General features: G+C 73.2%; 48 protein-coding genes (2 of these 48 only partly in view). 24 read left to right on the top strand and 24 right to left on the bottom strand.

Annotation, left to right across the window (positions count from 1 at the left end; translation table 11 throughout):
* Together ABZ801_RS09150 and ABZ801_RS09155 are read right to left on the bottom strand one after the other, a co-directional pair.
* Positions 1–277, bottom strand: partial view of an ATP-binding cassette domain-containing protein gene (locus tag ABZ801_RS09150; RefSeq protein WP_360694839.1) — the beginning only. It extends 2,423 nt beyond the left edge of the window; only the first 277 of its 2,700 coding nucleotides appear in the window; its start codon is at positions 275–277; the stop codon falls past the left edge of the window.
* A gap of 31 nt (positions 278–308) precedes the next feature.
* On the bottom strand, positions 309–1,577 hold the full coding sequence (locus tag ABZ801_RS09155; protein ID WP_360694843.1) for an ABC transporter substrate-binding protein: 1,269 nt from the start codon (positions 1,575–1,577) through the stop codon (positions 309–311).
* A 261-nt stretch (positions 1,578–1,838) separates the two neighbouring features.
* Between ABZ801_RS09155 and ABZ801_RS09160 the strand changes: the two genes are divergently transcribed.
* Complete coding sequence (locus ABZ801_RS09160; RefSeq protein ID WP_360695696.1) at positions 1,839–2,936, top strand: alcohol dehydrogenase catalytic domain-containing protein; 1,098 nt, start codon at positions 1,839–1,841, stop codon at positions 2,934–2,936.
* Positions 2,937–2,999: 63 nt separating this feature from the next.
* The gene (locus ABZ801_RS09165; protein ID WP_360694846.1) at positions 3,000–3,548 is read left to right on the top strand and encodes a DUF4870 domain-containing protein; all 549 of its coding nucleotides are present in this window, start codon (positions 3,000–3,002) and stop codon (positions 3,546–3,548) included.
* Between the two features lie 14 nt (positions 3,549–3,562).
* On the opposite strand, the gene ABZ801_RS09170 is transcribed toward ABZ801_RS09165, so the two are convergent.
* On the bottom strand, positions 3,563–4,393 hold the full coding sequence (locus tag ABZ801_RS09170; RefSeq protein WP_360694849.1) for an LLM class F420-dependent oxidoreductase: 831 nt from the start codon (positions 4,391–4,393) through the stop codon (positions 3,563–3,565).
* Between the two features lie 159 nt (positions 4,394–4,552).
* Between ABZ801_RS09170 and ABZ801_RS09175 the strand changes: the two genes are divergently transcribed.
* From ABZ801_RS09175 to ABZ801_RS09185, 3 genes are all read left to right on the top strand, one after another.
* A complete protein-coding gene (locus ABZ801_RS09175; RefSeq protein ID WP_360694852.1) occupies positions 4,553–5,392 on the top strand; it encodes an alpha/beta fold hydrolase in 840 nt (279 codons plus the stop codon).
* Complete coding sequence (locus ABZ801_RS09180) at positions 5,389–6,639, top strand: LLM class flavin-dependent oxidoreductase (RefSeq protein WP_360694855.1); 1,251 nt, start codon at positions 5,389–5,391, stop codon at positions 6,637–6,639. The genes ABZ801_RS09175 and ABZ801_RS09180 overlap by 4 nt, the downstream gene beginning before the upstream one ends.
* A gap of 167 nt (positions 6,640–6,806) precedes the next feature.
* Positions 6,807–7,688: a TIGR03619 family F420-dependent LLM class oxidoreductase gene (locus tag ABZ801_RS09185; protein WP_360694858.1), complete on the top strand. Its 882-nt coding sequence runs from the start codon at positions 6,807–6,809 to the stop codon at positions 7,686–7,688.
* On the opposite strand, the gene ABZ801_RS09190 is transcribed toward ABZ801_RS09185, so the two are convergent.
* Positions 7,689–8,348 (bottom strand): cyclase family protein, encoded by a 660-nt coding sequence (locus tag ABZ801_RS09190; RefSeq protein WP_360694861.1) that lies wholly within the window; start codon positions 8,346–8,348, stop codon positions 7,689–7,691. It abuts the gene before it with no gap.
* Positions 8,349–8,409: 61 nt separating this feature from the next.
* On the opposite strand from ABZ801_RS09190, the gene ABZ801_RS09195 reads away from it, so the two are divergent.
* Both ABZ801_RS09195 and ABZ801_RS09200 read left to right on the top strand, forming a co-directional pair.
* Positions 8,410–9,240, top strand: a complete 831-nt coding sequence (locus tag ABZ801_RS09195) for a HipA family kinase (protein WP_360694864.1) — start codon at positions 8,410–8,412, stop codon at positions 9,238–9,240.
* Positions 9,240–9,617: a DUF3037 domain-containing protein gene (locus ABZ801_RS09200; protein WP_344948229.1), complete on the top strand. Its 378-nt coding sequence runs from the start codon at positions 9,240–9,242 to the stop codon at positions 9,615–9,617. The genes ABZ801_RS09195 and ABZ801_RS09200 overlap by 1 nt, the downstream gene beginning before the upstream one ends.
* 206 nt (positions 9,618–9,823) lie before the next feature.
* On the opposite strand, the gene ABZ801_RS09205 is transcribed toward ABZ801_RS09200, so the two are convergent.
* The 10 genes from ABZ801_RS09205 to dxr all read right to left on the bottom strand — a co-directional run bounded on the left by ABZ801_RS09205 (position 9,824) and on the right by dxr (position 23,535).
* Positions 9,824–10,747 (bottom strand): hypothetical protein, encoded by a 924-nt coding sequence (locus ABZ801_RS09205; protein WP_360694867.1) that lies wholly within the window; start codon positions 10,745–10,747, stop codon positions 9,824–9,826.
* A gap of 244 nt (positions 10,748–10,991) precedes the next feature.
* Positions 10,992–12,152 carry a S8 family peptidase gene (locus ABZ801_RS09210; protein WP_360694870.1) on the bottom strand — a complete coding sequence of 387 codons (1,161 nt, stop codon included), beginning with the start codon at positions 12,150–12,152 and terminating at the stop codon, positions 10,992–10,994.
* Between the two features lie 207 nt (positions 12,153–12,359).
* Positions 12,360–13,277, bottom strand: coding sequence for a hypothetical protein (locus ABZ801_RS09215; RefSeq protein ID WP_360694873.1), 918 nt, complete (start codon positions 13,275–13,277; stop codon positions 12,360–12,362).
* 30 nt (positions 13,278–13,307) lie between these two features.
* Entirely contained in the window at positions 13,308–14,150 is an 843-nt protein-coding gene (locus ABZ801_RS09220) for a DUF4081 domain-containing protein (protein WP_344948500.1), read from the bottom strand.
* An 85-nt stretch (positions 14,151–14,235) separates the two neighbouring features.
* Positions 14,236–15,867 (bottom strand): alpha/beta hydrolase, encoded by a 1,632-nt coding sequence (locus tag ABZ801_RS09225; RefSeq protein ID WP_360694876.1) that lies wholly within the window; start codon positions 15,865–15,867, stop codon positions 14,236–14,238.
* A gap of 162 nt (positions 15,868–16,029) precedes the next feature.
* Positions 16,030–17,607 carry an alpha/beta hydrolase gene (locus ABZ801_RS09230; protein ID WP_360694879.1) on the bottom strand — a complete coding sequence of 526 codons (1,578 nt, stop codon included), beginning with the start codon at positions 17,605–17,607 and terminating at the stop codon, positions 16,030–16,032.
* Between the two features lie 98 nt (positions 17,608–17,705).
* Positions 17,706–19,304, bottom strand: coding sequence for an alpha/beta hydrolase (locus tag ABZ801_RS09235; protein WP_360694882.1), 1,599 nt, complete (start codon positions 19,302–19,304; stop codon positions 17,706–17,708).
* A gap of 497 nt (positions 19,305–19,801) precedes the next feature.
* A complete protein-coding gene (gene ispG, locus ABZ801_RS09240; protein WP_360694885.1) occupies positions 19,802–20,971 on the bottom strand; it encodes a flavodoxin-dependent (E)-4-hydroxy-3-methylbut-2-enyl-diphosphate synthase in 1,170 nt (389 codons plus the stop codon).
* A 136-nt stretch (positions 20,972–21,107) separates the two neighbouring features.
* Positions 21,108–22,301, bottom strand: a complete 1,194-nt coding sequence (locus tag ABZ801_RS09245) for a site-2 protease family protein (protein WP_360694888.1) — start codon at positions 22,299–22,301, stop codon at positions 21,108–21,110.
* A gap of 52 nt (positions 22,302–22,353) precedes the next feature.
* Entirely contained in the window at positions 22,354–23,535 is a 1,182-nt protein-coding gene (gene dxr / locus ABZ801_RS09250; protein WP_344948498.1) for a 1-deoxy-D-xylulose-5-phosphate reductoisomerase, read from the bottom strand.
* A gap of 325 nt (positions 23,536–23,860) precedes the next feature.
* On the opposite strand from dxr, the gene ABZ801_RS09255 reads away from it, so the two are divergent.
* Positions 23,861–24,844: a peptidase gene (locus ABZ801_RS09255; protein WP_360694891.1), complete on the top strand. Its 984-nt coding sequence runs from the start codon at positions 23,861–23,863 to the stop codon at positions 24,842–24,844.
* 137 nt (positions 24,845–24,981) lie between these two features.
* Here the strand turns inward: ABZ801_RS09255 and ABZ801_RS09260 are convergent, their stop codons facing one another.
* Positions 24,982–26,466 carry a HAMP domain-containing sensor histidine kinase gene (locus ABZ801_RS09260; RefSeq protein ID WP_360694894.1) on the bottom strand — a complete coding sequence of 495 codons (1,485 nt, stop codon included), beginning with the start codon at positions 26,464–26,466 and terminating at the stop codon, positions 24,982–24,984.
* 320 nt (positions 26,467–26,786) lie between these two features.
* On the opposite strand from ABZ801_RS09260, the gene ABZ801_RS09265 reads away from it, so the two are divergent.
* Positions 26,787–27,059, top strand: a complete 273-nt coding sequence (locus ABZ801_RS09265; RefSeq protein WP_344948199.1) for a hypothetical protein — start codon at positions 26,787–26,789, stop codon at positions 27,057–27,059.
* Positions 27,060–27,183: 124 nt separating this feature from the next.
* Here the strand turns inward: ABZ801_RS09265 and ABZ801_RS09270 are convergent, their stop codons facing one another.
* A complete protein-coding gene (locus ABZ801_RS09270) occupies positions 27,184–28,404 on the bottom strand; it encodes an ABC transporter substrate-binding protein (protein WP_344948197.1) in 1,221 nt (406 codons plus the stop codon).
* 1,345 nt (positions 28,405–29,749) lie between these two features.
* Here ABZ801_RS09270 and ABZ801_RS09275 point away from each other — a divergent pair.
* Positions 29,750–31,330, top strand: a complete 1,581-nt coding sequence (locus ABZ801_RS09275; RefSeq protein ID WP_360694899.1) for a phospholipid carrier-dependent glycosyltransferase — start codon at positions 29,750–29,752, stop codon at positions 31,328–31,330.
* Here ABZ801_RS09275 and ABZ801_RS09280 read toward each other — a convergent pair.
* Both ABZ801_RS09280 and ABZ801_RS09285 read right to left on the bottom strand, forming a co-directional pair.
* On the bottom strand, positions 31,266–32,816 hold the full coding sequence (locus tag ABZ801_RS09280; protein WP_360694902.1) for a CoA-acylating methylmalonate-semialdehyde dehydrogenase: 1,551 nt from the start codon (positions 32,814–32,816) through the stop codon (positions 31,266–31,268). The genes ABZ801_RS09275 and ABZ801_RS09280 overlap by 65 nt on opposite strands.
* The gene (locus tag ABZ801_RS09285; protein WP_360694905.1) at positions 32,813–34,120 is read right to left on the bottom strand and encodes an aminotransferase class III-fold pyridoxal phosphate-dependent enzyme; all 1,308 of its coding nucleotides are present in this window, start codon (positions 34,118–34,120) and stop codon (positions 32,813–32,815) included. The genes ABZ801_RS09280 and ABZ801_RS09285 overlap by 4 nt, the downstream gene beginning before the upstream one ends.
* Before the next feature lie 158 nt (positions 34,121–34,278).
* Between ABZ801_RS09285 and ABZ801_RS09290 the strand changes: the two genes are divergently transcribed.
* From ABZ801_RS09290 to ABZ801_RS09300, 3 genes are all read left to right on the top strand, one after another.
* Positions 34,279–35,886 carry a PucR family transcriptional regulator ligand-binding domain-containing protein gene (locus ABZ801_RS09290; RefSeq protein WP_360694908.1) on the top strand — a complete coding sequence of 536 codons (1,608 nt, stop codon included), beginning with the start codon at positions 34,279–34,281 and terminating at the stop codon, positions 35,884–35,886.
* Positions 35,887–36,095: 209 nt separating this feature from the next.
* The gene (locus ABZ801_RS09295) at positions 36,096–36,860 is read left to right on the top strand and encodes an alpha/beta fold hydrolase (RefSeq protein WP_360694911.1); all 765 of its coding nucleotides are present in this window, start codon (positions 36,096–36,098) and stop codon (positions 36,858–36,860) included.
* Positions 36,861–36,863: 3 nt separating this feature from the next.
* Positions 36,864–37,658, top strand: a complete 795-nt coding sequence (locus tag ABZ801_RS09300) for a hypothetical protein (RefSeq protein WP_360694914.1) — start codon at positions 36,864–36,866, stop codon at positions 37,656–37,658.
* 3 nt (positions 37,659–37,661) lie between these two features.
* On the opposite strand, the gene ABZ801_RS09305 is transcribed toward ABZ801_RS09300, so the two are convergent.
* Positions 37,662–38,756 (bottom strand): dihydrodipicolinate reductase, encoded by a 1,095-nt coding sequence (locus tag ABZ801_RS09305; protein WP_360694917.1) that lies wholly within the window; start codon positions 38,754–38,756, stop codon positions 37,662–37,664.
* A 123-nt stretch (positions 38,757–38,879) separates the two neighbouring features.
* Here ABZ801_RS09305 and ABZ801_RS09310 point away from each other — a divergent pair, with 123 nt between their 5' ends.
* Entirely contained in the window at positions 38,880–40,034 is a 1,155-nt protein-coding gene (locus tag ABZ801_RS09310) for a glutamate--cysteine ligase (RefSeq protein WP_360694920.1), read from the top strand.
* An 83-nt stretch (positions 40,035–40,117) separates the two neighbouring features.
* Here the strand turns inward: ABZ801_RS09310 and ABZ801_RS09315 are convergent, their stop codons facing one another.
* Positions 40,118–40,600: a WYL domain-containing protein gene (locus tag ABZ801_RS09315; protein ID WP_344948171.1), complete on the bottom strand. Its 483-nt coding sequence runs from the start codon at positions 40,598–40,600 to the stop codon at positions 40,118–40,120.
* Positions 40,601–40,722: 122 nt separating this feature from the next.
* Here ABZ801_RS09315 and ABZ801_RS09320 point away from each other — a divergent pair, with 122 nt between their 5' ends.
* The 8 genes from ABZ801_RS09320 to ABZ801_RS09355 all read left to right on the top strand — a co-directional run bounded on the left by ABZ801_RS09320 (position 40,723) and on the right by ABZ801_RS09355 (position 51,388).
* A complete protein-coding gene (locus ABZ801_RS09320; RefSeq protein ID WP_360694923.1) occupies positions 40,723–41,952 on the top strand; it encodes a hypothetical protein in 1,230 nt (409 codons plus the stop codon).
* Complete coding sequence (locus ABZ801_RS09325) at positions 41,949–44,414, top strand: tetratricopeptide repeat protein (RefSeq protein WP_360694926.1); 2,466 nt, start codon at positions 41,949–41,951, stop codon at positions 44,412–44,414. Before ABZ801_RS09320 ends, ABZ801_RS09325 begins: the two co-directional genes overlap by 4 nt.
* On the top strand, positions 44,411–45,481 hold the full coding sequence (locus ABZ801_RS09330; RefSeq protein WP_360694931.1) for a PP2C family serine/threonine-protein phosphatase: 1,071 nt from the start codon (positions 44,411–44,413) through the stop codon (positions 45,479–45,481). The genes ABZ801_RS09325 and ABZ801_RS09330 overlap by 4 nt, the downstream gene beginning before the upstream one ends.
* Positions 45,478–46,785: a VWA domain-containing protein gene (locus tag ABZ801_RS09335; RefSeq protein ID WP_360694934.1), complete on the top strand. Its 1,308-nt coding sequence runs from the start codon at positions 45,478–45,480 to the stop codon at positions 46,783–46,785. The genes ABZ801_RS09330 and ABZ801_RS09335 overlap by 4 nt, the downstream gene beginning before the upstream one ends.
* A 371-nt stretch (positions 46,786–47,156) precedes the next feature.
* Positions 47,157–47,561, top strand: a complete 405-nt coding sequence (locus tag ABZ801_RS09340; protein WP_344948157.1) for an FHA domain-containing protein — start codon at positions 47,157–47,159, stop codon at positions 47,559–47,561.
* Positions 47,562–47,626: 65 nt separating this feature from the next.
* Positions 47,627–49,051: a hypothetical protein gene (locus ABZ801_RS09345; RefSeq protein WP_360694938.1), complete on the top strand. Its 1,425-nt coding sequence runs from the start codon at positions 47,627–47,629 to the stop codon at positions 49,049–49,051.
* Positions 49,052–49,080: 29 nt separating this feature from the next.
* Complete coding sequence (locus ABZ801_RS09350; RefSeq protein WP_360694941.1) at positions 49,081–49,995, top strand: glutamate ABC transporter substrate-binding protein; 915 nt, start codon at positions 49,081–49,083, stop codon at positions 49,993–49,995.
* A gap of 175 nt (positions 49,996–50,170) precedes the next feature.
* The gene (locus ABZ801_RS09355; RefSeq protein ID WP_344948496.1) at positions 50,171–51,388 is read left to right on the top strand and encodes a hypothetical protein; all 1,218 of its coding nucleotides are present in this window, start codon (positions 50,171–50,173) and stop codon (positions 51,386–51,388) included.
* Here ABZ801_RS09355 and ABZ801_RS09360 read toward each other — a convergent pair.
* A complete protein-coding gene (locus ABZ801_RS09360; RefSeq protein WP_360694944.1) occupies positions 51,363–51,995 on the bottom strand; it encodes a hypothetical protein in 633 nt (210 codons plus the stop codon). The genes ABZ801_RS09355 and ABZ801_RS09360 overlap by 26 nt on opposite strands.
* Before the next feature lie 43 nt (positions 51,996–52,038).
* Positions 52,039–53,829, bottom strand: coding sequence for a thiamine pyrophosphate-requiring protein (locus ABZ801_RS09365; RefSeq protein ID WP_360694947.1), 1,791 nt, complete (start codon positions 53,827–53,829; stop codon positions 52,039–52,041).
* Between the two features lie 252 nt (positions 53,830–54,081).
* On the opposite strand from ABZ801_RS09365, the gene ABZ801_RS09370 reads away from it, so the two are divergent.
* Entirely contained in the window at positions 54,082–54,603 is a 522-nt protein-coding gene (locus ABZ801_RS09370) for a PH domain-containing protein (RefSeq protein WP_344948143.1), read from the top strand.
* An 83-nt stretch (positions 54,604–54,686) separates the two neighbouring features.
* A complete protein-coding gene (locus tag ABZ801_RS09375; protein WP_360694951.1) occupies positions 54,687–55,889 on the top strand; it encodes a serine hydrolase domain-containing protein in 1,203 nt (400 codons plus the stop codon).
* A gap of 63 nt (positions 55,890–55,952) precedes the next feature.
* Here ABZ801_RS09375 and ABZ801_RS09380 read toward each other — a convergent pair whose 3' ends face one another.
* Both ABZ801_RS09380 and ABZ801_RS09385 read right to left on the bottom strand, forming a co-directional pair.
* Positions 55,953–56,771 carry an ABC transporter permease gene (locus tag ABZ801_RS09380; protein WP_360694954.1) on the bottom strand — a complete coding sequence of 273 codons (819 nt, stop codon included), beginning with the start codon at positions 56,769–56,771 and terminating at the stop codon, positions 55,953–55,955.
* Positions 56,768–57,311 carry the 3' portion of an ABC transporter permease gene (locus ABZ801_RS09385; RefSeq protein ID WP_360694957.1) on the bottom strand. 323 nt of this gene lie beyond the right edge of the window, so the window shows 544 of its 867 coding nt (coding positions 324–867); its start codon lies off the right edge, out of view — the gene reads right to left on this strand; it ends in the stop codon at positions 56,768–56,770. Before ABZ801_RS09385 ends, ABZ801_RS09380 begins: the two co-directional genes overlap by 4 nt.

A 57,311-nucleotide genomic window follows, 5' to 3' on the forward strand; every position in this document is an offset into this window, starting at 1 on the left:
CCCCCGCCGACGCCAGGCCGCGGAACATCAGCCGGTGCAGCGCGTACCCCAGCAGGGGCGCCGCGACCAGCACCGTCGCCGGCCCGGCCGCCCACACCGGCCAGCCGAGCCCGGCGGTCAGCTCGAAGAACAGCAGCGCCGCCAGGAAACCGACGGCCCCGTGCGCGAAGTTGAACACGCCGGTGGCCGAGTAGGACAGGGTCAGCCCGGACGCCATCAGCGCGAACACCGCGCCGGTCACCAGGCCGCTCAGGACGTAGCCGACGAGTTCGCTCACCCGTCACCTCCGGGTGCTTGGCGGGGACGGGTCACAGCGTGGTGTTGGTGAAGCAGCGCAGGTTCTGGGCGACGACGAACTTTCCGTCCCGCAACCTGACCAGCGCGCCGCAGCCGTTGGGCTCGGTCTTGCCGGACGGGAACCGCACCCGCCCGAAGCCCCTGTTGTCGTAGGAGAAGTTCTCGGCGGCCTTGAAGAACGACTCGCGGGTGAGGTCCCTGCCCGCCTTCTCCAGCATCTTCAGGAACACGTCCGCGGTCCAGTAGCCGGTGGCGACGTGCTGGTCGAGCACGGCGTCGGCGCCGCCGGCCTTCAGCACGTCCGCCTTCATCCGCGCGACCTCGGGCGCGCCGGACTCGTAGGGCTCGAACTGCGGCGCCGCGTACACGCCGTCCAGGGCGCGGGTGGTCTGCGGGTCGCGCAGCACGTGCGGGTCGTAGGACGTGGCGTCGGTGATCAGGCCCTTGTAGCCGGCCTTCTTCAGCGCCGCGTACAGCCCGGAGTTGAACTTGCCGCCCGCCATCACCGACACCACCACGTCGGGCGCCTTCCCGCCGGCGCTCTTCATGATCTTGTTGACGTAGGGCGACCAGTCCTGCGGCGGGGACTGGGCGGGCAGCGCGGCCGACGATCCGGCCAGCGCGAACCCGGCGGCGGTGAACGACCTGGAAATGGTCTGCACGCCGTACTTGCTGGCGGAGGAGTCGGTGGCCTGCACCCACACCGACCTGCCCCGGGCGCCGCCGAGCTGCGCGGCGATCTGGTTGCCCCACCAGGTCTGGGTGCCGTGGCCGGGACTGGGCGCCAGGCAGCCGTTGAAGCCGAACGCGCTGCGCTTGCCGCACCAGAACGGCCCGGTCGCCCAGCCCAGCCACGGCACGCGCTGCCGTTCCAGGAACTCGGCGCCGCCGAACTGCGGGGCGCTGACCGGCACCAGCGCGAACACCTTCTCCTTCTGGACGAGCTTCCGGGCGGCCGCGGCGCCCTTGTCGGGCGTCATGCCGTCGTCCTCGACGCCGATGAACTCGATCTTGCGGCCGTGCACGCCGCCCTCGGCGTTGGCGCGGGCGAAGCGGGCCTTGGCGCCCAGCTCGGCGCCGCCGGTGGAGTAGCCGGTGGCGCTGGTGACGGTGAGCACGCCGCCGACCTTCACCGCGTCGTCGGTGACCCCGGCCGCGCCGCCGGACCCGCCCGGGGACGCCTCGTTGCTCGTCGCGCAGCCGGTCAGAAGGGTCAGCATGGTGAGCGCGGCGGCGGGGACGGCCGCGGACGGGGAGCGGAGCGTGGGAGTGGTCTTCATCGCGCGCCTCCGGGCACGGGTCGGCGTGGACGAGCCGTGGCAGCCGCACCCCGCCGTCCGGGATGTGATCCCCCGTGCGGCCCCCGACGAGGCAAAACTACCTAGCGCTCGCTTGGGCGTGAGCGTAAGTTGGCCGGTCGGAACGTGTCAACGGCGAGTTCCCGAAGCCGGCCGCCGGAACGGACGTGCCCGGACACTCGACCAAGCAAGTGCTTGGTGTTAGCGTGCTGCGCGGAGGTGAGCGACGTGGCGAGCACGGTGATGCGCGCGGCGCTGCTGCGGGGGTTCGGCACCCCGCTGCAGGTGGCCGAGGTCGAGGTCCAGGCCCCCGGAGCGGGCGAGGTGCGGGTCGCGGTGGCCGCGTCCGGCGTCTGCGGCTCCGACCTGAAGGCCCTGGACGGCAAGAGCCCGGTCGTGTCGCATCTGCCGTGCGTGCTCGGCCATGAGAGCGCGGGCGTGGTGGAGGAGGTCGGACCCGGCGTCACCGCGGTCCGGCCCGGCGACCACGTGATCGTCGCGATGAACGGGCCGTGCGGGCGCTGCCGCGACTGCGCCCGCGGCCGGGCGCACCTGTGCTCGGGTCCCGCCCGGCTGGCCGCGATCATGGGCACGATGCCGGACGGGAGCACCCGGCTGTCGGCGGACGGCCGCGCCGTGCGGCCCTACATCGGCATCGGCGCGTTCGCCGAGAAGGTCGTGGTCGCCGAGGCGATGTGCGTCAAGGTCGCCGAGGACGCGCCGCTCGACCTGCTCGCGCTGACCGCCTGCGGCGTGGTCACCGGCGTGGGCGCGGTGCTCAACACCGCGCGGGTCGAGCCCGGCGCCAGCGTGCTGGTGGTGGGCTGCGGCGGCGTCGGGCTGAACGTGGTCCAGGGCGCCGTGCTGGCCGGGGCCACCACGATCATCGCCGCGGACGTGGTGGACGCCAAGCTCAAGCTGGCCGAGGAGTTCGGCGCCACGCACACGCTGCCCGCCGGCGACCTGCCGCGCCGGGTCGGCGAGATCGTCCGCGGCGGCGTCGACTACGCCTTCGACGTCACCGGCGTGCCGCGGGTGCTGACCGAGGCGTTCGCCGCGACCCGGCGCGGCGGCACCACCGTCATGGTCGGCAGCCCCGCCGCCGACGCCGACCTGCGCCTTCCCGCCGGGCAGCTGTTCGCATCGCGGCGGCTGATGGGCACCCAGGGCGGCGACGCCGTGCCCGCCCGCGACCTGCCCCTGCTGGTCGACCTGTACCGGCGCGGCCGCCTCAACCTCGCGGGCCTGGTCAGCGAGCGCGTTCCGCTGGAGGAGATCAACGAAGCGGTCGCACACGTACGGTCGGGAGCCGTGGCCCGCTCCGTCATCGTCTTCGGCTGACGCATGCGGTGACGGTGGGCTCGTATAGATTCCTCCTGACCTCCCGCAGGCGAGAGGAACGACGTGAACGACCAGCCGCCGCCGCACCACTCCCCCTATGGGCAGGCGCCCGGAGCGCCCCCGCCCCCCGGATACACGCCTCCCCCCGGGTACGGCTCTGGCCCCGGGGCCGGAAACCCCTACGGCGGGGGACCCCAGCCGCCGTGGGGGTACGGGCCGCCCGGAGTCCCCCCGAACCCGCAGGGTCCGGTCAGGTCGGACGACACCACCTGGGCGCTGATGTGCTACGTGCTCACGATCGCGGTGGGCTTCCTCGCGCCGCTGGTGCTGTATTTCGTCAAGAAGAACGAGTCGCCGTTCGTGCGGCACCATGCCGCGCAGTCGCTCAACATGCAGATCACCTACCTGCTGCACGTCATCATCGCGCTGGTGGTCGGCGGGGTGCTCGCGCTGGTGTTCCAGCATCCGGCGCCGCTGGTCATCGTCTTCGTGCCGGTGCTGCTGTTCCACATGGTCGCGCAGTGGGTGCTGCTGATCCTGGGCGCCGTCCGCGCCAACCAGGGGGTCGCCAACCGCTTCCCGACGTGGCTGTGCTTCCGGATGGTGCGCTAGCACCGCGCGGAGCGTCAGCGGTCCAGGTAGGTGGCGGCGTAGTCGTCCAGGACGGCCAGCACGGCGTCACGGCCGCCGGCGGGGACGCGCAGCACCACCTCGTCGATCCCCAGCGAGGCGTAGTAGTCGAGCTTGCGCGCGGTCGGCAGCGTCCCGAACGGGACGACCCGCGCCATCGCGCGCCCGGCGGCCTCGCACGCCTCGCGCAGGGCGGGCAGTGCCTCGCGCACGCCCGCCCCGCCGATCGGCATCCATCCGTCGCCGTACTCGGCGACGTGCGCGAACAGCGTGGGGCCGGGCGCCCCGCCCAGCAGCACCGGCACGCGGCCGGCGGGCTTGGGCCATGACCAGCAGGGCTCGAACGACACGAACTCGCCCTTGAAGGACGCCTCGTCCCGCGTCCACAGCTCGCGCATGGCCAGCATGTGCTCGCGCACGACGGCCCGGCGGCGCGTCCAGGGCACGCCGTGGTCCTCGGCCTCCTCGGCGTTCCAGCCGTAGCCGACGCCGAGCACGACGCGTCCGCCCGAGATCCGGTCCAGCGTGGCGACGGCCTTCGCGGTCACGATCGGGTCGCGCTGGGCGGGCAGGCACACCCCGGTGCCGAGGACGATCCGCTCGGTGACCGCCGCGGCGGCGGCCAGCGCGACGAACGGGTCGGGCGTGCGGGCGTACTCCTCGGGCAGCGCGTCGTCCCCGGTCGGCGGGGGCGTGCGCCGCGAGACCGGGATGTGCGTGTGCTCGGGCAGGTAGAGCGACGCGAAACCGCACTCCTCGGCCGCGCGGGCCAGCTCGTGCGGCGCCACCGTCAGGTCGGTGGCGAACATCGTGATCCCCAGCCGCATCCGCGCGCTCCCCTCCTGAACCGGATTCTGCCCGATCTCCCCGGCCCACGTTACACAGCCTAACCAAGCGATTGCTCGGGTATCGGCGATTGATGTAGCGTGCGCTTGTTCGGGGAAGTTCGACGGGACCGCCGTCCGGACGGATCGATCGGAGGGGCCATGCCTTTCGCGGAGCTCGGCGAGGTCCGCCTGTTCTACACCGACGACGGACCGTCCGCCGCGAACGGCGTCCCCCTGCTGCTGGTGCACGGCTTCGGCGCCGACTCCCACGACTGGGTGCCGCACCTGCCGCACCTGGCCGCCGAGCACCGCGTCATCGCCCCCGACCTGCGCGGCCACGGCTACTCCTCGGCGCCCGACTCCGGGTACCGGCCGCGCGACCTGGCCGCCGACCTGGTGCGCCTGCTGGACCACCTGGACGTGCCGCGCGTCACCGCGTTCGGGCACTCCATGGGCGCCCTGGTGGTCAGCGCGCTCGCCGTCGAGCACCCCGGCCGGGTGCGCGCCCTGGTCTGCGTCGACCCCGGATACGGGCAGCCGCCGGAGATCGCCGCCGCGTTCCCCGCGATGATCGAGGGGCTGCGCACCGACCCGTACGGCACCGCGCTGGCCAACGACGCCTGGTGCTACACCCCCGCCTCGCCGCCGTGGCTGCGCGAGTGGCACCGGCGCAAGATCCTCGGTACGTCGCCGCGCGCCCTGGCCGAGGCGTTCGCCGGGATGTACATCGGCGACGGCCAGTTCGGCGTGCGTCCCGCCGCCGACGCCTACCTGGCCCGCCGCGCCTGCCCGGTGCTGTCGTGCTGGTCGCACGCCCAGGCCGGGTCCGCCGACTGGGAACGCGGCCTGTTCAAGCATCCCGCCTCCCGCGCCCTGGCCTGGCCGGGCGGCGGGCACCGGCTGCACGCCGAGCGGCCGGCGGAGTTCCTGCACGTCGCCACCGCCTGGCTCGCCGAACTCGACAGGCTCGACACGCTCGACAAGGAGATGCCCGCGTGAAGTTTGCGATCATGATGAACCCCCAGATCCCCGGATCCGGGTACGCCGCCGAGGAGAACGCCAAGGCCCGGCGGCCGATCGGCCGCGACGTCGAGTCGTACCAGAAGCTGCTGGACGAGGTGCGCGACATCGCCGTGCACGCCGACCAGATCGGGTTCGACGCGCTGATGATGACCGAGCACCACTTCCATTCCGAAGGGTTCGAGTTCTCGGTCAACCCGCTGATGTTCCTCACCGACCTGGCCGCCCGCACCGAACGGATCCTGCTGGCCCCGCTCGGGCTCGTCCTGCCCGCCTGGGACCCGATCCGCGCGGCCGAGGACGTGGCGCTGCTGGACCACTTCTCCAAGGGCCGGCTGCGCCTGGGCGTGGCGCGCGGCTACCAGAACCGGTGGATGAACGTGCTCGGCCAGCGCTGGCACACCGCCGCGGCCCGCTCGGACGGCTCGGCGTCCGACACCCGCAACTTCGACGTCTTCGGCGAGATCCTGAAGATCATGAAGCTGGCGTGGACGCAGGACTCGTTGCGCTACAAGAGCGACGTGCTGGACTACGAGATCCCGGCCCCGTTCAGCGGCATCGAGGGCTGGCCCGCCGCCGAGTGGACCCGCGCGTTCGGCGCCCCCGGCGAGATCGACGACGACGGCGTGATCCGGTCGGTGTCGGTGTGCCCGCGCCCGTACCAGAACCCGCACCCGGAGCTGTGGCAGCCGTTCACCATCTCCGACCGGTCGGTCATCCGCTGCGCGCAGGAGGACATCCTGCCGTGGATGTTCACCCCCAACCCCGACGAGCACGCCAAGAAGGCCAGGCTCTACCAGGAGGAGTGCGCCAAGGCCGGACGGAACTACAGGCTCGGCGAGCACACCGGCATCCTGAAGGTCGTCGGCATGGCCGACACCAAGGAGGAGGCCGTCGAGATCTACGGCAAGGGCATGCAGAAGGATTTCGCCGCGTTCTTCGGCCCCTTCGGCTACCTGGAGGTGCTGCGCAAGAAGGAGGACGACCGGCACCAGCCCATCTCGCCGGAGAAGGGCGACTTCAACCGCATGAGCGAGGTGGAGCTGGCGCTGCTGGGCACCCCGGACGACGTCAAGCGCGGCATCCAGCGCATGCTCGACCGCATGCCCGACCTGGAGTGGTTCGGGCTGTTCATGCAGGGCCAGCAGGGCGTGCTGCCGACCGACACGGTCAAGCGCAACCTCGAGATGTTCGCCACCAAGGTCATCCCCGAGTTCCAGGACTGACCGACTGACCGGCACCCGTAATGGAGCGCAGCGGAGTGTAGGGATGCCGGTCAGTCTCGGGGGGTTGAAGGCTCGGGGGGTTGAAGGGGGGTCGTCCCCCCAGGGTTACGCGGGCCCCGGTCCCTTCCGGGGCCCGGCGCGGGAGGCCGCCGTGGAAGGAGACGCGCATGGAGTTCTGGCTCGGGGCCGCGTTCGTCGACACCCACGAGTTCGTTCCGCTGGCCAAGGCGGCGGACCGGCTCGGATACGCCACGGTGGCGGTGTCGGACCACATCTTCTACACCGACTACCAGTCCGCCTACCCCTACAGCGACACCGGCGCGCCCCCGTACAAGCCCGACACGCACTGGCCGGACGTGTGGGTGACGATAGGCGCGATGGCCGCCGTCACCGAACGGGTCCGCTTCGCCACCAACGTCTACATCGCTCCCGCCCGCGACCTGTTCACCGTCGCCAAGGCGGTGTCCACGGCCGCCGTCCTGTCGGGCGACCGCACGATCCTCGGCCTGGGCGTCGGATGGTGCAAGGACGAGTTCCTGCAGACCGGGCAGGACTTCCACACGCGCGGCAGGCGCCTGGACGAGATGATCCCCGCCCTGCGGACGCTCTGGCGGGGCGGGACGGTCGAGCACCACGGCACCCACTACGACTTCGGGCCGCTGAGCATCGCGCCCGTCCCGGACCGACCCGTCCCCGTCTACATCGGCGGCGACAGCGACGCCGCCCTGCGCCGCGCCGCCCGCGTCGGCGACGGCTGGATCGGCAACCGCGTCTACACCGAGGACCAGCTCGCCGAGCTGCTCGCCCGCCTCACGCGGCACCTGTCCGAGCACGGCCGCACGCTCGACGACCTCAGGGTGATCGCGCCGATCGCCGCCATGCCCAGCGCCGACCTCTACCGCAGATGGGCCGACCGCGGCGTCACCGGCACCATGGCCGCGCCCTGGTGGCTGGCCACCCCGGACGAGAAGGCCCGCCACGGCCGCACCCTCGCGCTCAAGCTCGCCACCATGGAGCGCTTCGCCGAGGAGGTCATCGCCAAGATGTGATCAGTCCACCCGGGCGACCGCGCGCACCGGCGCACCGTCCCCGTCCAGCCGGATCGGGAACATCGACACCTCGACGCGCCGCCCCGCCGCCTGCGCCTCCAGCAGGACGTCGAGGCCGGTGAGGTTCTCCGCGATCACGGCCCCGGCGCCGCACAGCGCACGGTGCGCGTCCAGCGAGAACGTCTCGTCGCCCGGCGGCGGCGTGCGGTCGACGCTGAGCGCGTCGATGCCCACCGTGCGGACCCCGGCCGCCACGATCGCCTCGGCCGTCTCCACCGCCGGATACGGATGCGCCAGGTACTCCTCGGTCCCCCACCGCGCGGACCACCCGGTCGCGATGAGCAGCACCACGCCCGGCGCCAGGCCGTCCGGCAGCGCTTCGGGGCCGATCGCGGTACGGGGCGGCAGCCCGCGCGCGTCCATGACCACCGCCGGGCCGGTGAACCGGCCGAGCGGCACCTCGCCCAGGCGAGGCCACGCGTCGTCGACGTGGTACGGCGCGTCCACGTGCGTGCCGGACTGCGACCCCAGGTGCATCCGCTGCACGTTCACGCCGTCCCGCGCCACCGTCAGCGCCCGGCCGATCTCCACCTGGGGATCGCCCGGGTACACCGGCATCCCGGTCACGACGGGCACCGACAGGTCCACGAGCGTCGACATACGCCCATCCTTCCAGCCGCCCGACTCCCCGCACGGTGCCCGCACCGGATAGCGTGATCGCGTGTTGCCGCTCGTGACCGCCATCAGATACGTGACGCCCCTGCGAGAGGGCGGCTCGCTGCCCGGCGTCGTCGAGGCCGACGACCTCGGCACCTACGTCATGAAGTTCACCGGCGCCGGGCAGGGCCGCAAGGCCCTGGTCGCCGAGGTGATCGCCGGAGAGCTGGGCCGCCGCCTCGGCCTGCGCGTCCCCGACCAGGTGATCATCGATCTGGATCCGGTGATCGGACGGCACGAGCCCGACCCCGACGTGCAGGACCTGCTCAAGGCCAGCACCGGCTGGAACCTCGGCGTCGACTTCCTGCCCGGCTCGCTCGGCTTCGACCCGCTCGGCTGGACGCCCGACGCCGGGTTCGCCTCCCGGGTCCTGTGGTTCGACGCGTTCATCGGCAACGTGGACCGCAGCTGGCGCAACCCCAACATGCTGGTCTGGCACGGCGACGTGTGGCTGATCGACCACGGCGCCAGCCTGTACTTCCACCACGCCTGGGCCAACGCCTCCCGTGTGTTCTCCGGTCCGTACGACGTGGACGACCACGTCCTCACCCGCTACGCGACCGGCCTGGCGGACGCCGAGGCCGAGTTCGCGCCCCGTATCACCGAGCCCCTCCTGCGGGAGATCCTCGGCCTGGTGCCCGACCGCTGGCTGGACGGCGACCCCAACTTCGACGGCCCGGACGCCGCCCGCGACGCCTACGTCGAGCTGCTGCTCGCCCGCGCCGCCAACCCCCGCGACTGGCTGCCGCAGCTGGACGTCGCGCACCGCCGGCCCGACACCGGAACGCGCCGCGGCGAGAAGCGCCCGAGCTGGCTGGGCGGGGGTGGCTCCTGATGAGCACCGTCTTCGAGTACGCCACGCTGCGCGTCGTGCCCCGGGTCGAACGCGGCGAGGCCATGAACGTGGGCGTCGTCGTCTACTGCCGCGCCAAGGACTTCCTGGGCTGCCGGACGCACCTGGACGAACGCCGCCTGCTCGCCCTCGACCCGTCCCTCGACCTGGACGGCGTCCGCAAGGCCCTGCACGCTGTGGACGCCCTGTGCTGCGGCGGCGAACGCGCCGGCCAGGCCGCCGAGGAACCCCCGGGCGGCCGCTTCCGCTGGCTCACCGCCCCGCGCAGCACCATCGTCCAGCCGGGCCCCGTCCACGCCGGCCTCACCGACGACCCGGCCGCCGAACTGACCCGCCTCCTCGACCTGCTCGTCAAGTAACCGCGCAAAGCCGCCGCGTTGGCGCGATGCCGCATCCGCACAACCACCCGCCGTGCCGCATCCCCACCGCGAGCGCGCCACCTGCGGGTGAAGCGAGCCGCCAGGCGAAGCTTCACCCGCAGATCGCGAAGCGATGCCGCGCTCGCTGCTTTCGCGATTCGCCCCCGAGCCGCCTGGCGAGGGGGCGAGGTCGCGGAAGCGATGAGTCAGGTCCATTCCCAGCGGATGCCGTGGTAGCCGGCGGCCATGCCGAACTCGATGAAGTGGACGCTGTGGTAGGCGGACATGCGCAGGTCGGCCGAGTCCTTCAGGGCCGTGTGGGCGTCGGGGCGCCAGGTGCGGTAGCAGCGGGCGGGCAGGGCGGACGGGTGGAAGCGCACCTCGATGAGGTACTCGTGCTGCGGGGTGCGGAAGCCGCGGCCCTCCTCGGTGACGGGCGGGCCGCCGGTCTCCTCGAAGCCGAACCCGTACTCCAGCAGGTACGTCTCGCCGCGGCCGAGGGCCCGGTCGAACAGCAGCTCGGCGGCGATCAGGCCGCTGGCGCCGTCCATGCGGACGCGGCCGAAGCGGCAGCCGTGCGCGGTGCGGGAGGTCGGCAGGACGCCGTGCGGGTGGTGGTAGACGGCGATCCAGCGGTCGGCGCCGCGCTGCTGTGCCTGGAACACCGCGCGGGTGCGCACCTCGCGCAGCTCCCCCTCGGGGCCGAGGACGTACTGGTCGTGCAGGCTGAGCCCGGTGAGCTGGCGTTCGCCGCGCTCGCCGATCTCGTCCACCAGGTCGCGCACGCCCGGCTCGGGGCACAGCGCCTCCACCGGCAGCCAGGGGCCGGCCGACCGTTCGGCGGTCGGCTTGAGCAGGGTGAGCAGGGAGTGCCGCGGCAGGCCGAGGATGACCTCCAGCGCCCGCACCGCGCGCAGCGAGTCGGCGCGTTCGGGGCGGGTGCGGCCGCGCTGCCAGTAGCTGAGGGTGGACAGGCTGACCGCGATGCCCTGGTCCTCCAGCCGTCGCCGCAGGGCCTCCAGGCTGAGCCCGCGCGCCTGGATCGCCGCGTGCAGGGCCACGTTGAACGGGCCGTACCGCAGCACCTGGACGAGGTCGTCCTCCGTCGTGACGCTCTGCACCGTCATCATCGGCCTCCGGTAGACAGGGCAACGGCCGCGCCCCCTGTCATCGGCCTTGACAACAGCAGTGAAAACCTCCGGGGTAACTGTAAGACGACGGCCCGGCTTTTTCCAACGGGCAAGTTTCCACAAAACAGGGACCCCGCGAGCCGCCGGAGCGGCTTCGCGGGGCCCGTGTCAGGGTCTGCGCGGCGGGGTTCCGTCACACGGAGTCATGCGCCGGACGCGCGGACACCTGGCGCTGGTCCACCCGTCACAGGGAGCGCTTGTTCAGCAGCAGGTTCGGGGTGCCGGCCGGGTTCCCGGTGATGACGCCGGAGGTGGCGTTGCTGGTCAGCCAGCTGCGGATGGTGCTGAACGACGCGTCGCCGTAGGTCGCCTTGTACAGGGCGGCGACCCCGGCCACGTGCGGCGTCGCCATCGACGTGCCGCTGATGGTGTTGGTGCCGCCGTTCAGCCAGGTGGAGGTGATGGAGGAGCCGGGCGCGTACAGGTGGACGCAGGAGCCGTAGTTGCTGTACGAGGCCCGGGCGTCGGTGCTGGTGCTCGCGGCGACCGTGGTGGCGTTGGCGGCGCTGGCCGGCGAGCGGTTGCAGGCGTTGGTGTTCTCGTTGCCCGCGGCGGCGGCCAGGAACACGCCGGCGTTGGCCAGGTTGTTGGCGGCCGTGTTGATGGAGGCGGAGTAGCCGCCGCCCAGCGACATGTTCGCCACGGCGGGCTTGACGTGGTTGCTGGCCACCCAGTTCATGCCGGCGATGACACCGGAGGTGGTGCCGCTGCCGCTGCAGTTGAGCACGCGCACGCCGCGCAGGTTGACCGACTTCGCGACGCCGTAGCTGGAGCTGCCGACGGTGCCCGCGACGTGGGTGCCGTGGCCGTTGCAGTCCTGGCCGTTGCCGCCGAGGGCGTCGTAGACGTTGGTGGCGCGGCCGCCGAAGTTGGAGTGCGCGGTGTAGATGCCGGTGTCGATGATGTAGGCGTTCACGCCCGCGCCGGTGGAGTTGTAGGTGTAGCTGTTCGACAGCGGCAGGTTCGTCTGGTCGATGCGGTCGATGCCCCACGACGGCGGGTTGGTCTGCGTGGCGTCGGCCTTGATGACGGCGTCCTGCTCGATGGACGCGATGCCCGGGGTGGTGCGCAGCTTGGCCAGCTGGGCGTCGGTGAGCTTGGCGGAGAAGCCGTTCAGCACCTTGCCGAAGCGGTACTGGGTGCGGATTCCGCGCTTGGAGACGGTCGAGTCGACCGAGACGCCCTTCTTGAGCGTCACGATGTACTGTCCGGCGACGCCCTGGCCGGAGGCCGCCATGGCGACGGGAACGGCGGGGGCGGCGGGAGCGGCGCCGGCGGGCAGGGCGCCCGCCACGGCCAGGGGGACGGCGGCGAGGACGGCGATGGGCAGGGTACGTCGTCTCATCGTTTCTCCGTGTGCGGGAGGACGGGGGGACCGATGAGATCCTCGTTTCGGGGCGGGACTTCCGTCAATGTTTTCGAGGGGACCCCGAATTTCACATCGAGCCCTCTGGATAACGATTGCGTCGCGTTCGCGTCAGCGACGTTTGCCGGGATCCGCGTTTTCGGACGGCACGTTTCGAATGCGGCGACGTTTCGCGGGCCGGTTCGGTCAGTCCCATTCCCATTCGACGCCGAGGACGCCGCGCCTGACCGCCCCGGCGGCGATGTGGGCGCTTCCGGACGCGCCGATCCACAGCTCGCCGAGCCGTTCCCGAGGCGCGCCGCCGGTTTCCTGGAAGAAACCATAGCAGCGCGCGGGAATCATTTCCTGATGAAACTGCACAACCGAAAGATAATCACGCACCGGACGGTGGAAACGGCGCCGGTAGTCCGCCGCGGGCGGTCCGTCGGCGGGCAGGACGAGCTCGTATTCGACGACGGCGGTGTCCCCGGCCGCCAGGACGCGGTCCAGGACCAGCTCGAACGCCATCAGCCCGGCCCCGGCCCGGATCCGCCCGGCGCGACAGTACCGCAGCCCGGTCAGGTCCGCGCGCGGCGCCCCGTCCGCGGGGGCGTCCGCCGGGAGGGCGAGGGGATGGACGCACACGACGCGGTCGACGTCGTCGCCGATCGCGCGCAGCACCTCGCGCACCGACAGCGAGCGGGGACGGCGCGAGGCGTCCAGCCGGTACACGTCGTGGGCGCTGAGGCGTTCGAGCCGGTGGTCGGCCGAGCGGTCGAGCTGCCCGACGACGCGTGCGTACAGCTCGGGATCGGGCCACAGGTCGGCGGCGGCACGCGCGCGGTCGGCGCGGTCGCTCCAGCCCGCCGCGCCGCGCCCGGCGACGGCGCCGCCCGGGCCCGGCGGCTCGTCCAGCAGGCCGGTGAGCGTCCCGGCGGGCACCTGCAGGATCTCCTCCAGCGCCGCCACGACGGGGCGGGACCGGGGCCGGCTGCGCCCGCGCTGCCAGTAGCTCAGCGTCGCCACGCTGACCGACACTCCGCGGCGGGCGAGACGGTGGCGTATGCGCTCCAGGGTCAGGCCGCTGCCCTGGATGGCCTGCCGTAACGCGCCGGCGAACTCCACGGCCGGATGCTAGCGGTCGGCGCGTCCCACTCAGAAAAGAATCGACATGAACGTGTCGACCTCCACAAAGCCGACACGCCGGTACGCGGCGCGCGCCCGCGCGTTGTAGTCGTTGACGTACAGCGTCACGGTCGGCGCGACGGTGCGCAGGCACTCCTCCACCAGCGCCGCCATGCCGCCCACCGACAGGCCGCGTCCGCGCAGGTCGGGCGGCACCCACACGCCCTGCACCTGGCACGCGTACGGGGTGACGGCGCCCACCTCGGCCTTGAACATGACCCGGCCGTCCTCGATGCGGGCGAACGCGCGGCCCGCGCGGATCAGCTCGGCGACCCGCGCGCGGTAGAGCACCCCGCCGTCCCCGGCGTGCGGGGAGACGCCCACCTCCTCGGTGAACATCGCCACGCAGGCGGGGTAGACGAGGTCGAAGTCGTCCATGCGCACCCGCCGCACGTGCGGGTCGGCGGGCACGGGCGGCATCGTCGAGGTCGACATGACCGGCTGGACGGACCGGATCGCCCGGGGCGGCCCCCAGTACGGTTCGAGGATCTCCCACATCTCGCCGACCGCGTCTATCGGGCCGACGATGGACGAGCAGCGGCGGCCCTGGGCGCGGGCCCGTTCGGCGAACGCCCGCACCGCGGCCGAGTCGGCGTTGACGGGGATGAGGTTGGCGCCCGAGTAGCACAGCGCGGTCGGGCGTCCGTCCCTCAGGTAGCCCCACATCTGCGCGCCGAGCCGGCCGGGGTCGAGCCCGGAGGCGTGCACGCGGGAACCGACGAAGACGTTGGCCACCGGGTCGGCGTCGAGGATGGCCAGCGCCTCGTCGCGGTGGCGGTCGTCGAGAACCCGCACCGGCAGCGACCCCAGCATGCGCATGGCCTTACCGGCCCCCTGAGGGCAGTGGCCGCCACGCGCAGGCCACGTTCGTCAGCACCACGTAACAAGCCTATGACGTTCACCGCCCGGCCGTGGCAACCGGCTCCCCTTCCGGCGCTCCTTCCGCAGGACCGGTGCGGCGTTCCCGCCGCACGGTGCCGGCTTTGGGCGGGGGCGGAGCGGGGCACGCCAGGTCCGAGCCGGCGTGGGACGGCGGCAGCGCGCCGGTGGCGAGGTAGGCGGCCACGGCCTTGTCCACGCACCGGTCCCCGCTGAAGGTGACGCCGTGGTTTCCGCCGCGGACCTGCGTGATCAGCCGGGAGCGCGGGAACAGCCGGTGCGTCTCCAGCGCGCCGGCGTACGGGGTGGCGGCGTCCCCGGTACTGGCGACCAGCAGCATCGGGGGCAGCCCGCGCCTGTTTCGGACGGCGGGTTTCGGTCCCCCGGGCACCCGCCAGAAGGCGCACGGAGCGTTGTACCAGGTGTTGCTCCAAGTCTCGAAACGATAACCCTCGCGGTAGAGCCGCGAGGCGTCGCGGTGCCAGCGGGCCCAGTTGCGGGGCCAGGCCGCGTCACGGCACTCCACCGCGTTGTAGACGGTGTAGTTGTTCTGGTCCAGCCATGTCGGTTTGTGCCAGAGCTTGCCCAGCGGCTTGGGGTCGCGTCGCACGAGGTAGTCCGACAGCGCGCGCGCGTGCGCCGGCCAGGTCCGGTTGTTGTAACCGTCGGTGAGGAACACGTCGTCCAGTTCGGACGGACCGACCCGGCCGTTGACGGGTTTGCGGGTGACCGCCCTGTGCACCTTGGCGTAGGACCGGGCCACGGCCTCACGGGTGCGTCCCAGCTTGTACGTCCTGTGGTTGCGGGCGATCCACGCGAAGAAGGACTGGATGCGGCTCTCGAACACGACGTTCTGGAAGAGGTTGCTGGGATACCACACGGCGCTCGGCCGGATCACGCTGTCGAGCACCATGCGCCGTACCCGGTGCGGATACATCGACGCGTACACCGCGCCCAGGTACGTGCCGTACGAGTAGGCGAAGTAGGTGACCTTCTTCTGGCGGAGGGCGGCGCGGACGTAGTCGATGTCGCGGGCGGAGTCCACCGTGCGCATATACGGCAGGATCGAGCGGTAGCGGCGGGCGCAGTCGTCGGCGAAGCGGCGGGCCCGGTTCTTCCAGGCGCGCTCCTCGGCGGCGCTGCGCGGCACGTAGGGGGCGCGGGGCCGTCCCGGGTCCTGGTACGTGCGGTCGCAGACGAGGGCGGGCCTGCTGCCGCCCACGCCGCGCGGGTCCAGGCCGATCCAGTCGTACTGCGCGGCGACCTTCTTGTCCAGATTGCCGGTCACGAAGCGCGGCAGGTCGCGGGCGTGCGCGCCGGGACCGCCGCGGTTGAGGAGCACCACGCCCTGGAAGGTGCGGGAAGTGTGCCGGATCCGGGTCAGCGCGAGCCTGATCTTCCTGCCGCGGGGGCGGGCGTGGTCGAGCGGGACGGCCAGCGTGGCGCACTCCATGCCCCGCAGTGCGGTCTTCTCGACCGGGTCGTTGGCCGGGCAGGGGCTCCAGGACAGGCGCGGCGGCCGGGCGGTCGAGGCGGCCGCCGGGAGCGGCGCGAGCACGGTGAGGGCGAGGGCCGTGGCCGCCGCCGCGGCGGCGGCGCCCTTGCCGGTCCCGCCGACCGGCGCCCCGCCCGCAGAGAAGACAGTGAGCACCCCTCGTTATCTACCGGGCGGACGCGTCCCGGTCCGGGAGCGCCGGATCAGCGCGATTCCGCGCGATACACCGGCAAAGCCGACGCCCGCGGACCGGCCGTGCGGTCCGCGGGCGTCGTCTCACCGGAAGGCGTCCGAGGTCAGTCCGGGATCAGTCCGGGATCAGGGACGGCCGATCAGCACGTCCTTGCCCTTGGGCGCCGTCGCGGCCTTGACCGCGTACGGGTTCGGGTCGTTCAGCCTGGGGTCGGCCTGGCAGGTGACGTCCGCGCCCTGGCCCGGCCTGCGGGCCGGCAGCGTCCCCGCGTTCAGGTACGCGGCGACCCGGTCGTCCAGGCAGGCGTTGCCGTTGAGGGTGTTGCCGTGCGTCTTGCCGCCCTCCTCGGCGATCAGCCGCGCGGACGGGAACAGCTTGCGCATCTGCGGGCCGCCCGGGTACGGGGTGGCCGCGTCCAGCGTGGACTGCACCAGCAGGAACGGGGGCACCTTCCTGCTCTTGTCGCCGACCTTGAACGCGCGTCCGCCCGTGGCGGGCCAGAAGTGGATCGGCGCGTTGAACCAGGTGTTGGACCAGGAGTTGAAGCGGATGCCGCTGCGGTACTGGCGGACGGCGTCGTTGTGCCAGGTCTTCCACTTCGGCGGCCAGGGGGCGTCCACGGCCTGCACGGCGTTGTAGACGGCGAAGCCGTTGTCGCCGCCGCCCTCGCTGACCCACTCCAGCAGCGGCCCGGCGTCCTTGTTCGTCGCCCACGCCGACAGCGCCTGGGCGAAGTAGGTGTAGTACACGGTGTTGTAGCCCGCGCTGAGCACGATGTCGTCCAGCTCGGACGGGCCGACCTTGCCGCCGATCGGGGACTTCTTGGCCTCGGCCCGGATCCGGTAGTACGTCGCCTCGACCTCCTTGGCGGTCGCGCCGAGGTGGTAGAGCGAGTCGTACTTGGCCGTCCACGCCCACCAGAGCTTCATGTTGCGCTCGAACGCCTCGTTCTGGTTGAGCTGGGACTGGTACCAGACGTCGCGGACGTCGACGTTGCCGTCCCACACCATCCGCTTGACGTTGCCGGGGAACAGCGTCGCGTACGTCGCGCCCAGGTACGTGCCGTAGGAGAAGCCGTAGTAGCTGATCTGCTGGGCGCCGAGCGCCTTGCGGATCGCGTCGATGTCGCGGGCCGAGTCGGTGGTGCGCATGTGCGGCAACATCCAGCCGTACTTCTCACCGCACGCCTTGGCGTACTTCTTCGAGCGCGCCAGCCAGACCCGCTCCTCCTTGCCGTTGGACGGCACGTAGTCGGGCCGCACCGGGTCGGAGTAGTCGGGCACGCAGCTCAGCGCCGGCTTGCTGGACTCCACGCCGCGCGGGTCGAACCCGATGATGTCGTACTTGGCGGCGACCTCCGGGGGCAGCCACGCGGCCATCCCGCCCGCCAGGTACAGCCCGGCGCCGCCGGGACCGCCCGGGTTGGCGAGCAGGACGCCCTGGTAGTTCGCCGTGTCGGTGGCCTTCACCCGGGACACCGCGATCGAGATCTTGCGGCCGTTCGGCTTGGCGTGGTCGAGCGGCACCTGCAGCTGGGCGCACTCGGCGTCGCGCAGGTACGCGCCGCCCGTCACGTCGGTGGGGCACGCGCCCCACGCCAGGCCCCCGGCGGCGGGACGCGCGGCCGCCGGGGACGCCGGGGACGCCGTCCCGGCGCTGGCGGCGACCGCGGTGCCGCCGACGCCGAGCGCAGCGGCGGACATGATCAATACGAGCCTTCTCAACGAACCCCCTCGGGAACGGGTTGGTCGGGGCAGAACAGGGCCCCGTTCCGGCGCGGGGAACGGGGCCCTGGGGCTTGTCAGCGGATCACCGCGACGTCGTCGGCGGCGGAGGCGTTCACCGCCGCCGAGACGGCGGCCGGGGTGGGGGCGGGGTTGGCCTTGCAGAACGCGTCGGCGCCCTTCCTGGAGGCGGGCAGCGTGCCGTCGCCCAGGAAGGCCGACACGTGGCCGTTCATGCACTGGTTGCGGTTGGCCGTGATGGAGGTGCCGTGGTTGTTGCCGCCCAGTTCCAGCACCATCCGCGAGGTGGGGAACAGCCGGTGCACCTCGTAGGCGCCGGGCAGCGGGGTCGCCGCGTCGTTCTCCGGCTGGACGATCAGGATCGGCGGACCGTCCCCGCCCGCCCCGATCCTCTGCGGCGTGGCGCCCTTGACCGGCCAGAACGCGCACGGCGCGTTGTACCAGGCGTTGCCCCACGTCAGGAAGGTGGCGCCCTGCCGGTACTGGCGCGAGTGGTCGGCGTGCCAGCGGCTCCAGTTCCGCGGCCACGGCGCGTCCCGGCACTCCACCGACGTGTAGACGGCGTAGCTGTTCTGGTCGAGCCAGGCGGGCTCGGCGAAGTTGTCGCGCAGCCCGGACGGATCGTCGCGCAGCACCCAGTCGGCCAGCGCCTGGGCGTGCGCGACCCAGGTGTAGTTGCGGTAGCCGTCCGGCAGGAAGATGTCGTCGTACTCGGAGGGGCCGATCCTGCCGTCCACCGGCGCCTTCCTGATCTTCTCGCGCCCCTTGCGGAAGGCGGCCTCGACCTGCTCACCGGTCGTGCCGAGGTGGTAGACGGAGTTCCAGTCGGCGATCCAGTCGAAGAAGATCTCGGCGCGCTTCTGGAAGGCCTCGTTCTGGTCGAGGTTGTCGGCGTACCACACCCCGCTGGGCCGCACGACGCTGTCCAGCACCATCCGCTTGACGTTGCGCGGGAACATCGACGCGTAGACCGAGCCCAGGTACGTGCCGTAGGAGTAGCCGAAGTAGCTGGTCTGCCGCTGTCCCAGCGCGGCCCGGATGGCGTCCATGTCGCGGGCGACGTTCCGCGTGGTGATGTGCTTGAGCGTCGCGCCGTACCTGTCACCGCAGTCGTCGGCGAACGCCTTGGCCTTCTTCGCCCACGCCGCCTCCTCGGCGGCGTTGCCGGGCACGTAGTCCGGCCTCGCCCTGCCCGGGTACAGGTAGCCGGGGTCGCACGCGATCTGCGGCTCGCTGGCCGCCACACCGCGCGGATCGAACCCGATCCAGTCGTACCGTGCGGAGATCTCCCTGGGCAGGCCGTTGGCGGGGTTGGTGAACCGCGTGGGCAGGTCGCGCCCGTACCCTCCGGGGCCGCCCCGGTTGAGCAGCACGATGCCGTCGTACCGCCTGGTGTCGGTGGCCTTGGCCCGGGTGAGCGCCAGCTTGATCGTCTTGCCGCGCGGATCCGCGTAGTCCAGCGGCACGCGCAGGGTGCCGCACTCCAGCCCCTTGAGCGCACCGCCCAGGAGCGGATCGTCGTCCGGGCAGGCCGTCCACGCGATCGCCGGCCGCACCGGCGCGCCCGCCCCCGCCGACGTCTCCGCCGATGCCGCCACCGCGGTGCCGGCGAGCCCGGTGCTCACCGCCGCGGTGATCAGTACGAGTCTCCTCACGGATCCTCCCTCGGTCCGCGCGGGCTCCCGATGGAGCCCACCAAGCGGAACAACGGAGAAATATTGACGATCGAGACATGTACGACGGGAGATCCAACGGCGAGTGATGCACAATCGTGACGAATCCCGAAAACTCCGCGAACCACCCCCTTTTCCGGCCCCCCGTATCCACGCGACCGGGCGTCCAGGGGTTGAGCCGGCGCGTGGGCTCACGCGCATGGGTGGTCGGCGCGGGCGGTCGCCCGGCGCAAGGTGCTCAGGGACGAAGGGCTGGGCGTGGCGGAGGCGCCATGAAAAGGACCTGGGAGCGGGTTTCTACGGCGTTGGTCACGCGCATTCACGGCCGGGTCGCGGGAGTGCGCCGGGTGCGAGGTTGGTGACATGCGCCGGAACCACGCGGGCGGCCAGCGTGGAGCGAGGGGGGCGGGGCGGCGGAGCGCCCGAGATGTCGTAGGTGTGGGTGTGCGCGGGCGCGTGGGGCGCCCGCGCGCGGGAGGTCAGTGGACGGTCACCTGCGGGGCGGCGGAACCGTCCTCGTCGATGTCGATGCCCATCTCCTCGGCGAGGCGCATGGCCTCCTCGATCAGGGTCTCGACGATCTGCGCCTCGGGGACGGTCTTGATGACCTGGCCCTTGACGAAGATCTGGCCCTTGCCGTTGCCGGAGGCCACGCCGAGGTCGGCCTCGCGGGCCTCGCCGGGACCGTTCACCACGCAGCCCATGACGGCCACGCGCAGCGGGACGGGGAAGTCCTTCAGACCGGCGGTGACCTCTTCGGCGAGCTTGTAGACGTCCACCTGGGCGCGGCCGCAGGACGGGCAGGAGACGATCTCCAGGCCGCGCTCGCGCAGGCCGAGCGACTCCAGGATGGCGATGCCGACCTTGACCTCCTCGACCGGAGGGGCCGACAGCGACACGCGGATGGTGTCGCCGATGCCCTGCGACAGCAGCGCGCCGAAGGCGACCGCGGACTTGATGGTGCCCTGGAAGGCGGGCCCGGCCTCGGTGACGCCCAGGTGCAGGGGGTAGTCGCAGCGCTCGGCCAGCAGGCGGTACGCCTCGACCATCACCACGGGGTCGTTGTGCTTGACCGAGATCTTGATGTCGCGGAAGTCGTGCTCCTCGAACAGCGAGCACTCCCACAGCGCCGACTCCACGAGGGCCTCGGGCGTGGCCTTGCCGTACTTGGCCAGCAGGCGCTTGTCGAGGGAGCCGGCGTTGACGCCGATGCGGATCGGCACCCCGGCGTCCTTGGCCGCCCTGGCGATCTCGCCGACCTTGTCGTCGAACTTCTTGATGTTGCCGGGGTTGACGCGGACCGCGGCGCAGCCCGCCTCGATGGCGGCGAACACGTACTTGGGCTGGAAGTGGATGTCGGCGATGACCGGGATCGCGGACTTGCGCGCGATGGCGGGCAGCGCGTCGGCGTCGTCCTGCGACGGCACCGCGACCCGCACGATCTGGCAGCCGGACGCGGTCAGCTCGGCGATCTGCTGCAGCGTGGCGTTGACGTCGGCGGTCAGCGTCGTCGTCATCGACTGCACCGACACCGGCGCGTCGCCGCCGACCGGCACGTTCCCCACCATGATCTGCCGCGACCTGCGGCGCGGCGCCAACCGGCGCGGTTCGTCGCCGCGGACCGTCGGAATACCGAGTGAAACGCTCATCCCTCTCCTTTACCTCGCCCTCCTACCCTAGGCGGCGCGGGGGAATGGAAAGGCTCGACCGGGTGTCGAATGCCCGGTGAGTGGTGATGTCATGACCGATCCGATACTTTGTGTGACCGGATGCGGACGTTCCGCGTCAGCGCGGCAGCCGCAGGGGGTTGACCAGGTCGGCGAGGATGAGCAGCAGGCCCAGTCCCACCAGCAGCATGACGGCCAGATAGGTGACGGGCAGCAGCTTGGTCATGTCGACGGTGCCGGGGTCGGGGCGGCCGCGGGCGCGGGCCACCCGGGCGCGGGCGCGTTCGTAGCCGACGACCGCCAGGTGCCCGCCGTCCAGCGGCAGCAGCGGCAGCACGTTGAGCGCGCCGAGGAAGATGTTCAGCGAGACCACCAGCGACAGGAACAGGGCGATCTTGTCGCGCCAGGAGGCGTGCGCGGAGAAGATCTGCCCGGAGATGTCGGTGGCGCCGACCACGCTGCCGACCTGGCCGCCCGGGGTGCTGGCGCGCTCGGGTGAGAACAGCTTGGGGATGGCGGCGGGCAGGTCGACCACCACCTGGCCGATGCCGGCGAGGGTCTGGCCGATGCCGGCGACGGCGAACCCGGCGGCGCCGAGCGGGCCGGTGCGCCGGTAGTCCTGGCCGACGACGCGCGCGGAGACGCCGACGAACGGCCTGCCCTCGACCTGCGCCGGACGCAGCGACACGGTCATCTGCGCGTCGCCGCGGCGCACGACCACGGGGACGGCCTGGCCCGGCCTGGACTCCCCGATGGCGGTGCGCAGCCGCGCCCAGTCGCTGACGGGCGTGCCGTTGTAGGACACGACGCGGTCGCCGGGGCGCAGGCCTGCGGCGGCGGCCGGGGAGGGCGGGCGGCCGGGTCCGCACGGCTGCCGCAGGGCGGCCGGGACGCAGGCGGACACGTGGGCGACCGTGGTGGTGGCGGTGCCGGGCTGGCGCACCCCCACGGCCATCGCCAGCACCATGAGCAGGACGAAGGCGAACACGAAGTTGGCGACCACCCCGGCGGCGATCACGACGACGCGGCGGGAGGCGGGCTGGCGGTAGAAGGCGCGCGGACGGTCGGCGGCGGGCACCGGCTCCAGCGGCGTGTAGCCCACGATCCGGACGAAGCCGCCCAGCGGCAGGGCCTTGACGCCGTACTCGGTCTCCCCGACGCGCCGCGACCACAGCGTCGGGCCGAAGCCCACGAAGAACTGGGTGGCCTTCATCCCGAACCGCTTGGCGGTCAGCAGGTGGCCCGCCTCGTGCAGCATCACCGACACCAGCAGCGCGACCACGAAGGCGATCGCGCCGAGGAGAAAGGCCATCGCGCTCCTTCCCGCGGCGGGGCGGGCCCGGGACCCCGGGAAGGAGCGGCCGTCAGCCGTCGCGTGCGGTCAGCTCGCGCGCCCTCGCCCGTGCCCATGCGTCGGCGGCCAGCACGTCGTCCAGCGTGAGCCGGGCCTGCGGTCCGCCCGTGTCGTGCTCCTCCACTACCCGCGCGACGGTGTCGACTATCCCCAGGAACGGCAGGCGGCCCGCGCGGAACGCCTCCACGCACTCCTCGTTGGCCGCGTTGTAGACGGCGGGGGCGGTGCCGCCGCGCTCCCCCACGCGGCGGGCCAGCGCCACGGCGGGGAACGCCTCGTCGTCGAGGGGGAACAGCTCCCAGGTGTGGGCGCGGGTCCAGTCGACGGCGGGGGCGGCGTCCGGGACGCGCTCGGGCCAGTCCAGGCCGAGCGCGATCGGCAGGCGCATGTCGGGCGGACTGGCCTGGGCCAGGGTCGAGCCGTCCACGAACTCCACCATCGAGTGGATCACCGACTGCGGGTGCACCATGACCTCGATGCGGTCCATCGGGACGTCGAACAGCAGGTGCGCCTCGATGACCTCCAGGCCCTTGTTGACCAGCGTGGCGGAGTTGATCGTGACGACCGGGCCCATGTCCCACGTGGGGTGGTCGAGGGCCTGCTCGGGGGTGACGTCGGTCAGCTCGGCGCGGTTGCGGCCGCGGAACGGCCCGCCGCTGGCGGTCAGCACCAGCCGCCGCACCTCGGCGGCGCGGCCGCCGCGCAGGCACTGGGCCAGCGCGGAGTGCTCGGAGTCGACCGGGACGATCTGCCCCGGCCGGGCGCGCTCGGCGACCAGCGGGCCGCCGACGATCAGCGACTCCTTGTTGGCCAGCGCGAGGGTGCGGCCCGCGTCCAGCGCGGCCAGGGTGGAGGCCAGGCCGAGCGCGCCGGTCACCCCGTTGAGCACCACGTCGCACGGCCAGGCGGCCACCTCGGCGACGGCCTCCGGGCCCGCCACGATCTTGGGGATGGCGTAGTCGCCGGAGGCGTAGCCGTGCCGCTTGGCCTCGGCGTAGAACGCCAGCTGCAGGTCCTGAGCGGCGGACGCGCGGGCCACGGCGACGACCTCGGGCCGGAACTCCAGGGCCTGCCGGGCCAGCAGGTCGACGCGGCCGCCGCCGGCGGCCAGCCCGGTCACCCGGAACCGGCCGGGGTTGCGGCGGATCACGTCCAGGGCCTGCGTGCCGATGGAGCCGGTGGAGCCGAGCACGACGACGTCGCGCGCGCCTGCGGCGCCCTCGGCGCCCCCGGCGGGCCCGTCGGCCGGGGCGGGGGCGGCGTTCGAGTCTGCGGTCACCCGTCCATTGTCGGCCATGGGCGGACGGTCCCGCGCGCGGCCGTCAGCGGCCGCGCCGCTCGCCCGCACCCCCGGGCTGAAATGCGGTGACGCCCAAAGATACGGATCCCACCCCCGGCATTTGTGGAGTTATGCCACTAGTCCGGACATAGAAGGCGAAACTACCGTCCGCTCACAGGCGTACACCTCTTTTCCCGATCCCTTTACCCCCCGTCTCCCCCCGATCTCCGGAGACCAGATGAAACGCCTTCTGCGCAACGCGGCCGTGGCCGCGGTGGGCGGCGCCGCGCTGGTGCCCCTGCTGACCGTCCCCGCGCACGCGTCCGCCCCCGCCGCTCCCCTCCTCCCGACGTCCCCCGGCCCGGTGACCCGGGTGCAGGCGTCCGACAACTCAGAGCAGCAGCGCGTGCTGCGGTTCTGGACGACCGAACGCATGCGGTCGGCCGTCCCCATGGAGAAGCTGTTCAAGCCCAAGTACAAGAGAACCCTGGAACAGGTGCGGCGCGGGCTGGCCAAGGTGCTGCCTCCCTCCGCCCTGTCCATCCCCAACGGCGGCAGCCCCTGGAGTGGGGGCGGCAAGGTGACGCACACGGCGGGACGGGTGTTCTTCACCTATCAGGGCCGTACCGCCTCGTGCTCCGGGGACGCGGTGACCAGCGCCAACAAGAGCACCGTCATCACCGCCGGGCACTGCGTCAAGCTGGACGGGGCCTGGCACACCAACTGGGTGTTCGTGCCGGGCTACGACAACGGCGCCCGCCCCCACGGCACGTGGACCGCCAGCAAGACGCTCGCCACCCCCCAGTGGACGGCCAGCGAGGACCTCAACTACGACGTGGGCGCGGCCGTGGTGAACGAGCTCGACGGCCGCAAGCTCGTCGACGTCGTGGGCGGCCAGGGCATCGCGTTCAACCAGCCGCGCAGGCAGAACATGTACGCCTTCGGCTACCCGGCGGCCGACCCCTACGACGGGTCCGCGCTCATCTACTGCAGCGGCCGGTCCATCGACGACTTCCTGCTGAGCAACGACCACGGTCTCGCCTGCGACATGACCGGCGGGTCCAGCGGCGGGCCGTGGTTCATCAGCTTCGACGAGTCCACGGGCACCGGCATCCAGAACTCGGTCAACAGCTTCAAGTACAACTTCCTGCCGACCCACATGTTCGGCCCGTACTTCGGTACGGACGCCCAGAACCTCTACAACGCGGCGCAGTCCTCGTAGGCCTCTCAGAGTCCGCTGGGCCCGCCGTCCTCCCGGAGGCCCGGCGGCCGGTGTCTCCCCCCGCGCACCGGCCGCCGGGCCGTTCCGTCACCTGGGCTCATCCAGGAACGTCGGCCGCACCAGGAGCGCTCGCCGAGCTAGAAGCGCCTGCCGGGCCCGTCCGGCTGGCACGCCCCCCACCTCGACTGCTGCGATCCCTGTGCGGCGACCGGCCGGGACGGCCCGGGCGGCGCCGACGGGTCCTCTGGCGGCGCCGGCGGGACGGACCGGTCCGATGACGGCACCGGGCCGGGACGGTCCGCGTCGCGCAGCAGGGGCAGGCGCAGCATCAGCCGGGCACCGCGCAGGCTGTCGGCGACGTACAGCCTCCCGCCGTGCGCGACGGCGATGTCCCGCGCGATCGTCAGGCCCAGCCCGGTGCCGCCGGCCGCGCGGCTGCGCGCGGTGTCCAGCCGCGTGAAGCGCTGGAACACCCGTTCCCGGTCGGCGGACGGGATGCCGGGGCCGTCGTCGCAGACCTCCACCACCGCCTCCTCGCCCTCGGCCCGCACCACCACCTCGACGTGGCCGCTGGCGTACCGGTCGGCGTTGGTGAGCAGGTTGACCAGCAGCCGGGCGAGCTGCAGCCGGTTGCCCTCCACCCGCACGCCCGGATCGACGCGGGCGGAGACCGGCAGCCGCGGCGACCGCTGGGCCAGCTCGGTCTCCACCAGCCGGCCCAGGTCCAGCGGGACGCGGGCGGGCTCCACGCCGGCGTCCAGCCGGGCCAGCGCCAGCAGGTCCTCGACGATGTGGTGCAGCCGCTCGGCGTCGTCCAGGCACTCGCGCAGCGTCTCCAGCAGGTCGCTCTCCTCGGGGGCGGCCAGGGCCAGCTCGACGCGCGTGCGCAGGGCGGTCAGCGGGGTGCGCAGCTCGTGCGAGGCGTCGGCGACGAACCGGCGCTGCTGCTCGGCCGACCGCTGCAGCCGGTCCAGCGTGGCGTTGAGCGTGGCGGCCAGCCGCGCCACCTCGTCGGCGCTGTCGGGCACCGGCATGCGGCGGCTCAGGTCGGTGCTGGTGATCTCGGACATGGCCGTCTCCATCTGCGCGACCGGACGCAGCGTGCGGCCCACGGCGCGCCAGGTCACCCCGGCGGCCACGATGACCACGACGATGCACAGTCCCGCCACGGTGACCGCCGGGACGGGGCTGCCCAGCGCCCACGGCTCGGGCACGGCGCCGTACACCATCACGGTGCCGTGCCCGGGTACCGCGGTCCGGTATCCGACGATGTTCAGGCAGTCCGACTGCCAGGCCGGATCGCCGCAGACCCGGGTGTCGACGCGGTTCCTCCCCGAAGGGGGCAGGCTGTGGCTGAGCGGGGCCCTGTTCTGCAGCGGCGCACTGGCCGCCAGGACCCGCGGAGTGCGGCCGGTGGACACCACCTGGAGCAGGGTCACGCCGTCGCGTGCCGGCAGCACCCCGGCCGTGGCCCCGTGGCGGTACGCCGCCGCGGTGTCCTGAGCGGCCCGGGCGGCGTGGGCGGTCAGACGCGAGGTGATCAGATGCTGCGCCAGCACGGCCGCGGCGATGCCCACGACCAGCAGCACCGCGCCGATCAGGCCCACCGCCGCAAGCGTCACCCTGGCACGAAGCGAACGGGGCCAACGCCGCCCGTTCCGCGCACGTCGAGGCGGGGCGGTGACGCGCATGAGTCCTTTGTATGTCCCACCCGTACAACGTCGGGCAAAGCGTACTTCCCGATTCAAATGTGAAACTTCTCCGGATTTCTACCTTTGGTCGGGAAAGTACCCGCCGATCGCATCACGCCCACCGCCCTCGGCGCGGCCCCTCGGCCCCGGGGCCCGAACTTTGCCCGGCTTTTCACCGACGGTAACTGATACATCACACTGGCCCGCCTATAAAGGAAAGCGTGCATCGGCACCCGTCACGGGAGACAGGGATGGGCCGTATGGGCGAGGTGACGTTCGACCCCGGCGCGCTGACCGCCGCGCAACGCGACGGGGACGCATGCGTCGTCTGTCACAAGAAGTGGCCGAGACCGCGCGTCCGGGTCGGTCGCCTGCCCGAAGGCCAGGGCGTGTTCGCGTGCGACGAGTGCGCGCCCGCCATCCGCCCTGTCCCCCGCCCCCGCCGGGGGGACGGGGAGCCGGACACGAACGCCGGGACTCCGGTCCGGGAACCGGAGCCGGCGCGGACGGCGGTCGTCACATAGACCGTCGTCACGGAGGTCTCTCATGGAGGAGGGTGACCCGGGCTTTCGGGGGGACGCCCGGGACCACCCGTAAGGCGCGCCCGACTGGGGGCGGTCGGGCGCGCCGGAGACCCCTCTCCCCCGCTCACGGGACGCGTTTGCCGCCCTTGGTGGCCTCGAACCACGCCTTGGTCCACTCGGCGTAGTCGGTGCAGTCGCGCCGCCCCTTGTCGCCGCCGCCGTCGGCCGTCCCGCACTGCCGGGACGGCGTGTGCGCGAAGATGACCTTGTCGAGGTAGTCGCGGTCGCCCACGTGGTAGGCGTTGCAGAAGGCGGCCCTCAGCCGGTCGCCGCCGCACGCCTGGGGATTGGCGGGCGCGACCCCGGACCACTCGGCGATCTGCTGCTGCACGTCGGGCGAGGCCGTCCACTGCAGCCACTGGTACATGCAGTTGGGGTGCTCCGCGCGCGCGCCGATCATCCAGGCGTTCATCCACCCCGTCACCCCCTCGGAGGGGGCGACGCCCTGCACGGACTTGCCCGCCCGGCTCAGCACGTCCACCTGGTACGGCCACACCTGCCCCACGGCCGCCTCGCCCCCGGCGAACGCGCTGATGGAGTCGGCGGGCAGCTCCCAGTACATCTTCACGTGGGGACGCTGCTCGGCCAGCACGCGCTTGGCGGCGTCCAGCTGCTCGCGGGTGAGCGAGTACGGGTCGCCGATGCCCAGATCCCGGTCCTTGCCGCGCAGATAGAGCGCGGCCTCGGCGATGGCCAGCGGGCTGTCGCGCATGACCAGCCGCCCGGAGTACCGGCGAGCCTGCGCGGGGTCGAACAGCGCGGCCCAGCCCGACGGGGCGGGCTGGGCCGACCGCGTGTCGTACATCAGCAGGTTGGAGCCCCACACGTAGGGCACCCCGTAGACCGTCTTGCCGCGCCTGAGCAGGTTGCGCAGCCGCGGCTCCAGCTTGCGGTAGCCGTCGACGAGGCCGGTGTTGACCGGCGCGACGTCCTCGCTGGCGATGAGCCGCCCGGCCACCTCCGGCGGCGCGGCCACGCCGTCGTAGCGGCGGGACTTGTTCTGCATCACCTCGGCCATGTCCTGGGCCGTGCCGACCACCTTCAGGCCGACCTTGCAGCCGGTGCGCTCCTGGAACGGCGTCACCCAGTCGACGCGCGGGTCGCTGCCGCCGTTCTCGATGTAGCCGGGCAGGGTCACCAGGTTGAGGGCGCCCTCTCCCGGCCCGAGGGTGCTCGCCACCCGCACCGTGCCGACCGGCTCCTCCTCGTCGCCGCTGCAGGCGCCCAGCGCCGTGACCAGAACCGCGGCCATCCCCGAGGCCAGCACCTTGGCCCTCAGCCTCATGTCGCTCCCGAGTCGCGTGTCGTGTCCGCCGCGGCCAGCGGGCCCCCGGCTCCCCGCGGGCGGCCCGTCCCCGGCGCCGACCCGCCCCATCGGCGCAGCGTAGCGTCTCCGGCCGAAGGATCACGCCCGTCCCCGATCTCCACCGCGGCGGCGTGCGGGACGCGCCGAGCACGCGCACGAGGACACGCGGCGCCGTCCGAACGAAACTCGTTGCCGCCGGGCACCGCCGTTCTCCCGGCCCACAAGAATGGGCGCCGAATAAATCAACGGAGCGAACGGCGTCTTCCGGGCACATCGTCCCGCCTTTTCCGGTCGCACCGGCACAGCGGTTTCCGGCGACGCGGGGAAAGAATTGCGCGGGACGGGGAGTCCGCCACGGCCCGGGGGGACAGCGGGTGCTGGTGACCGCGCCACACACGGAGGTTGCTGGAGAGGGATATGGCGCGGGCTACTGCCCTTCCCGGGGCCGCGGCGGCACCGGCGGACGTGGCGCGGTGGGGGAACAGCGGATCACCTTGCGGTGCTGCCTGGCCACGCCATCGCCGGCACCCGGCGGAGCGGCGACGGGGTGCCGCCCTCGAGACGGAGGAGATTCGAGGGGCGCCGCGTGTCCGGCCGGGGGCTCTCGGAGGGCCGTTGACCGTGCCCGGTCACCGGCCCTGTCGGCCGCGCGGGCGGCCGCTGTGCCGGCTGGGGCGCCGGCTGCCTGGACTCGGTGTGTCGGATCACCTCGATGCGTGCGATGAGCCGTTGCGGCGTCTCGGCCTCGACGAAGGCGCCGACGTCCCGCTCGCGCGGGGGCAGCGCCCACCACCGGCCGGTGCTCGGACCGAACCAGATGGTCCAGCCGGGATAACGTCTGCTGAGCGCGTCGACCTCAGCGGCATGCTCGTCAGCAGTCATCACGCGACTCCCTGTGCCCGGCCGTTCCCGGGCGGCGGCACTTCGACCGAAGACCCTTTTCGAAAATTGCCCCATTTAATTGGGACAATCAGATTGTGTCGTCCGCCACAGACCCAGTCAATACTTGTAGCTATTATTTGTCGGGGCCCGGCCGACGGAGATTCACGACGAAAACCTACGACCGGCAGAAAGTCCCGGAGCCGCCGACCAGCGACTTCTCACCGCCCGCCATCCGCCGTTCACCCCGGCGTCATCGGCGACCCGTACGGTGTGCTCCCTGGTGATCAACGAAACGACCGGCCGCCCGGCGACGCCCCGGCGGCCCTTTGCGATATTTACTCCCCTGTGGGCGATTCGTCCGGCTTGGCGTCCACGACGCCGCGGCGACCACGACGCGGCACCGGCAGACGCGGCACCGGCAGACGCGGCACACGCCGAGGCGGTGACCCGGGAGGCCGGACCGCGCGAGGCCGAGGACGGCGACGGCGAGACCCGCGACGCCTCGCGGAGGGAGTCCGGGGATGCCGCGCGTCCCGCAGACGAGGGCTCGGAGACGGGCGGCAGGCCCAGGCTCGCGAGACGCATGGCGCGCTGGTTCGGCACCCACTCGTTCTTCCTGGTGGCGCTTGCGGGCGGCGTGTTCCTGCGCTGGACGGCGGTGCTCGGCTACCCGGGCGTGCTGTGGTTCACCGGGGACTCCTACTTCTACCTGGGGCGGGCGCTGCGCCCGCATCCGTCGCCCAGCAAGACGCTCGGGTACTCGTTCCTGCTGAACCTGATGGAGCCGCTGCACAGCCTCACCGCCGTGGCGGTCGTCCAGCACCTCATGGGGCTCGCCGTCGCGGTGATGATCTACCTGCTGCTGCGGCGGGCGGGGCTGCCCGGCTGGGCGGCCACCCTGGTCACGCTGCCGGTGCTGTACGACGCGTACCAGATCGAGCTCGAGCACCTGCTCATGTCGGAGGCGCTGTTCACGTTCCTGATCGCCGCCGGCGTCACGCTGCTGCTGTGGCGGACCCGCACCGGGCCCACCTGGTGGCTGGCGCTGCCCGCCGGGCTGCTGCTCGGGTACGCGGTGCTGGTCCGCTCCGCGGGGGCGCCGCTGATCCCCGTCATCCTGGTGTGCCTGCTGCTGCGGCGGCGCGGCCGGCGGGCGGGAGTCGCGTTCGGCGCGGCGGCCGCCGTCCCGATCGTGTCGTACATGGCGTGGTTCCACTCGGTGCAGGGCAGCTACGGGCTGACCAACAGCGACGGCCTGTACCTGTGGGGACGCACGGCGGTGTTCGCCGACTGCGCGAAGATCCGTCCGCCCATGCACGAGGACGGGCTGTGCCTCACCCCCGAGCTGAAGAAGGAGGGCTACGCTCCCGGGCATCTGATCTGGCGCGGCGAGGCGCCCCCGCGCGTGATCTTCGAGAGCACCGTCACCCCGGAGGCCAACAAGGTCCTGCGGGACTTCGCGATCCGCGCCATGCTGGCGCAGCCCGGCGACTACCTGCGCACCGTCGCCGACGGGGTGGGCAAGGCGTTCAGCCCCGACCGCTTCCCGTATCCGACGGCGGCCACCGAGGCGCTGTACCACTTCCCCGCCGACCCGCAGGTCTTCCCGGGGGGCAAGAGCTGGGGCGGCGGCGACTCGGCCCTGCTGGACGCCATGACCTACGGGCGGACGTCGACGCCCAGCCGGGTCGTCCAGCCGCACGCCGGCAAGATGATCGACTACCAGCGGGACCGGTACCTGCCCGGACCTGTGCTGGGCGTGATCTTCGCGGTGGGCGCGGCCGGGACGCTCCTGGCGCCCCGGCTGCGCCGCACCGTGCTCCTGGCCTGGGCCACGGCGGTGACGCTGCTGGTGTTCCCGATCGCCTCGGCGGACTTCGACTACCGCTACGTGCTGCCCGCCACGCCGTTCGCCTGCCTGGCCGCCGGCCTGTTCCTGGCGGCGCTCGGCGGAGCGGTCAGCCGTTGGTGGGGAAGCCGAGGTGCACGCCGCCGTGACTCGGATCCAGCCACCGCGCCGTGACGGCCTTGGTGCGCGTGTAGAAGTGGACGCCCTCCATGCCGTGGGCGTGGCTGTCGCCGAACAGCGAGTCCTTCCACCCGCCGAACGAGTAGTAGGCCATCGGCACCGGGATCGGCACGTTGATGCCGACCATGCCGACCTCCACCTCGTTCTGGAAGCGCCGCGCGGCCCCGCCGTCGTTGGTGAAGATCGCGGTGCCGTTGCCGTACGGGTTGGCCGCCAGCAGTTCCATGGCGGCCTCGTACGATCCGGCGCGCACGACCGACAGCACCGGGCCGAAGATCTCGTCCCGGTAGGCGTCCATCTCGGGCGTGACGTGGTCGAGGACGGTCGGGCCGAGCCAGAAGCCCTCGCCACGTCCGCCCCGCACGGGGGTCTCGCGTCCGTCCACGACGAGGGTGGCGCCCTGGGCGACGCCGCTGTCGAGGTAGGAGGCGACGCGGTCGCGGTGCTCGCGGGTGACCAGCGGGCCCATGTCGGACGCGGGGTCGTCGCCGGGCCCGACCGTCAGCTTCGCCACCCGTTCGCGGATCTTGGCGACCAGCTCGTCGCCGACCGGGTCCACCGCGACCACCACCGAGATCGCCATGCAGCGCTCCCCCGCCGAGCCGAACCCGGCCGACACCGCCGCGTCGGCGGCCAGGTCGAGGTCGGCGTCCGGCAGCACGACCATGTGGTTCTTGGCGCCGCCGAGGGCCTGCACGCGCTTGCCGTTGCGGGCGGCGGTCTCGTACACGTACCGGGCGATCGGGGTGGAGCCCACGAAGCTGACGGCCCTGACGTCGGGGTGGTGGAGCAGCCCGTCCACCGCGACCCGGTCGCCGTGCAGCACGTTGAACACCCCGTCCGGCAGCCCCGCCTCGGCCCACAGCTCGGCCAGCCGCACCGACGCCGACGGGTCCTTCTCCGACGGCTTGAGCACGAACGTGTTGCCGCACGCGATGGCGACGGGGAACATCCACATCGGCACCATCGCCGGGAAGTTGAACGGCGTGACGCCCGCGACGACGCCGAGCGGCTGCAGGATCGAGTAGGCGTCCACCCGCGTCGACACGTTCTCCGAGAACCCGCCCTTGAGCAGGTGCGGGATGCCGCAGGCGAACTCCACCACCTCCAGGCCCCGCGCCACCTCCCCGGCCGCGTCCGACACCACCTTGCCGTGTTCGGACGAGATCAGCCGGGCCAGCTCGTCGCGGTGGGCGTCGACCAGCTCGCGGAAACGGAACAGCACCCTGGTGCGCGCGGCCAGCGAGGCGTCCCGCCAGGCGGGGAAGGCGGCCCTGGCGGCGGCGACGGCCGCGTCGACCTCCGCCGGGGAGGCGAAGTCGACGGTGCCGGACACGCGCCCGGTGGACGGCTCGTGGATGTCGCCGCGCCGTTCGGCCTCGCCGGCGAACGGCTTGCCGCCGATCCAGTGCGTGACGTGCTTGGAGGCGGCGTGTTCGGAAGCGGCGTGCTCGGGGGTCGGGGAAGTCTGCGTGCTCATGCGGTCGCGGCCTCGTTCACGGCTCGAAGGGAGTCGATCAGGATGCCGAGGCCCTCGTAGGCCTCGGCGTCGGTGAGGGTCAGCGGCGGCGCCATGCGGATGGCGTTGCCGTACAGGCCCCCCTTGCCCACCAGGAGACCACGCCGCCGGGTCTCCTCCATCACCGCGCCGGCCAGCGGCGGGCTGGGCTCGCCGGTGCCCGGGTCGGCCAGGTCGACGGCGAACATCAGGCCCTTGCCGCGCACGTCCCGCACCACCGGCAGGCCCGCGGCGGCCTCGCGCAGGCCACCGATGATCACCGCGCCCTGCCGGGCGGCGTTGGCCTGCAGGTCGTGGTCGAGGACGTAGTCGAGGGTGGCGTTGGCGGCGGCCATGGCGATCGGGTTGCCGCCGAACGTGGAGATGCCGTTGGCGTTCAGGCCGTCCATCAGCTCGCGCCGCGCCACCACCCCGCCGACCGCGAAGCCGTTGGCCAGCCCCTTGGCGAACGTCATCATGTCCGGCGTCACGCCGTGGGCGGCGATGCCGAAGAAGCTCGCGCCCGTGCGGCCCCAGCCGGTCTGCACCTCGTCGGAGATGAAGTACGCCCCGTACTCGCTCAGCACCTCCTGGTAGGCGGCGAACAGCCCGTCCGGCGCCATGGTGAACCCGCCGACGCCCTGGATCGGCTCGGCGATCAGCGCGGCGACGTCGCCGCCGGTGGCCGTGGCCAGCACGTGCCGCAGGTCCTCGACGCACACCCTGATGTAGTCGGCGTCCGACAGCCCGGCGAACTGCGGCAGGTGCCGGTCGGCGCCGTGCAGGAAGTGCACGTTGAGCGGCGAGTACGGCAGGTTCTTCCAGGTGCGCAGGCCCGTCACGCCGACGGCGCCGAACGAGCGGCCGTGGTAGGACTGCCGCATCGCCAGCACCTGGTCGCTGCGCCGCGCGGCCGCCGCCAGCAGCAGGGCCGTCTCGTTGGCCTCGGTGCCGGAGTTGGTGAAGAACACCTTGGCGTCCGGGATGCCCGACAGCCGGGCGATCTTCTCCGCCAGCTCCACCTGGCCGCGCAGCAGGTACAGGGTGGAGGTGTGCACGACGCCCGTGGCCAGCTGCCGCTCCACCGCCTCCCGCACCTCGGGCACGTCGTACCCGATCATGTTGGTGAGGATGCCCGTGAAGAAGTCGAGGTAGCCGTTGCCCTCGGCGTCGGTCACGCGGTTGCCCTTGCCGCCGACGATCTCGATGGGACTCTCGTAGTAGAGCGCCAGCCAGTCCGGCATGACCGCCCGGTGACGGCGCAGCAGATTCGCGTGTTCCGACATGTCCTCAAGTCTCGTCCGCGGCCCCGCCCCGGGGCTACCCGCAGAGTGTCAGGACGGCATCCCCCGCCTTGACGGTCTGCCGGGGCCCACGATCGTCCCAAATGCCTTTTACATCATGTAATGACCGGATGACAGTGTGCCGGGTATCATCGCGGCAAATGCTCCCGACAGTGGCGGATGTCCTCCAGCTCGACGCGGTCCGCCGCGGGCAGCCGCGGGTGGTCGCGGGCGCGGACCGGCTCGGCAACCCGGTCCGCTGGGTGCACGTGGCCGAGGTCACCGACATCGCCCACCTGCTGCACGGCGGCGAGCTGGTGCTCACCACCGGGATCGCGCTGCCCGACGAGCCCGCCAGCCTGCGCGCCTACATCGGGGAGCTGGCCGAGGTCGGCGTCAGCGGCCTGATGATCGAGCTGGGCCGCCGCTACGCCCGGTCGCTGCCGCCGGCGCTGCTGGCCGCCGCCGAGGAGCACGGCCTGCCGGTGGTGATGCTGGCGCACGAGCCCGCGTTCGTCGACATCACCGAGTCGGTGCACGCGCGCATCCTGCAGGACCAGATGGCCGAGCTGCGCGCCTCCGAGCAGCTGCACGAGATCTTCACCCGGCTGTCGGTGGAGGGCGCCTCCACCGACGAGGTCGTCCGGCAGGTCGCCGCGCTCGGCGGGCACCCGGTCGTCCTGGAGAACCTGTCGCACCAGGTGCTGGCCGCCGACGCGGGCCCGGGCGACCCCGCCGAGCTGCTGTCGGCCTGGGAGACGCGCTCGCGCGCGGTGCGGCCCGAGCGGCGCACCGGCTACGACGAGGCGTCCGGCTGGCTGGTCACCATGGTCGGCGCCCGCGGCGAGGACTGGGGCCGCCTGATCCTCACCTGCGGGCGGCCGCCCACGCCCCGCGAGACCGTCCTGATCGAACGCGCCGCCACCACCCTGGCGCTCGGCCGCCTGCTGGACCGGCACGCCGAGAGCATCGAGCGGCAGGCGCACGGCACGATCATCGCGCGGATCCTCGCCCACTCCTACGCCGACCCGCAGGAGGCCGCCGCCCGCGCCCGCGCGCTCGGCGTGCCGCTGTCGGGCCGCCGCCTGCTGGGCGTGGTGCTGCGCCCGCGCACCGGCCCGGCCTCCGGCGCCCTGTCCGGGCTGGCCGAGACGGCGTCGGCGGCCTGCAAGGACGCCCGCCTGGCCGCCCTGGTCGGCGTGCTGGACGAGGACGGCCCGCACGCCCGCGTCGGCGTCCTGGCCTCCCTGCCCGCCCGCGCCGACGTCGAGACGGTGCTGACCGAGGTCGCCACCCGCGTCCGCAAGCAGTCCGACGGCGAGGTGGTCATGGCCGCGGGCTCGGTGGTGGAGTCGGTCCGCGACGTGCGCCGCTCCTTCCTGGAGGCCGAGCAGGTCGCCGACGTGGCCGCCCGCGGCTCCGGCACCCGCCTGGTCTACCGCCTGCCCGACCTGCGCCTGCGCGGCCTGCTGCACCTGCTGCGCGACGACGCCCGCGTCCAGACCTTCGTCGAACGCGAACTGGGCCCCCTGCTGGAGTACGACGCCCAGCGCGGCAGCGACCTCACCCGCGTCCTGGAGCTCTACCTCGACTCGGGCCGCAACAAGGCCGTCGCCGCCCAGCGCGCCCACCTGTCCCGCCCCGCCTTCTACGAACGCCTGCGCCGCATCGAACGCGTCCTCGACGCCGACCTCGACGACGTGGAGTCCTGCGTCTCCCTCCATGTCGCCCTGCTGGCCCTCGCCTCCCTCCGCTGGGAACGTTCCTGAGCGGCGCGAGCCCCCCGCCCTCGGCCGCGCACGACCGTCTAGCGTGGTGCGCGGACGGCTTTGACGGGGGGGCCGCCGGATACGTTGGGTGACGGCCGGGAACGCCGGGTGGTGAAGGCAGCCTCAGGTCGTGGAGAAGGGCAGAACGCCATGGACGACGCCATGGACGCTGTGCGGTTCGCCGCCGCGCCGCCGTCGGGACGGCGGCGATGAGTCTGCACGTGCACCGGTACGGGGAGGGGCGGCCGGTGCTGGCTCTGCACGGGATCAAGGGGCATGGCGCGCGGTGGCGGTGCCTGGCCGAGGAGCACCTCGCGGGATGGCGGGTGGTCGCGCCGGATCTGCGGGGGCACGGGCGCTCCACCTATGACGCGCCGTGGCATGTGGAACGGCACGCGGCCGACCTGCTGGCCCTGCTGGACGCCGAGGGCGTCGACCGGGCCGACGTCGTCGGGCACTCCTACGGCGGGATGATCGCCGTGCACCTGGCGCGGGTGGCGCCCACCCGGGTGGGACGGCTCGTGCTGCTCGATCCGGCGATCGGGCTCGACCCCGCCCGGATGCGGGAGCGGGCCCACGAGTCGCTGGCGACGGCCTCGTACGCCGACCCGGGCGAGGCGCTGGCGGCGCGGGCGGTCGGCTGGCCGGACGCGCCCGCACAGGCGGTGGACGACGAGGTCGCCGAGCACCTGGAGCGGGGTCCGGACGGACGGTGGCGCTGGCGTTTCGAGCCGGCCGCCGTCGTGACGGCGTTCTCGGAGATGGCCCGTCCGGCCGTGGCGCCGCCGCCGGGCGTCCCGACGCATCTGGTGATCGCCGTGCGGGCCGGGCTGGTGCGGCCCGAGTTCGTCGCGGCATGCCGCGAGGCGCTGGACGGGGCGTTCACCGTGACGGAGATCGACGCGGGCCACATGCTGTTCATCGACCGTCCCGCGCAGGTCGGCCCGCTCGTGCGCGACCTGCTGTCCCGCTGACCGATGGGCGTGGACTGGGTGCCCGCCGCCGTCCGCGACGGGGCCGACCCGCGGGAACTGGCGTCGCTGGCCGCCGAGCACGCGCGGCTGGTGCGCCTGCTCGGCCTGACGTCGCGTCCGCGTCCCGCCGGGACGGACGAGGACGCGGCGGCGCGGCGGTTCCGGGATGTCGACCGGCGGCTGCGCGAGCTGCTGCTCGTCGACGGGCGGCCCTTCCGGGTCATGGTGGTCGGCCGCAACCCGCGGTTCCCGCCCGAGTGGCGCGACGCCGCGTGGACCACGTTGCCGCCGCGCGAGGCCGTGGAGGCGTACGGGCGCTGGAGGGGGTGGTACGAGGATGTGCGGGCCGGGCGCGTCCGGCACTACCTGCGGCGGCTGCGGGCCTGGGACACGGCGCGGGACTTGGCCGAGGCCCAGCGGGAACTGGCCGACGCGGCGCGCGCCACCGAGGGGCGGGCCAACGCGTGGGCCCGCAAGCCGCGCTTCCTGCGGGCACGCGAGGACGTGCTGGCCCTGCCGCCCGCGCCGAGCGTTCCGCCACCGGGTCCCGCACCGGGTTCGGCGGAGGAGGACCGTCCACAGCCCGGCCAGGACGAGCGGTGGGAGGCGGTCGTCCACCACGCCGAACTGCTCGGCGCCGCCCAGAGGGCGTTCAACCGGAGCGTGCCCAGCGGTCTCAGGCGCGGCTGGCCGCCGTGGGACGGGGACACCGGCGCGGAGGATCCGTGGCTGGAGGAGTTCTTCGACTGGATGGGGGCGGTCGTGCGGACGGGGCGCGGACTCTATCTGTGGGCGTGAGGGTCAGCGCAGGAGGCGGCGGCCGGTGAACAGGGGCAGCGTGAACGGGGTGTGCAGGCCCGGCGGGGCCTCGGCGACCGCCGGGATCGCGTTGACCAGGCGCAGCGCGGTGGCCAGGGTGCCGGGGACGGTCGGGTCGGCGGCGCCGGGGTTGGCGACGTCCATCCGCCACGGCGGCTCGCCGTCGATCTCGACGCGGTAGCCGCCCGCCTGCCCGAACGGCGGCGCGGGCCAGTGCGGCGCCAGGTCCTCGCGCAGCCGGGTGACGTGCTCGACCACGATCGCGGGGCGTCCCCGGACGACGCCCGTCACGCGGAACCGCAGGCCCGCCGTCGTGCCCTTGGCGATCTCCCCGGCGGGGACGCGGAACGTCTCGGGCGCCGGGCACGGCTCGTACCACTCGGTCACCTCGTCCAGCGGCGCGTCCAGGCGTTCGGCGATCAGGTGGACGACCGGGCCCCACATCAGGGTCAGCACGCCCGGGAGCAGGATCGGCGGGCGATGGTCCAGCGGCCGGCCGAAGCCGAACTTGCCGACGATGGCCTCGGGCTTGTCCCACAGGCCGTAGCACATGATCTCGCTGACCCGGATCGCGTCGATCCGCAGGCACACCCCGGACAGCACCAGCGGCAGCACGTCGTTCATCAGGCCCGGGTCGAGACCGGTGGTCAGGCAGGACGACTCGCCCAGCGCGCAGGCGGCGCGCAGCCGCCGCACCGCGGCCGGGTCGGCGGACGGCGGGTGCACCAGCGGGATCAGCGCCGAGGACACCACGTTGACGCCCGCCTCCAGGACGCGGCACAGGTCGTCGAGGGCGTCGCCGGGACGGCTGCCGGTGGCGACCTCGCGGCGTCCGGAGGTGCCGACGGCCGTGTAGCTGATCACGTCGGGGCGGGCGGCGATCAGCTCGGCCGGGTCGGCGGTGGCGCGCACGCCGGTGCGGCGTCCAGTTCCGGCCAGTTCACCGGCGTCGCGTCCCACCTTCAGCGGGTCGCTGACCACCACGCCCACCAGGTCCAGGTCGGGGTGCTCGATGATGGCGCGCAGCGCCTGCCTGCCGACGTTTCCCGTGGCCCACTGTCCGACGCGGTACGTCACCCGGCACTCCTCTGGTCGAGCCCGCGCATTGTAGGCACAGCTCACTCGGGGAAACGAGACCGGCGGCGGTGACGACTCCCCGTCCCGGCCGTGTATCGACCGTCCCCCGGGCAGAACCACAGCGTGGACCAACGCAACACGGCGCAGACCCGGACCATCGGTGTGGAAGAGGAGCTGCTGCTGGTCGATCCGGACGACGGAGCACCGCAGGCCGTGTCGGTCGATGTGATCCGCTACGCGTACGAGCACGGCGAGGTGCCGCGCGGCCACCACGACCGGCAGGCCGAGTCGTCGGGCGGCGAGAGCCTGGAGACCGAGTTCCAGCGCGAGCAGCTGGAGGTGTGCACGCGGCCGTGCGCCTCGCTCGACGAGCTGTCGGCCCAGATCCGGTGGGCCCGGCGCGCCGCGTCGCAGGCCGCGCGCGGCGTCGGCGTCGCGGTGGCGGCGCTGGCGACCTCGCCGGTGGCGGTGCAGCCGTCGCTCACCCCGTCCCGGCGGTACCGGCGGATGGCCGACGCCTACGCGCTGACCGCCGAGGAGCAACTGACGTGCGGCTGCCACGTGCACGTGAACGTGGCCTCGCCGGAGGAGGGCGCCGCGGTGCTCGACCGGATCCGGCCGTGGCTGCCGCCCCTGCTGGCGCTGAGCGCCAACTCCCCGTTCTGGCAGGGACGCGACACCGGCTACGAGAGCTGGCGGCACCAGGTGTGGGGGCGCTGGCCGTCCAGCGGGCCGACCGAGCTGTTCGAGTCGCTCAAGGAGTACCAGGCGACCGTCGAGGCGATGCTCGGCACGGGCGTGGTGTTCGACCAGGGCATGATCTACTTCGACGCCCGGATCTCCCGGCGCTATCCCACCGTGGAGATCCGCGTCGCGGACGTCTGCCTGCACGCCGACGACACCGTCCTGCTCGCCGCGCTGGTCCGCGCGCTGGTCGAGACGGCGGCGCGGGCGTGGCGGGCGGGCGAGCCCCCGGACCCGGTGCGCGCCCACCTGCTGCGGCTGGCGATGTGGCGGGCCAGCCGTTCGGGGCTGCGGGACGAACTGGTGCACCCGGTCACCCATCGCGCCGCCCCCGCGCACACGGTGGTGGCCGCGCTGCTGGACCACGTCACCCCCGCCCTGGACCGCAGCGGCGACCTGGAGACCGTGCGGGGGCTGCTGCGGCGCCTGCTCGACCGCGGCAACGGCGCCAGGGCGCAGCACACCGCCTACACCCGCACCCGCGACGTCGCCGCGGTCGTCTCCGACGCCGTGGAGCGGACCGTGGCGTCCTGACCCGCGGCTCGCGGCGGCGGGCCGGAGGACCGTGAGGCGGCCCGCGCAGGGGCTTACGCGGGCCCGCCTCACGGGGTCACGGGTCAGGCGGCGGCGCGGCCCTGGAAGGGCAGGTAGCGCTCGGCGCGGTGGGGCCGGGCGGGCATGCCGGTGGACTCGACGGCGAGGATCCGGTCGAAGCGGAAGGCGCGGACGCCGCGCCGCATCCGGCACCAGCCGACCAGGTACCAGTGGTCGCGGTGGACCAGGCAGGTGACGGGTTCCACCTCGCGGATGGTGACGTTGGCGCGGGCGTCGCCGTAGACGAGCCGGACGACGCGGTGCTCGGTGATCGCGGCCGCGATCACGCGGGCGCGGTCGGCGGTGGCGGGGCTGAGCGGCGTGGTGAGGGTCTGCAGGGTGGCGGTGATGACCTCGTTGTCGGTGACGTCGTCGTCGAACAGGGTGCGCAGGGCCCGGCGGGCGGTGGCCGCCTGCGGCCCGGCGCCGAGGTGCGCCAGCGAGAGCGCCAGCGCGGCGATCTCCGCGGCGGTGAGGGCGGTGCGGTGCGTCGCTACGTTCGCCATGATTCGATAATACGTTCGAACACCGACAGTTTGGAGGCCCTTGAGCGGTGCCGTCCGCATGGTGAACACTGATCACCCAAAAGCGCGATACCGGGGGCGAACATGGGTGAGATGGGGCCGCGGTGAGCGGTGCCGCACGCCCGCCGCTGACCCGCGACGAGGTGGACGGCGCGCTGCGGCGGCTGCGGGACGACAAGGAGCGCATCGGCGCCGCGCTGGCCGAACTGGAGGCGCACCCCGGCCACGCGCTGCTCGAGGGGGCGGGGCTGACCGGCGAGACCGCCCGCCGCCAAGGCGAGCTGCGGTCGCGGACGGCCGCGCTGTGGTCGCTGTTCGACCTGTACGGGCGGGTGCTCGAGGACGCCGAGCGGCTGCGCGCCCGGCATCCGCGTCCCAGCCAGGCCCAGCTGGCGGAGCTGACCCGGCTGCTGACCGGTCCGTCGGTGGAGCTGCCGGCGCCGGAGGTGCCGCTGGAGCGGCGCACGCTGCTGTCGGCGCCCGCCGGTGAGCGGCTGACGCTGGACGGCGCGGTCGCGCGCATGAACCCGCTGTTCGAGGAGGCCGCCCGGATCGTCGCGGGGGTCGACACGGTGTGGTCGGCGCTGCTGGCCAGGTTCGACGAGGTCGACCGGGCGCACGCGGCGGTGCGCGAGCTGGCGGGGCGGGCGGGCGGCGCGGGCGACCTCGACCGCGTCGAACGGGAACTGGCGGCGGTGCGCGAGACGATGCGCACCGACCCGCTGGCGCTGGTCCGCGCCGACGGCACCGCCGGCAGCTCGCGTCTGGACGCCCTCGACGCCGAGCTGCGGGACCTGCGCGGACGGCTGGAGGAGGCCGCCAGGCTGCGCGCCGGGCACGCCGAACGCGTCGCGCGGGTGCGGGACGAGGTGGGCCGCGTCCGCAGGATCGAGGAGCAGGCCCGGCGCGCCCGCGCGGACGTCCTCGCCAAGATCAGCTTCCCGGTGGTCCCGGCGGCGCCCGACGCCGCGACCGCGCTGGCCGACCGGCTGGCGGCGCTGGACGGCCTGCGCGACGACGGCCGCTGGGAGGAGCTGGCGGCGCGGCTGGCCGACCTGGACGGCGCCGCGGAGACCGCGCTGACGCGGGCGCGCGAGGCCGTCGACATCTTCACCGGCCTGCTGGACCGGCGCGAGGAGCTGCGCGGACGGCTGGACGCCTACCGGGCCAAGGCCGCGCGCCTGGGCCACCTGGAGGACGACGAGCTGGCGGCGATGTACGAGCGCGCACGCGCGCTGCTGTGGACCTCCCCCTGCGACCTGCGCGGGGCCACGGTGGCGCTGTCGGCGTACCAGCAGGCCATCTCCGCACGGGCGAAGGGATCGCGCCGATGATTCAGTGCACCGCGCCGGGCTGCGGCGGGACGGTCGAGGACGGCTACTGCGTCGAGTGCGGCCTGCCCCCCGCCCCCGCACCGCAGGCGGCCCCGACCGCTCCGGCAGGTGACGCGTGCACGCAGCCTGGGTGCACCGGCACGATCGAAGACGGCTACTGCGACACCTGCGGCTTGCCCCCCGCTCCCGCGTCCCAGGCGGCCCCGGGCACGCCGCCCAGTGACGTCTGCACGCGGCAGGGGTGCACGGGCACGATCCAGGACGGCTACTGCGACACCTGCGGCATGCCCCCTGCGGCCCCGGCCGGCCCCACGGCGGCGTCCGGGCGGACGGCGGCGCCCAGCGCACCGACGCGCGGCAGTTCCAGCACGCGCACCGGCATGGGCACGAGCACGGGACGGACGGGGTCGACGCGCGGATCGGGGCGGCGCGGGCAGCTCGGCGCGGGCCTGGTCGAGGTGCCGCGCGTGCCGTACCGGGACCCGGCCACCGCCGTCCTGCCGAACCCGGAGGTCGCCGAGCACAAGCGGTACTGCGGCAACTGCGGCGATCCGGTGGGGCGCAGCCGGGGCGACCGGCCGGGCCGTACGGAAGGGTTCTGCGCCAAGTGCGGGACGGGCTTCTCGTTCACCCCCAAGCTGCGCCCAGGGGACCTGGTGGGCGGCCAGTACGAGGTGCTGGGCTGCCTGGCGCACGGCGGTCTCGGCTGGATCTACCTGGCCAAGGACCGCAACGTCAGCGACCGGTGGGTGGTGCTGAAGGGCCTGCTGGACACCGGTGACGCCGACGCGCTGGCCGCCGCGGCGGCCGAGCGGGCGTTCCTCGCCGAGGTCGAGCACCCCAACATCGTCAAGATCTACAACTTCGTCCAGCATCCGGACCCGGCCACCGGCGCCCCCACCGGCTACATCGTCATGGAGTACGTCGGGGGGCGCTCCCTCAAGGACATCCTGCTGGAGCGGCGGCGGCTCGGCGAGGACGCGCTGCCGCTCGGCCAGGCCATCGCCTACGCGCTGGAGGCGCTGCAGGCGTTCGGCTACCTGCACACACAGCGGCTGCTGTACTGCGACTTCAAGCCGGACAACGTCATCCAGTCCGAGGAGCAGCTGCGGCTGATCGACCTAGGCGCGGTGCGGCGGCTGGACGACCAGGACGGCGCCATCTACGGCACGGTCGGCTACCAGGCCCCCGAGATCGCCGACGACGGCCCCTCCATCAGCTCCGACCTGTACACCGTCGGCCGGGCGCTGGCGGTGCTGAGCTTCCCGTTCGCCGAGTTCACCACCACCTACGCGACCAGCCTGCCGCCGCGCGAGCAGGTGCCGGTGCTGGCGCGGCACGAGTCGTTCGACCGGTTCCTGCGCCGCGCCACGCACCGCGACCCGGCGCTGCGCTTCCAGGACGCGGCCGAGATGGCCGAGCAGCTCACCGGGGTGCTGCGGGAGGTGCTGGCCGCCGAGGACGGCCGGCCGCGTCCCGCCCCGTCGGCGCTGTTCGGCCCGGAACGCTTCGCCGCGGGAGTCCAGCCGGGGGTGTCCGGCGACGGGGCCCCGCTGCCGACGCCGACGCCCCGGGACGTCGCGTCCGCGCTGCCGGTGCCGCTGGTGGACGGCGCCGACCCGGCCGCCGGGTTCCTGGCCGGGCTGACGGCGCTGGAGCCGCGGCAGCTCATGGCGGCCCTCGGCGGCGCGCCCGAGCGCACGCCCGAGGTCGCGCTGACGGGCGTGCGGGTGCGCATCGAGCTGGGCCGCACCGACGACGCGCTGCGCCTGCTGGACGACCTGGCGGGCGAGCTGTCCGGCGACTGGCGGCTCGCCTGGTACCGCGCGGTCGCCACGCTGGCCCGGGAGCGCGTGGACGAGGCCGCGGTGATGTTCGACGACCTCTACGGCCTGCTGCCCGGCGAGGCCGCGCCCAAGCTGGCGTTGGCGTTCTGCCGGGAAGGCGCCGCCCCCGACGACGCGGCGCGCCTGTACGAGGCGGTGTGGCGCACCGACGACTCCTACATCAACGCGGCGTTCGGCCTGGCCCGGGTGCGTCTCGCCGGGGACGACCGGGCGGCGGCCGTCGCGGTCCTGGACTCGGTGCCGCAGACCTCGATCCGGCACGTGGCCGCGCAGCTGGCGGCGGTGACGACCATCGTGCGGGGCCGTCTTCCGTCCCAGCTCACCGCGGCCGAGCTCGTCGGGGCGGGTGACCGTCTGGCCGCGCTCGACGTCGAAGGCGAGCGACGGGAACGTCTGGAGGCGGAGGTTCTGGAGGCGGCCCTGGCCTGGGTCCGCCACGCGCCGAAGCACTCCCCGCAGGAAGGCAGTGTGTTGGGGGCGAAGCTGACGGAACCGCAATTGCGAAGCGCGCTGGAGCGGACGTACCGGTCGCTGGCGCGGCACAGCGCCGACAGGGAGGAACGGCGGCTGCTCATCGACCGCGCCAACATCGTCCGTCCCAGGACGCTGCTGTGACCGGGGACCAGGGGACGGCCAAGACGGTGGAGCTGGGGTGCCCCACCTGCCGGGAGGTGGTGTACCCGGGCGAGGAGTTCTGTGAGGCGTGCGGGCAGCGCCTCGACCCGCGTTCCGGCGCCGCGCCCATACGGCTGCGGCGCTGCACGGGCTGCGACGCGACCGCCATCGACGCCGACGGCTACTGCGAGCACTGCGGGCTGCGCCAGCCCGTCGACCGCGACCACGTCGAGATGGAACTGCCCGACGGCGCCGCCGCCGGGGTCAGCGACCGCGGCCTGCGCTACAGCCGCAACGAGGACGCCCTGGCCATCGCACCGTGGCGTGGAGGCGTGGCGGTGGTGGTGTGCGACGGGGTCGGGTCGTCGCCCCGCCCTGAGGACGCCTCCAAGGCCGCGGCCGAAACCGCCGTCGCGTCACTCGTCGCCGCACTGGACGACGGGACGGACGCCGAGACCGCCATGCGCACGGCCATCGCCCGCGCGGGCGACGCCGTCGCGGCCCTGGCCGGTTCTCCGGACGAGGCCCCCTCCTGCACCCTGGTGGCGGCCGTCGTCGCCCCCGGCACGGTGACCGTCGGCTGGGTCGGCGACAGCCGCGCCTACTGGCTCGCCGCGTCCGCCGGCGGTTCGAGGCGGCTGACCGAGGACGACTCCTGGGCCGCCGCCATGGTGGCCGAGGGCGCCCTCACCGAGGCCGAGGCGGAGGCCCACCCCAACGCGCACGTCATCACCGCGTGGCTGGGCGCGGACGCCGAGGACATCGCCCCGCACGTCCGCACCCATCCCGTTCAGGGCCCCGGCGCGGTGGTCGTCTGCAGTGACGGCCTGTGGAACTACCTGCCCGCGCCGGAGCAGCTCACCGCCGTACTCACCGCGACGCCCGGCTCCCCGTTGGACGCCGTCCGCCCGCTGGAGGCGGCCGGCGTCCTCGTGCGGCACGCCCTCGACGCCGGTGGCCGCGACAACGTCACCGTCGCCGTCGTCCCCGTCCCGCAGGTCTCCGCCTGGAAGGACGCGCCCCCCGCGAACTCATCTGTCCCGCCGAGCACGGAGCATCTCCGATGAGCGACCAGCCGCAGTTCACCGTCAAGGTCGACCAGAACAAGTACCTGCCCGCGGGCGGCCGCGAGGTCCACGCGATCGTGTCGGTCGAGTCGTCCGGCGGAGCCCTCACGGGCGGCGCGGCGACCGAGGCCGCCGAGGTCATCATCATCGACACCTCGGGTTCGATGTCCTATCCCGACAGCAAGCTGCGCGCCGCCATCGAGGCCGCCCAGGTCGCGGTCGACACGCTGCGCGACGGCGTCCACTTCGCCGTGATCGCCGGGTCCAGCGACGCCACGCTGGTCTATCCGAGCGCGCCGCCGCTGGTGCGGGCCGACGCGGGCACCCGCAGGAAGGCCAGGGCGGCGCTGGCGAAGCTCAGGGCGGGCGGCGGCACCGCGATCGGCTCGTGGCTGCGGCTGACCGACGAGCTGTTCGACGCCCACCAGGACGGCATCCGGCACGCCATCCTGCTCACCGACGGCAAGAACCAGCACGAGACGCCCGCCCAGCTCGACGCGGTGCTGGAGCGCTGCTCGGGACGGTTCGTGTGCGACTGCCGGGGCGTGGGCACCGACTGGGAGGTCGCCGAGCTGCGCAAGGTCGCCTCGGCGCTGCTCGGCGGCGTGGACATCGTCGCCGACCCCGCCGACCTGGTGGCCGACTTCCAGGCCATGACCGAGGCGGCGATGGGCAAGGCCGTCGCCGACGTGATGCTGCGCGTGTGGACGCCGAAGACCGCCGCGGTGAAGTTCGTCAAACAGGTCATGCCGTCGGTGGAGGACCTGACCGGGCGGCGCGCCGAGGCGGCGCCGCAGGCCGGGGACTACCCGGTCGGCGCGTGGGGCGCCGAGAGCCGCGACTACCACGTGTGCGTGGAGGTGCCGCCCGCGGGCGTGGGCACCGAGCTGCGCGCCGCCTGGATCAAGCTGGTGCTGCCGGGCACGGCCGACCGTCCCGAGCAGGTGCTGGCGACCGGCAACGTGCTGGCCCAGTGGACCGACGACGAGGCGCAGTCCACGAAGATCAACGCGCGGGTCGCGCACTACACCGGGCAGGCCGAGCTGGCCCAGGCGATCCAGGAGGGGCTGGCGGCGCGCGAGAGCGGCGACCTGGACACCGCCACCGCGCGGCTGGGCCGCGCCGTGCGGCTGGCCGACGAGGCGGGCAACGACGCCATCACCTCCATGCTGCGCAAGGTGGTGGACGTCGTGGACCCGGCCACCGGGACGGTCCGGCTGCGCAAGAACGTCGACAAGGCCGACGTGATGTCGCTGGACACCCGGTCGACCAAGACCGTCCGTACGCGCAGGGGCGAGGGCTGAGCATGGCGATCTGTCCGTCCGGGCACAGTTCCGGTACCGACGACTACTGCGACGTCTGCGGTCAGCGCATCGGCGGTGGCCCCTCCCCCGCGTCCGTACCCGCGCCCTCCGGGGCCGCCCCCTCGGCGGGGCAGGCCTCCGCGGGGGGCGGGGGCGTGCCCTGCCCGGACTGCGGTACGCCGTCCAGCGACCGCTTCTGCGAGGAGTGCGGCTACGACTTCGCGACGGGAGGCGGCAGGCCGACCCCGTCGGGGCCGCCGCAACCGCTGCCCCCGCCGCCGACACCGGCTTCGGCTCCGCCCCCGGCGCCCTCCCCGGCTCCGGCGCCGGTTGCGGCCCCGCCGGCCGAGCCCGCCCAGACCGCGGAGTGGGTGGCCATCGTGAACGCCGACCGCGACTACTACGACACCGTCATCTCCGAAGGCGGACCCGACAGCAAGGACATCCCGTTCCCGCCCTACTACCCCGAACGGCGGATCCCCCTGACCGGGCGGCAGGTCCGCATCGGCAGGCGCAGCGTGTCCCGGGGGACGACCCCCGAGATCGACCTGCAGGAGCCCCCGGCCGACCCCGGCGTCTCCCACGTGCACGCGGTGCTGCTGGCCAAGCCGGACGGCACCTGGACCCTGGTCGACCCCGGCTCCACCAACCGCACGTGCGTGAACGGCGCAACCGACCCGATCCCCCTGAACGTCGAGGTGCCCGTCGGCGACGGCGACCGCATCCACGTGGGCGCGTGGACGACCATCACCCTCAGCAAGGGCGGCGCGGCGTGACGGCCGTGGCGCGACCCCCCGGCGGGGCGCCGGCCCCGGGCAGGTCGCAGCCCCCAAGCGCGCGCGTGCCCGCCCCGCCGGGACGGCACGCGCCGCCTCCCCCGTCGCTGCCGCTGCTGCCCCGCACGGTCGCGGGCAGGGTACGGACGCTGACGGCTCTGATCATCCTGGCGCTCGTCGCGGTGCTGGCGTCCACGTGGGCGGCCGTCGAGTCGGCCCGCGACGGCGTCCGGGTCATCGGCCACGACGCGGGACCACAGGTCGTCGCCACCGGCGACCTGTACTTCCACCTCACCGACATGGACGCCCACCTGGCCAACGCGCTGCTCATCGGCAACTCGCGCGACCTGGGCGTGCGCCGCGACCAGCTCCTCGCCAGGTACGAGCAGAGCCGCGCCCGGGCGGGCACCGCGCTGCTGCAGGCGTCCCGGCTGGCCGACGACCCCACCGAGGAGGAGACGGCCCGCGACCTGCTCGACGCCCTCGGCCGCTACGAACGCTACGCCAGCCAGGCGCTGCTGCTGGACGAGCAGGCCGACCACGCCGCCGGGCCTCCGCCGCAGCGCGTCCTGGACGTCTACCGGCAGGCCACCGACCTGATGAAGCTGGACCTGCTGCCGAAGGCGTACAACCTGACCCTCGACAACGGCACCCTGGTCCGGCACACGTACGAGTCCGAGCGGTCGGCGGTACTGACCGGCCGCACGCTGGTGGTCGTCACCGGCCTGCTGCTCCTGGCGCTGCTGCTCGTCCTGAAGTACTACCTGTACGTGCGGTTCCGGCGCGTCCTCAACCCGGGCGTCGCGCTGGCGACCGTGGCGGCGCTCGTGCTCGTCGCGTGGAGCACGTCCATGCTGTCGTCCCAGGCCGGGCACCTGCGCGACGCCAAACGCGACGGGTTCGATCCCATACTCGCCCTGTCCCGCACCCGCGCCATCAGCAACAGCGCCAACGCCGACCAGACCCGCTTCCTCCTCGACCCCGACCGCGCCGACACCTACGAGCAGACCTACCTCAGCAAGTCGCAGTCGATCCTGTACCTGCAGGCCGACAGCCTCCCCGAGTACACCAAGGCCGTGGAGGCCCAGGGCCCCTCCTGGCAGAGGGCGCAGTTCCTGGGCTTCCTCGGGGACGAGGCCGAACGGGACCTGACCGGCGGGCAGGCGAAGGCGTTCGAGAAGGTGCTGAACGACTTCCGCACCTTCCAGCTCGCCGACCGCCGCATCCGTGACCTGGCCACGGACGGCGACACCAACGCGGCGGTACGCGCGCGCCTGGGCACCGGCCCGGACACGGGCATCCGCCTGTTCGCCCAGTACGACGCGTCCCTCAACGCGCTCGTCAACCTGCACCGCCGCGACTTCGACGCCGCGGTGAGAGCGGGCGACGACGGCACGAACGGCTGGGACGTGGTGCTCCCCGTGTCGGGGCTGGTCATCCTCGTCCTGGTGACGGCCGGTGTGCGCCCCCGCCTGGCGGAGTACCGGTGAGGGACGGGGTACCGGTGAAGGAACGCAGCATGCGAGTACGCCCCAACGCCGCCCGCCGCGCCGCCGTCCGCCGCCAGGCCGTCCGCAGCCGTGCCCGCCGCGCCGCCGCGGTTCTCGTCTCGGCGGCGCTCGCGGCCGCGGCGGCGGCCTGCGGCACCGCCGACGCCGGCACCCCGTCCGTCGTCGGCAGGGACAGGCTGGTCATCGGGGTGAACGAGGACCAGCCGGGCCTCGGCTTCCGCGACCCCGACCTGCGGGGCTTCGACATCGACGTCACCCGCGAGATCGCCCGCCGCCTCGGCGTGGCCGGCGACGACGTGGAGTTCCGGCCGGTGTCGAGGGACGTCAACCGCGAGGACATGCTCGTCAGCGGCCGGGTCGACATGGTCGTGGCCAGCTACTCCATCACTCCCGAACGCAAGACCAAGGTGCTGTTCGCCGGACCGTACTACGTCGCCCACCAGGACATCCTCGTCCGCCGCTCCGACACCGCCGTGCGGAACGTGCGGGACCTGGCGGGCCGCAGGCTGTGCCGCGTCGAGGGCTCACTGTCGCACCGTCGCGTCATCGAGGAGAAGGGCGTCAACGCGATCCCGCACGACTCCCGCGGCTACGACCAGTGCCTCAGGAGCGTGCAGGACGGCGTGGTGGACGCGGTGTCCACCGACGACCTGATCCTGGCGGGGCTGGCCGCGCGGGCGCGGGGCGGCGGGGCGGCGGCGGTGCGGCTGGTCAACGCCCCGTTCTCCGACGAGCCGTACGGGGTCGGCCTGCGCCGCGGCGACGTGGCGGGCTGCGAGGCCGTCAACAAGGCCATCACGCGGATGTACCAGGACGGGACGATCCCCCGGCTGCTGCGCCAGTGGTTCGGGTCGTCCGGGCTGCGGCTCACCACCACGGTCCCGCAGTTCGAGGGCTGCGACGAGCCCGTCGCCGGAAGCTGAGCGAGCCGGTGGAGCAGCGCCGACGCAATGCCGTCGCAGGGTCGTCCCACCTTTCGGTCAGCAAGATAAGTCGCTTACGTAAGTGTCCCTCCTGGTACGGCTTCGTAAGTTATGGTCGCGATCACAACACGATGAGAAACCCGCCGCCGCGTCCGGAGGAGTCCCATTGACGACGGTGATCCTGGTGGTGCTGTGCGTCGTCGTGGGGGCGCTGGAGCTGTACGCGGGCCGGCAGAGCAAGCACCAGGCCGCCGCGTTCGTGCGTCGCGTCGACGAGCTCAACGAGCAGGTCACCAAGCAGAACAACGTGCTGGTGACGGTGGGCGAGCAGCTCACCGCCGAGCTGTCGCGGGTCAAGCGGGACGTGCTGCCCGCGCTGGACTCGCGGCTGCGCGACAACACCAGCCAGGTCGAGGAGCTGGCCACGCTGGTGCACCGGGCCGACGAGTACCTGCGCACGCAGGCGGGCCGGCTGCACGAGCTGGAGCAGCAGCGGGTCACGCTCGCCGCGCTGCGCCGCAAGCTGGCGGAGGTCGAGACGTCGGTGCGCGCGGTCGCCGAGGCCGGCGCCCGCGCCGGCGAGGGCGGCGCGGCGGCCGGCGGCGCCGACGTGGAGGCGGCACTGGCGCGGCTGGCCGAACTGGAGCGCGGCGGCGCGGAGATGCTGGAACTGCAGCGCGCCCTCACCCGCACGCTGGAGGACGTGGAGGACGTCGTCGCCGAACTGCTGGCGTTCACCGAGGGCGAGCTGGACGAGGCCGTGACGGCCGCGCTGACGGCCCGTCCCCGCGCCGGGGCCGACGGGGCGTCGGTCAACGTGGTCGGGCGGCTGTGGACGCGTGACGGGCAGCTGGAGGACATCCTCGGCGAGGTCTACGAGCGGTGCGTGCAGGCCAACCGCCTGCGGATCCGGTTCCGCACCACCGAGGGGGCCAACGGCCTGTCGGCGGCCGACGCGCCGGACCGCCGCCGCTACTTCCTGACCGGGCAGCGCCCCGAGGACCTCGGGGGCGTCTTCACCGCCCTGCTCATTTCCACGGGCGCGGACCTTTCGCCGGGGGGCGGCCCAGGCCCGAACTCCCTGGCGCGCGGCCGTCCCGGCGAACGCGTGCTGCCCCCGGGCATCACCCCCGAGCCTCCCCCCGAGGACGAGGCCGCGCTCAAGGCGTTGCTGCGCGCGCTCTACGAGAGCAGCGGCGCGGTGGCGCAGATCGGCCCGCTGCTGGCGGTGCGCAGCCGGGACGAGTTCCTGTGCGCCGTGCTCACCCCGCCGCAGTCGCTGGAACTGGAGAGCGACGAGGTGTTCTGGGACCCGGCCGCCGCCGCCGTGCGGCTGCGGCGCCTGCCGTCCCACCAGCTGTGGGACCTCAGCCTGTGGGCCGCGGGCTCGTGACGGCCGAGCCGAGGCCGTAGGCGCGCACGGTGCGGTCGGACGCGCGCAGCCGCACGAACAGCGGGCACGCGACCTCCCCCGTCACCGGGTCCACCTCGGCGCACAGCCCCACGCCCGCCGCGCGGTCCAGGAACACCACGTTCTGCACGGCCCGCGCGGCGCGCACCGCGTAGGGCACCGAGCCCGCGTCGGCGGTGTCGTACAGCTCCTCGAAGGTGAGGCGGCGCGCGTACCGCACCAGCCCGGCCGCGTCCACGACCCGGGTGCCGATCGCCGCCGACGGTCCCGCGATGACGATGCCGAAGCTGGGGTCCTGCCGTCCGCGCACGTAGATCTCGCGGTCGGGTTCGAGGCCGCGCGCCCGGTCCGCCAGATGCAGGCCGAAGCCGGTGTCGCCGTCGACGTACCCCGGCGGCCCGAACCCGGACGGCGCGCCCGGCCCGGACGCGCCGTCGCGGACGCCCGTCACCCCCTGCGGCGCCCGCCAGCCCGGCAGGTACACGCCCAGCCCGCGCAGGAGCAGCCGCCACACCGGCCGCCCCATGACGTCCGCGTCGGCGCGGGGCCCCCGGGGCGAGCCGGGTGGGGACTCCTCAGGGGTGACCATGAACCCATCTTCCGGACGTGCCCGCCGATGGGCAAGAAGGTCACTACTTCCCCCGGCGCGGAAGGGCCTCCTGCAGCTTGGCGCGCACCCCCTCGTTGACGATGCTCCAGGCGTCCTTGTCGCCCTTCAGCAGCGCCTCCATCGTGTTCTTCATCTGGTCGAACTCGGCGTGCGGCGGGATGGGCGGCATGTCGGCGCTGCACCGCACGTCCAGCACCACCGGGCGGTCGGAGCCGAGCGCCTGGTCCCACGCCGAGCCGAGCAGCTCGGGCTTGTCGACCTCGATGCCCTCCAGGTCCAGCAAGCGCGCGAAGCCCGCGTACGACACGTCCGGCAGGTCCTGGGTCTCCGGGACGCGCGGCGAGCCGCCCATCGCGCGCAGCTCCCAGGTGACCTGGTTGAGGTCGTTGTTGTGCAGCACCGCCACGATCAGCCGCGGGTCCGACCAGCTCCGCCAGTACCGGCACGCGGTGATCATCTCGGCCATGCCGTTCATCTGCATCGCCCCGTCGCCGGTCAGCGCGATCGCGGGCCGGCCCGGGTGGGCGAACTTGGCGCCGATCGCGTACGGAACGGCCGGGCCCATGGTCGCCAGCGTCCCCGACAGCGACCCGCGCATCCGGCCGCGGAACCGCAGCAGCCGCGCGTACCAGTTGGCCGCCGACCCCGAGTCGCAGGTGACGATCGCGTCGTCGGGCAGCCGGGACGACAGCTCGTGGCACACCAGCATCGGGTTGACCGGGTCGGCGGCCACCTTCGCCTGCATCTCCATCGTCTGCCACCAGTGCTCCACGTTCTGCTCGATCGTGCGGCGCCAAGAGCCGTGCTCCTTGCGGCGCAGCCGCGGCAGCAGCGCCTGCAGCGTGGCCCTGGCGTCCCCGACCAGGTTCACCTCGGTGGGGTAGCGCATCCCGATCATGTGCCCGGCGATGTCGATCTGCACGGCGCGGGCCTTGCCGTACTCGGGCAGGAACTGGCTGTAGGGGAAGCTGGACCCGACGATCACCAGGGTGTCGCAGTCGCGCATCATCTCGTAGCTGGGCCGGGTGCCCAGCAGCCCGATCGCGCCGGTGACGCAGGCCGGCTCGTCGGAGACGACGTCCTTGCCGAGCAGCGCCTTGGCGATGCCGCCGCCGGTCACCTCGGCCAGCTCCATCACCTCGGCGGCGGCCGACCGGGCGCCCTGCCCGACCAGGATCGCCACCTTCTCGCCCGCGTTGATCACCTCGGCGGCGCGGGCGATCTCGGTCTCGGGCGCGCGCGTCTCGGGCACCGCGTACCCCGGCACGCTGGAGGGCACCTGCTTGAAGGCGTGCGCCGGCGCCTCGTACTCGACCTCCTGCAGGTCGGACGGAATGATCACGCAGGTGGGGGCGCGCCGGTCCAGGGCGGTGCGCATGGCCCGGTCCAGCACGTTCGGCAGCTGCTCGGGGACGGTGACCGTGTGCACGTAGTCGGAGGCCACGTCCTTGAACAGGGTCTGCAGGTCGACCTCCTGCTGGTAGCTGCCGCCCATCGCGCTGCGCGCCACCTGCCCGACGATCGCCACCACCGGAACGTGGTCGAGCTTGGCGTCGTACAGCCCGTTCAGCAGGTGGATCGCGCCCGGCCCGCTGGTCGCCATGCACACGCCGACGCCGCCGCCGAACTTGGCGTAGCCGACCGCCTCGAACGCGCCCATCTCCTCGTGCCGCGGCTGCACCACCTTGGGCGCGCCCGCCCGGCCGAGCGCCGCGACCAGGCCGTTGATGCCGTCGCCCGGATAGCAGAAGACGTGTTCGACGTTCCAGTCGCGCAGCCTCTTGAGCACGTAGTCGGCCACCGTTTCGGCCATGACACTCCCCCCGTAACCACGTCACCTCGGTCATGGGGGAAGTTTCCGTTTTCGCGCGGCCGTATAGACGACGCACCAGACGTTGGCGGTATCCGGACCCGTCCATGAACGTCCGGCCCCGCCCGTCCATGAACGTCCGGCCCCGCGACGTCGGCGGCGAGGCCGGGCGAGAAAAGGCCGCCCCGCGCGGCACTGCGGCGCGCGCGCCGATTCGGCTACCTTTGAAGTCCCTGATCATGACAAGGGCGCCGCATGAACATCCAGGACATGATGGTCTTCCGCCACGAGGCCGGGTCGCGGACCGTTGGCCGGTACCTGATGTCCCACGAGGGGCGGGTGATCGCGGTGCGGGGGCACCCGGCCGTGCTGCTGCCCGCCCTGCTGGCGGTGGTGGGCGGGCTGATCGCCTGCGGTCTGGCCGCCGCCGTGACCGGGATCATGTGGGTCTGGTGGCTGTGGCTGCCGACCCTCGGCTACCTGGTGTGGAAGGTCCTCGCGTGGTCGCTGAGGTACTTCCTGGTGACCGAGCACCGGCTCATGGTCATCAGCGGCGTGCTCAACCGCCAGGTGGCGATGATGCCGCTGGCCAAGGTCGAGGACATCGCGCTGGAACGGTCGATGCTCGGCCGCGTGCTGGGGTACGGGGAGTTCGTCATCGAGTCGGCCGGGCAGAAGCAGGCGCTGCGCAACGTCCGCTTCATGCCCTACCCCGAGCAGCTGTACCTGGAGGTCTCCACGGAGGTGTTCGGCGCCGAGGACCCCTCCCCGGACTGATCCGCGCGTTCCGCCGGCCGGACCGATGAGTTCCGCGTCCTTCCCCGGTCGGTACCTCCGAGACGTGTGCGAGCGGAGGACCCATGGTGAACGGCGGCGGACTGGACGGGCACCGGCTGGCGCGGATGCGCGACGTCATGGCCGGGCACGTCGAGCAGGGCCGGGTGCCCGGCCTGGTCATGGCGGTGTGGCGGCGGGGCGAGGCGCACGTCGAGACGCTGGGGCACCCGGCGTTCGGCGCGTCCGCGCCGCTCGGCCGCGACGCGCTGTTCCGCATCAGCTCGATGACCAAGCCGATCACGGCCGTGGCCGCGCTGATCCTGGTGGAGGAGTGCCGGCTGCGGCTGGACGAGCCGGTCGACGAGCTGCTGCCCGAACTGGCGGGCCGCCGCGTCCTGGCCCGTCCCGACGGGCCGCTGGACGACACCGTGCCCGCCGAACGCCCGATCACCGTGCGCGACCTCCTCACCTTCCGGCTCGGCATGGGCATGGCCCTGGACGAGGCGTGGTGGGGCACGCCGTACGCGCGGGCCGCCCAGGGGCTGGGCATCGCGGGCTTCGGCCCGCCCCGGCCGGACGTCCCGCACACCGCCGACGAGTGGCTGAGCCGGCTGGCCACGCTGCCGCTGATGTACCAGCCGGGTGAGCGCTGGCTCTACAACATCGGCTCGTTGGTGCTGGGCGTCCTGGTCGAACGCGTCAGCTGGCAGCCGCTGGAGACGTTCCTGCGGGAACGCCTCTTCGGCCCGCTCGGGATGAAGGACACCGCGTTCAGCGTCCCCGCCGCCGGGCTGCACCGGCTCCCCACCTCCTACGCCGTCGACCCCGGCGGCGGTGAGCTGAGCGTGTACGACGGGGTGGAGGACAGCGCGTGGAGCCGGCCGCCCGCGTTCGCCGACGGCGCGGCCGGACTGGTGTCGACGCTCGACGACTTCCTGGCGTTCGCGCGCATGCTGCTGGACGGCGGCGTGTACGGGGGCGAACGCATCCTGTCCCGTCCGGCGGTGGAGCTCATGACGTCCGACCAGCTGACGCCGCGGCAGCGGGCCGAGGCGTTCGGGGACGCGGGCTCGTGGGGCTTCGGCGTCTCGGTCGTCACCCGGCGCGACCAGCTCTGGGCGACCCCGGGCCGGTACGGCTGGGACGGCGGGCTGGGCACGTCCTGGTGGTCCGACCCGGCCGAGAACCTGATCGGCGTCCTGCTCACCCAGCGCCTGCAGTTCCCGGCGCACAACCCGGTCTACCTGGACTTCTGGACGTCCGTCTACCAGGCCGTCGCCGACTGACCGGCGGCGCCCGGCGGCGTCCGGCGGCGGGTCACCGGTGGCGGACGGTACGCCGCGCGGAGGTCATCGGCGGCGGACGTTCCGCCGTGCGGAGATCACCGCCACCAGCACGCCGGCCGCGAAGATCAGCGTCCCCATCACGTTGACCTGCGGCGGCATGCCGGTCCGGGTGGAGCCGTAGACCCACAGCGGGAAGGTGACGGTGGCGCCGCCGGTGAAGCCGGTGATGACGAAGTCGTCGATGGACAGCACGAACGCCAGCAGCGCCCCCGACACCACGCCCGGCATGATCATTGGCAGGGTGACCAGCCGGAACCTCGTCCACGGGCCGGCCCCCAGGTCCTGGGCGGCCTCCTCGACGGCCGGGTCGAGGCCCGCCACGCGGGCGCGCACCGTCACCGCCACGAACGCGATCGAGAACATCACGTGCGCCGCCAGGATCGTCGGATAGCCGCGCGGCAGGTTGAAGGTGACGAACATGGACAGCAGCGAGGCGCCCATCACGATCTCCGGACAGGAGATCGCCATGAACAGCACCAGGTTCGACGCGCCCCTGCCGCGGAACCGGTGGCGCCCCAGCGCCAGGCCCGCCAGCGTGCCGATCACCGTGGTGATCGCCGTGCTGAGCAGCGCGATCGTCAGCGAGTTGACCAGCGCGGCGGTCAGGTCGGGTTTGTCGAACAGGTGCCGGTACCAGCGGAGCGTGAACCCCTCCCAGCGGTAGTTCTGCCTGCTGTGGGTGTCGTTGAACCCGAACAGGATCATCACCGCGATCGGCAGCAGCAGCCAGGCGATCAGCAGGACGGTGTACACGTGCAGGACGCGTCCCGAGGACGCGGCACGGCGCCGGGCCCGGGGGCGCGGGGTGCGGGTCGCGGTCATCGGCGGGCCGCCTCCAGGACGTCCCGCGTGCCCAGGGCGCGCGCGTAGACGAAGATCCCGACCAGCAGGATCGCCATCAGCGTGAACGACAGCGCCGAGGCCAGCGGGTAGGCGCTGTTGCCGAAGTACTGCGACTGGATCACGTTGCCGATCATCGTGTTGCGCGGGCCGCCCAGCACCTCGGCGTTGACGTAGTCGGAGCAGATCGGCACGAACGTCATGACCACCCCGGCGAACACGCCCGGCAGCGACAGCGGCAGGATCACCCGGCGGAACACCTGGAACCGCGAGGCGTACAGGTCGTGGGCGGCCTCCACCACGCGCGGGTCGATCCGCTCCAGCGCCACGTAGATCGGCAGCACCATGAACGGCAGGAAGTTGTAGGTCAGCCCGGACACCACCGCGAACCCGGTGTCCAGCACGTGCGCGCCGGCGGGCAGCAGGCCGTGGTCGCGCAGCGGGCCGAGGACCGGCCCGTGGTCGGTCAGCACCAGCTTCCACGAGATCGTCCGCAGCACGAACGACACGAAGTACGGCAGC

Source organism: Actinomadura sp. NPDC047616 (assembly GCF_040642915.1).
GTDB classification, from domain to species: domain Bacteria; phylum Actinomycetota; class Actinomycetes; order Streptosporangiales; family Streptosporangiaceae; genus Spirillospora; species Spirillospora miaoliensis.

Excerpts from the sequence above, each read along its gene's own strand:
- ABZ801_RS09270 (WP_344948197.1), bottom strand. The coding sequence starts at position 28,404 with ATGAGGCTGAGGGCCAAGGTGCTGGCCTCGGGGATGGCCGCGGTTCTG.
- ABZ801_RS09155 (WP_360694843.1), bottom strand. The coding sequence starts at position 1,577 with ATGAAGACCACTCCCACGCTCCGCTCCCCGTCCGCGGCCGTCCCCGCC.
- ABZ801_RS09190 (WP_360694861.1), bottom strand. The coding sequence starts at position 8,348 with ATGTCGACGCTCGTGGACCTGTCGGTGCCCGTCGTGACCGGGATGCCG.
- ABZ801_RS09210 (WP_360694870.1), bottom strand. The coding sequence starts at position 12,152 with ATGAGACGACGTACCCTGCCCATCGCCGTCCTCGCCGCCGTCCCCCTG.
- ABZ801_RS09325 (WP_360694926.1), top strand. The coding sequence starts at position 41,949 with ATGATTCAGTGCACCGCGCCGGGCTGCGGCGGGACGGTCGAGGACGGC.
- ABZ801_RS09205 (WP_360694867.1), bottom strand. The coding sequence starts at position 10,747 with ATGATGACGGTGCAGAGCGTCACGACGGAGGACGACCTCGTCCAGGTG.
- ABZ801_RS09370 (WP_344948143.1), top strand. The coding sequence starts at position 54,082 with ATGAACATCCAGGACATGATGGTCTTCCGCCACGAGGCCGGGTCGCGG.
- ABZ801_RS09380 (WP_360694954.1), bottom strand. The coding sequence starts at position 56,771 with ATGACCGCGACCCGCACCCCGCGCCCCCGGGCCCGGCGCCGTGCCGCG.
- ABZ801_RS09375 (WP_360694951.1), top strand. The coding sequence starts at position 54,687 with ATGGTGAACGGCGGCGGACTGGACGGGCACCGGCTGGCGCGGATGCGC.
- ABZ801_RS09230 (WP_360694879.1), bottom strand. The coding sequence starts at position 17,607 with ATGTCCGCCGCTGCGCTCGGCGTCGGCGGCACCGCGGTCGCCGCCAGC.
- ABZ801_RS09285 (WP_360694905.1), bottom strand. The coding sequence starts at position 34,120 with ATGTCGGAACACGCGAATCTGCTGCGCCGTCACCGGGCGGTCATGCCG.
- ABZ801_RS09280 (WP_360694902.1), bottom strand. The coding sequence starts at position 32,816 with ATGAGCACGCAGACTTCCCCGACCCCCGAGCACGCCGCTTCCGAACAC.
- ABZ801_RS09365 (WP_360694947.1), bottom strand. The coding sequence starts at position 53,829 with ATGGCCGAAACGGTGGCCGACTACGTGCTCAAGAGGCTGCGCGACTGG.
- ABZ801_RS09160 (WP_360695696.1), top strand. The coding sequence starts at position 1,839 with ATGCGCGCGGCGCTGCTGCGGGGGTTCGGCACCCCGCTGCAGGTGGCC.
- ABZ801_RS09315 (WP_344948171.1), bottom strand. The coding sequence starts at position 40,600 with ATGGCGAACGTAGCGACGCACCGCACCGCCCTCACCGCCGCGGAGATC.
- ABZ801_RS09360 (WP_360694944.1), bottom strand. The coding sequence starts at position 51,995 with ATGGTCACCCCTGAGGAGTCCCCACCCGGCTCGCCCCGGGGGCCCCGC.
- ABZ801_RS09290 (WP_360694908.1), top strand. The coding sequence starts at position 34,279 with ATGCTCCCGACAGTGGCGGATGTCCTCCAGCTCGACGCGGTCCGCCGC.
- ABZ801_RS09335 (WP_360694934.1), top strand. The coding sequence starts at position 45,478 with ATGAGCGACCAGCCGCAGTTCACCGTCAAGGTCGACCAGAACAAGTAC.
- ispG (WP_360694885.1), bottom strand. The coding sequence starts at position 20,971 with ATGAGCGTTTCACTCGGTATTCCGACGGTCCGCGGCGACGAACCGCGC.
- ABZ801_RS09295 (WP_360694911.1), top strand. The coding sequence starts at position 36,096 with ATGAGTCTGCACGTGCACCGGTACGGGGAGGGGCGGCCGGTGCTGGCT.
- ABZ801_RS09220 (WP_344948500.1), bottom strand. The coding sequence starts at position 14,150 with ATGCTGGGGTCGCTGCCGGTGCGGGTTCTCGACGACCGCCACCGCGAC.
- ABZ801_RS09265 (WP_344948199.1), top strand. The coding sequence starts at position 26,787 with ATGGGCCGTATGGGCGAGGTGACGTTCGACCCCGGCGCGCTGACCGCC.
- ABZ801_RS09200 (WP_344948229.1), top strand. The coding sequence starts at position 9,240 with ATGAGCACCGTCTTCGAGTACGCCACGCTGCGCGTCGTGCCCCGGGTC.
- ABZ801_RS09170 (WP_360694849.1), bottom strand. The coding sequence starts at position 4,393 with ATGCGGCTGGGGATCACGATGTTCGCCACCGACCTGACGGTGGCGCCG.
- ABZ801_RS09350 (WP_360694941.1), top strand. The coding sequence starts at position 49,081 with ATGCGAGTACGCCCCAACGCCGCCCGCCGCGCCGCCGTCCGCCGCCAG.
- ABZ801_RS09300 (WP_360694914.1), top strand. The coding sequence starts at position 36,864 with ATGGGCGTGGACTGGGTGCCCGCCGCCGTCCGCGACGGGGCCGACCCG.
- ABZ801_RS09255 (WP_360694891.1), top strand. The coding sequence starts at position 23,861 with ATGAAACGCCTTCTGCGCAACGCGGCCGTGGCCGCGGTGGGCGGCGCC.
- ABZ801_RS09245 (WP_360694888.1), bottom strand. The coding sequence starts at position 22,301 with ATGGCCTTTCTCCTCGGCGCGATCGCCTTCGTGGTCGCGCTGCTGGTG.
- ABZ801_RS09175 (WP_360694852.1), top strand. The coding sequence starts at position 4,553 with ATGCCTTTCGCGGAGCTCGGCGAGGTCCGCCTGTTCTACACCGACGAC.
- ABZ801_RS09185 (WP_360694858.1), top strand. The coding sequence starts at position 6,807 with ATGGAGTTCTGGCTCGGGGCCGCGTTCGTCGACACCCACGAGTTCGTT.